45 protein-coding genes (1 of these 45 only partly in view) are annotated in these 57671 nt (G+C 39.5%); 15 read left to right on the forward strand and 30 right to left on the reverse strand.

Annotation, left to right across the window (positions count from 1 at the left end; genetic code table 11):
* The 3 genes from SB679_RS10475 to SB679_RS10485 all read left to right on the forward strand — a co-directional run.
* Positions 1–742, forward strand: partial view of a mannitol dehydrogenase family protein gene (locus tag SB679_RS10475; RefSeq protein ID WP_410702202.1) — the 3' portion only. The gene continues 689 nt to the left of window position 1, outside the view; the window shows 742 of its 1431 coding nt (coding positions 690–1431); its start codon lies beyond the left edge, outside the window; the stop codon is at positions 740–742.
* Positions 743–753: 11 nt separating this feature from the next.
* Positions 754–2100: an MFS transporter gene (locus SB679_RS10480; protein ID WP_410702204.1), complete on the forward strand. Its 1347-nt coding sequence runs from the start codon at positions 754–756 to the stop codon at positions 2098–2100.
* Positions 2101–2190: 90 nt separating this feature from the next.
* A complete protein-coding gene (locus tag SB679_RS10485; RefSeq protein WP_410702205.1) occupies positions 2191–2925 on the forward strand; it encodes a hypothetical protein in 735 nt (244 codons plus the stop codon).
* Between the two features lie 25 nt (positions 2926–2950).
* Here the strand turns inward: SB679_RS10485 and SB679_RS10490 are convergent, their stop codons facing one another.
* The 9 genes from SB679_RS10490 to SB679_RS10530 all read right to left on the reverse strand — a co-directional run bounded on the left by SB679_RS10490 (position 2951) and on the right by SB679_RS10530 (position 11246).
* On the reverse strand, positions 2951–3373 hold the full coding sequence (locus SB679_RS10490; protein WP_410702206.1) for a PaaI family thioesterase: 423 nt from the start codon (positions 3371–3373) through the stop codon (positions 2951–2953).
* Between the two features lie 64 nt (positions 3374–3437).
* Entirely contained in the window at positions 3438–5555 is a 2118-nt protein-coding gene (locus SB679_RS10495) for a DNA topoisomerase 3 (protein WP_410702208.1), read from the reverse strand.
* A gap of 196 nt (positions 5556–5751) precedes the next feature.
* Positions 5752–6495, reverse strand: coding sequence for a M17 family peptidase N-terminal domain-containing protein (locus SB679_RS10500; RefSeq protein ID WP_410702209.1), 744 nt, complete (start codon positions 6493–6495; stop codon positions 5752–5754).
* A 138-nt stretch (positions 6496–6633) separates the two neighbouring features.
* Entirely contained in the window at positions 6634–7509 is an 876-nt protein-coding gene (locus tag SB679_RS10505; protein WP_410702210.1) for a pirin family protein, read from the reverse strand.
* Positions 7510–7779: 270 nt separating this feature from the next.
* The gene (locus SB679_RS10510) at positions 7780–8583 is read right to left on the reverse strand and encodes a helix-turn-helix domain-containing protein (RefSeq protein ID WP_410702211.1); all 804 of its coding nucleotides are present in this window, start codon (positions 8581–8583) and stop codon (positions 7780–7782) included.
* A 182-nt stretch (positions 8584–8765) separates the two neighbouring features.
* The gene (locus SB679_RS10515; RefSeq protein WP_410702212.1) at positions 8766–9344 is read right to left on the reverse strand and encodes a Crp/Fnr family transcriptional regulator; all 579 of its coding nucleotides are present in this window, start codon (positions 9342–9344) and stop codon (positions 8766–8768) included.
* Positions 9345–9353: 9 nt separating this feature from the next.
* The gene (locus tag SB679_RS10520) at positions 9354–9665 is read right to left on the reverse strand and encodes a hypothetical protein (protein WP_410702213.1); all 312 of its coding nucleotides are present in this window, start codon (positions 9663–9665) and stop codon (positions 9354–9356) included.
* Between the two features lie 135 nt (positions 9666–9800).
* Entirely contained in the window at positions 9801–10094 is a 294-nt protein-coding gene (locus SB679_RS10525) for a GNAT family N-acetyltransferase (RefSeq protein ID WP_410702214.1), read from the reverse strand.
* A gap of 357 nt (positions 10095–10451) precedes the next feature.
* Positions 10452–11246, reverse strand: a complete 795-nt coding sequence (locus tag SB679_RS10530) for a hypothetical protein (RefSeq protein ID WP_410702215.1) — start codon at positions 11244–11246, stop codon at positions 10452–10454.
* Between the two features lie 566 nt (positions 11247–11812).
* Here SB679_RS10530 and SB679_RS10535 point away from each other — a divergent pair.
* From SB679_RS10535 to SB679_RS10555, 5 genes are all read left to right on the forward strand, one after another.
* Positions 11813–12811 (forward strand): EamA family transporter, encoded by a 999-nt coding sequence (locus SB679_RS10535; RefSeq protein WP_410702217.1) that lies wholly within the window; start codon positions 11813–11815, stop codon positions 12809–12811.
* A 22-nt stretch (positions 12812–12833) separates the two neighbouring features.
* Positions 12834–13862 carry a methionine ABC transporter ATP-binding protein gene (locus tag SB679_RS10540; RefSeq protein ID WP_410702218.1) on the forward strand — a complete coding sequence of 343 codons (1029 nt, stop codon included), beginning with the start codon at positions 12834–12836 and terminating at the stop codon, positions 13860–13862.
* A complete protein-coding gene (metI, locus tag SB679_RS10545) occupies positions 13855–14511 on the forward strand; it encodes a methionine ABC transporter permease MetI (protein ID WP_410702220.1) in 657 nt (218 codons plus the stop codon). The genes SB679_RS10540 and metI overlap by 8 nt, the downstream gene beginning before the upstream one ends.
* Positions 14512–14565: 54 nt before the next feature.
* The gene (metQ, locus tag SB679_RS10550; protein ID WP_410702221.1) at positions 14566–15375 is read left to right on the forward strand and encodes a methionine ABC transporter substrate-binding lipoprotein MetQ; all 810 of its coding nucleotides are present in this window, start codon (positions 14566–14568) and stop codon (positions 15373–15375) included.
* 351 nt (positions 15376–15726) lie between these two features.
* Positions 15727–17937 (forward strand): glycoside hydrolase family 3 C-terminal domain-containing protein, encoded by a 2211-nt coding sequence (locus tag SB679_RS10555; protein WP_410702503.1) that lies wholly within the window; start codon positions 15727–15729, stop codon positions 17935–17937.
* A gap of 257 nt (positions 17938–18194) precedes the next feature.
* Here the strand turns inward: SB679_RS10555 and SB679_RS10560 are convergent, their stop codons facing one another.
* From SB679_RS10560 to SB679_RS10570, 3 genes are all read right to left on the reverse strand, one after another.
* Positions 18195–18755, reverse strand: coding sequence for a DUF2652 domain-containing protein (locus tag SB679_RS10560; protein WP_410702222.1), 561 nt, complete (start codon positions 18753–18755; stop codon positions 18195–18197).
* A 90-nt stretch (positions 18756–18845) separates the two neighbouring features.
* Positions 18846–19601 (reverse strand): metallophosphoesterase, encoded by a 756-nt coding sequence (locus tag SB679_RS10565; protein ID WP_410702223.1) that lies wholly within the window; start codon positions 19599–19601, stop codon positions 18846–18848.
* A gap of 70 nt (positions 19602–19671) precedes the next feature.
* The gene (locus SB679_RS10570) at positions 19672–21060 is read right to left on the reverse strand and encodes an MFS transporter (protein ID WP_410702224.1); all 1389 of its coding nucleotides are present in this window, start codon (positions 21058–21060) and stop codon (positions 19672–19674) included.
* 143 nt (positions 21061–21203) lie between these two features.
* On the opposite strand from SB679_RS10570, the gene SB679_RS10575 reads away from it, so the two are divergent.
* Positions 21204–21674, forward strand: coding sequence for an Lrp/AsnC family transcriptional regulator (locus SB679_RS10575; RefSeq protein ID WP_410702225.1), 471 nt, complete (start codon positions 21204–21206; stop codon positions 21672–21674).
* Between the two features lie 510 nt (positions 21675–22184).
* Here the strand turns inward: SB679_RS10575 and SB679_RS10580 are convergent.
* From SB679_RS10580 to SB679_RS10595, 4 genes are all read right to left on the reverse strand, one after another.
* Positions 22185–23087: a PhzF family isomerase gene (locus SB679_RS10580; protein WP_410702226.1), complete on the reverse strand. Its 903-nt coding sequence runs from the start codon at positions 23085–23087 to the stop codon at positions 22185–22187.
* Between the two features lie 21 nt (positions 23088–23108).
* Entirely contained in the window at positions 23109–23897 is a 789-nt protein-coding gene (locus tag SB679_RS10585; protein ID WP_410702227.1) for an SDR family oxidoreductase, read from the reverse strand.
* A gap of 4 nt (positions 23898–23901) precedes the next feature.
* Positions 23902–24261: a RidA family protein gene (locus SB679_RS10590; protein WP_410702228.1), complete on the reverse strand. Its 360-nt coding sequence runs from the start codon at positions 24259–24261 to the stop codon at positions 23902–23904.
* 261 nt (positions 24262–24522) lie between these two features.
* Entirely contained in the window at positions 24523–24909 is a 387-nt protein-coding gene (locus SB679_RS10595) for a Fur family transcriptional regulator (protein ID WP_410702229.1), read from the reverse strand.
* Between the two features lie 87 nt (positions 24910–24996).
* Between SB679_RS10595 and SB679_RS10600 the strand changes: the two genes are divergently transcribed.
* Positions 24997–25335, forward strand: a complete 339-nt coding sequence (locus SB679_RS10600; RefSeq protein ID WP_410702230.1) for a MerC domain-containing protein — start codon at positions 24997–24999, stop codon at positions 25333–25335.
* 181 nt (positions 25336–25516) lie between these two features.
* On the opposite strand, the gene SB679_RS10605 is transcribed toward SB679_RS10600, so the two are convergent.
* Positions 25517–27016 (reverse strand): serine hydrolase, encoded by a 1500-nt coding sequence (locus SB679_RS10605; RefSeq protein WP_410702232.1) that lies wholly within the window; start codon positions 27014–27016, stop codon positions 25517–25519.
* 184 nt (positions 27017–27200) lie between these two features.
* Positions 27201–27875, reverse strand: a complete 675-nt coding sequence (locus SB679_RS10610; RefSeq protein ID WP_410702233.1) for a YceI family protein — start codon at positions 27873–27875, stop codon at positions 27201–27203.
* Between the two features lie 284 nt (positions 27876–28159).
* Between SB679_RS10610 and SB679_RS10615 the strand changes: the two genes are divergently transcribed.
* From SB679_RS10615 to SB679_RS10625, 3 genes are all read left to right on the forward strand, one after another.
* Complete coding sequence (locus SB679_RS10615; RefSeq protein WP_410702234.1) at positions 28160–29023, forward strand: hypothetical protein; 864 nt, start codon at positions 28160–28162, stop codon at positions 29021–29023.
* Positions 29024–29308: 285 nt separating this feature from the next.
* Positions 29309–29953 carry a ferritin-like domain-containing protein gene (locus tag SB679_RS10620; protein WP_410702236.1) on the forward strand — a complete coding sequence of 215 codons (645 nt, stop codon included), beginning with the start codon at positions 29309–29311 and terminating at the stop codon, positions 29951–29953.
* Positions 29954–30037: 84 nt separating this feature from the next.
* Positions 30038–30271, forward strand: a complete 234-nt coding sequence (locus tag SB679_RS10625; protein WP_410702237.1) for a hypothetical protein — start codon at positions 30038–30040, stop codon at positions 30269–30271.
* A 59-nt stretch (positions 30272–30330) separates the two neighbouring features.
* On the opposite strand, the gene SB679_RS10630 is transcribed toward SB679_RS10625, so the two are convergent.
* The 3 genes from SB679_RS10630 to SB679_RS10640 form a co-directional block, all read right to left on the reverse strand.
* Positions 30331–31476 carry a 1-acyl-sn-glycerol-3-phosphate acyltransferase gene (locus tag SB679_RS10630; RefSeq protein ID WP_410702238.1) on the reverse strand — a complete coding sequence of 382 codons (1146 nt, stop codon included), beginning with the start codon at positions 31474–31476 and terminating at the stop codon, positions 30331–30333.
* 327 nt (positions 31477–31803) lie between these two features.
* A complete protein-coding gene (locus SB679_RS10635; protein ID WP_410702239.1) occupies positions 31804–33111 on the reverse strand; it encodes a T9SS type A sorting domain-containing protein in 1308 nt (435 codons plus the stop codon).
* Positions 33112–33389: 278 nt separating this feature from the next.
* Positions 33390–35765 (reverse strand): TonB-dependent receptor domain-containing protein, encoded by a 2376-nt coding sequence (locus SB679_RS10640; RefSeq protein WP_410702240.1) that lies wholly within the window; start codon positions 35763–35765, stop codon positions 33390–33392.
* Positions 35766–35875: 110 nt separating this feature from the next.
* On the opposite strand from SB679_RS10640, the gene SB679_RS10645 reads away from it, so the two are divergent.
* Both SB679_RS10645 and SB679_RS10650 read left to right on the forward strand, forming a co-directional pair.
* Positions 35876–37540, forward strand: a complete 1665-nt coding sequence (locus SB679_RS10645; RefSeq protein ID WP_410702241.1) for a histidine kinase — start codon at positions 35876–35878, stop codon at positions 37538–37540.
* On the forward strand, positions 37540–38238 hold the full coding sequence (locus tag SB679_RS10650) for a LytR/AlgR family response regulator transcription factor (RefSeq protein WP_410702242.1): 699 nt from the start codon (positions 37540–37542) through the stop codon (positions 38236–38238). The genes SB679_RS10645 and SB679_RS10650 overlap by 1 nt, the downstream gene beginning before the upstream one ends.
* 7 nt (positions 38239–38245) lie before the next feature.
* On the opposite strand, the gene SB679_RS10655 is transcribed toward SB679_RS10650, so the two are convergent.
* From SB679_RS10655 to SB679_RS10695, 9 genes are all read right to left on the reverse strand, one after another.
* On the reverse strand, positions 38246–38791 hold the full coding sequence (locus tag SB679_RS10655; RefSeq protein ID WP_410702243.1) for a hypothetical protein: 546 nt from the start codon (positions 38789–38791) through the stop codon (positions 38246–38248).
* 302 nt (positions 38792–39093) lie between these two features.
* Positions 39094–39648 (reverse strand): hypothetical protein, encoded by a 555-nt coding sequence (locus SB679_RS10660; protein ID WP_410702244.1) that lies wholly within the window; start codon positions 39646–39648, stop codon positions 39094–39096.
* Positions 39645–40898, reverse strand: coding sequence for a condensation domain-containing protein (locus SB679_RS10665; RefSeq protein WP_410702245.1), 1254 nt, complete (start codon positions 40896–40898; stop codon positions 39645–39647). Before SB679_RS10665 ends, SB679_RS10660 begins: the two co-directional genes overlap by 4 nt.
* On the reverse strand, positions 40895–42166 hold the full coding sequence (locus tag SB679_RS10670) for a condensation domain-containing protein (protein WP_410702246.1): 1272 nt from the start codon (positions 42164–42166) through the stop codon (positions 40895–40897). The genes SB679_RS10665 and SB679_RS10670 overlap by 4 nt, the downstream gene beginning before the upstream one ends.
* 4 nt (positions 42167–42170) lie before the next feature.
* Positions 42171–44576 carry a glycosyltransferase gene (locus SB679_RS10675; protein ID WP_410702247.1) on the reverse strand — a complete coding sequence of 802 codons (2406 nt, stop codon included), beginning with the start codon at positions 44574–44576 and terminating at the stop codon, positions 42171–42173.
* The gene (locus tag SB679_RS10680) at positions 44569–45363 is read right to left on the reverse strand and encodes an alpha/beta fold hydrolase (RefSeq protein ID WP_410702248.1); all 795 of its coding nucleotides are present in this window, start codon (positions 45361–45363) and stop codon (positions 44569–44571) included. The genes SB679_RS10675 and SB679_RS10680 overlap by 8 nt, the downstream gene beginning before the upstream one ends.
* Positions 45354–45653 carry an acyl carrier protein gene (locus SB679_RS10685; protein WP_260543597.1) on the reverse strand — a complete coding sequence of 100 codons (300 nt, stop codon included), beginning with the start codon at positions 45651–45653 and terminating at the stop codon, positions 45354–45356. Before SB679_RS10685 ends, SB679_RS10680 begins: the two co-directional genes overlap by 10 nt.
* Positions 45641–49873, reverse strand: coding sequence for a beta-ketoacyl synthase N-terminal-like domain-containing protein (locus tag SB679_RS10690; RefSeq protein ID WP_410702249.1), 4233 nt, complete (start codon positions 49871–49873; stop codon positions 45641–45643). Before SB679_RS10690 ends, SB679_RS10685 begins: the two co-directional genes overlap by 13 nt.
* Before the next feature lie 19 nt (positions 49874–49892).
* Positions 49893–56888, reverse strand: coding sequence for an SDR family NAD(P)-dependent oxidoreductase (locus SB679_RS10695; protein ID WP_410702250.1), 6996 nt, complete (start codon positions 56886–56888; stop codon positions 49893–49895).
* Between the last annotated feature and the right edge of the window lie 783 nt (positions 56889–57671).

The raw sequence follows: 57671 nt of genomic DNA on the forward strand, positions 1-57671 counted from the left end.
AAGACTTAATGAGAAAAGCGGAATTGACGATCAGGCACCGGTGTATTGTGAAGATTTTACGCAATGGGTGATTGAAGATCAGTTTATCGCAGGAAGGCCTGCATTAGAAAAGGTTGGCGTAGCGTTTACCCAGGATGTAACAGCTTTTGAAAACATGAAACTAAGTCTTCTGAATGCTTCTCATACCCTGCTTTCTTATCCGTCATTTTTAAAAGGATACCGTAAAGTAGATGAAGCGATGCAGGATCGGGCGATTGTAAAACTGACCCGTGATTTTATGGATACTGATATCACTCCTTATGTGCCTGCTCCCGAAAATACGGATCTGGAAAAGTACAAGCAGACGTTGATCGAAAGATTTTCAAATCATAGTGTAAGCGATCAGGTGAGCAGGTTATGTTTTGACGGGATTTCAAAATTTCCGGTGTATATCATGCCTAATCTGGCTAAAATGATTAAAGATGGCAAGGATTTGACCCGGGTTGCCTTTCTCCTTGCTTCTTACCGCCATTATCTGAAATATAAAGTGGATGATAAAGGCTATTCTTATGAGGTCTCCGAACCCTGGATCACTGAACATGATCAGAAATTAATTTCCAGTAATGATCCTCTTGATTTTCTGGAGTTATCTGCCTTTAAAAGTGTTGATCTGAAATCATCGGAAGCATTCACCGAATTGTATACCCAACTGGTAAAAAGCATTAAAGATAAAGGTGTTACTCCTGTTTTAGAATCTATTTAAAAATCCATATTATGATCATAAATTCAGATATAAAACCGCTTGATGCAAAATCAAATAACAGTTTATTTCCTTTTGCCATTATTACGTTTATTTACTTCATTGTAGGATTTTTAACGACAGTGAATGAGCAGTTGCAGGCACCTTTAAAATTTACATTTCTATCTCATGCAGGAAGTTTAAAAAATACGTTTACCACCCTAATTTCGTTCTTTTTCTTTTTAGGATATCTTCTGAACGGGACTTTAGGAAGCAAATGGGTGAATGCTTTTGGGTATAAAAACACTATTCTGAGAGGATTATTTTTTATGATTTCCGGTTTGTTTATGTACTTATTTTCTTCCTGGTTTGGTTTTAAATTTCCAGATCTTGAGTTTACGGTTGCAGATGCTGTAATCCCTTTTGGATTTATTATTTTTGTGGCAGGGTCTTATTTAATGGGAACTTCTGCGGCCATTATTCAGGTGGTAGTGAATCCGTATGCAGCTTCTTATCCGTTAAAAGGAACGCAGCCTGTACAGCGGTTGAATATCTTAACGGCAATTAATTCTATAGGAACTACTTCAGCTCCTTTTTTCGTTACAGTAGTGATGTTCAGCGGTATTTCGATTGAAAAGATTGAAATCCAACAGCTGCTGTTACCCTTGTCTGTTTTAATAGCGTGTATTTTAACTGTAATTCTCATCACCCGAAAGCTTCATCTTCCTGATATTGAAAATACAAGAGCCGTTGGCGGAGAAAAACTGGAAAGAAGCATCTGGTCGTTCAGGCATTTTGCGTTGGGCGTTTTAGCGATCTTTTTTTATGTAGGAACAGAGGTTGCCATCGGGGCCAATATCAATCTTCATGCTTTTGAATTAATGGAATCCGGGCATCCTATCACTTTTTTCGGGAAAACGGATATCATTATCGGAGGAATAGATTTTGGAATTCACGCCTTACTTTCCACGTTATATTGGGGCGGATTTTTGGTCGGCCGGTCTATTTCAAGCTTCCTGAGCCATATTTCTGCCAAAACACAGTTGACGGTCACTACCTTACTGGCTACCCTGCTTGCGATAACTTCCATGATCACACAAAACCTTTGGTTTCTGGTAGCAATAGGACTTTTACATTCCTCGATGTGGAGCTGTATTTATTCACTTTCCATAAAGGGTTTGAATAAATATACTTCAAAAGCATCGGGTGTATTTATTTCAGCCGTATTTGGAGGAGCCGTATTTACTCTTGTTCAGGGAGGATTGGCAGATGCATTTGGATCATGGAGATGGACCTGGATTCTTACTGTCGTTTGTGAATTACTGATGTTATCTTACGCGTTATTCGGATCCAACATAAGAGAAAAAGACTTGATTCATTAACATTCATTTTTTTTTAATGTATTCCTGTTATCCGGTGTTCAAATACCGGATACAGGGATATTATGAGCTGAAATTCTAAAAACAAATATCATGATTAAAATTAAATTATGGGTGATTTTTTCAATCATCCTGGGAACCTCATCTCTTTACAGTCAGGAAATACACTCGGCATTACAGCTTAGAAACAGTCATTTATGGCGAGGTTTAGAAGTATCATCCGGTTTAATTTATACAGGAGATGTTCATTTGGATGGTAAAAACTTCTATGGCGGATTTTGGGCTGGCGGAAACGCAGATGGCTCCTACAAAGAGTTCAATAATTATGTTGGATATAAAAACCAGCATCTTACACTGGAACTTTGGGATATTTACAATTTCTCTCCCAATGCAAATTATAATAACAAGGAATTTTTCAATTATAATGCCCGTGAAACCGGTCGTTTCTGGGATTTAAGATCGTTCTATACCATTAGTGAAAAAGTTCCTTTGACCTTAAGCTGGAACACCGTAGTTTTCGGTAGAGACAGGGATCAGGACAATACACAAAACAAATATTCTTCTTTTGTTTCCGCCGAATATCCCGTGTATAAAAAGGAAGATCTGGAGGTAAGGGGAAGAATCGGATATGGTTTTGCTTTAAATAATCCTAGTGGTCAAAAGAATAATTTTTTCGCCAAAGAAGCTGGTTTTAATGAAATAAGTGTAATTATTTCAAAAAGCTTTACCATTGCAGCCTATAAAATTCCTGTAGGAATTTGGGGAATGTGGAATCCCGTCGGAAACAATGCCTATTTACAATTTTCCGTTCAGGCTTATTCATTTTGACGATAAAAGAGCGTTTATTTTGCCTTTATTTAATCTTCATCATCGTAACTAAGGAGGTTGCAACGTGGCTTTCTGCACTGCTACTTTCATTGATAACATAAATTTCAGTTCTGATGACGCTGATCTTTGAACCTCCTTTCACAACATACGATCTTGAAATCAAAGCGTCTCCTATGGCTGGGCGCAGGTAATTCACCTTCAACTCTACGGTGACTACATAACAGTCCTGTTCGTAATGACTTACCGCAGCATATCCTGAGGAAACGTCCACCAATGAAGCAATCATAGCACCGTTGAACATTCCTGCTTTCCGGGTCATCATTTCCATTTTAGGAATTTTCATAGAAACAAAATCTGTTTCTACTTCCAGAAGTTCTGCGTTATAGAATTTCAGGGTTTCGGATCGGTTAAAGCTGTCGGTGATGAGTTGTTTTTTTTCTGGCGTCATTGTTTTTATTAGTGAAATTTAATTTAACCACAAATTACATAAATATTCTTCAATGTCGTAACCATTACGTAAGCTGAACCTGGAAATCATCAGACAATAATAAAATACCTTCTGTCAGGCCTTCAGCATGAGTGTTGAATCCTTTTAATTTTGAAGTCTTACTCTTTAAAATCAGGTCTAATAACTGTTTTTCAGAAAGCTTTTTACCAAAGATCTCAAAGGATATTTTAAATCCGCAGTTTTTGAAATCGGAACATCCTACTGCCGCTTTGCCTTTGATCAGGTTATGTTCTTTACATTTTGGGCATTTGGTTTCTTCCCAAGATTGAAGTTCTTTTTTCGGAGCGGGTTCTCTTTTTTTCTTTTCCACTACCTTTTCTTCTTCCTGCAGCATGATCACTTTTCCTTTTCCATCGACCACTTTTTTGGTGAGTTCTGTTACCATCTGAATCAATTCTTCTTTAAACTGATTGGCTTCATATTCACCACTTTCAATTTTACGAAGTTTTAATTCCCATTCTCCCGTTAATTCTGGGCTTTTCAACAATTCATCTTCAATGGTGTCGATCAACTGAATTCCGGTTTGCGTGGCAATCAGGTTTTTTCTTTTCTTTTCGATGTATTGGCGTTTGAAAAGGGTTTCAATGATGTTCGCACGGGTTGAAGGTCTTCCAATCCCGTTATTTTTCAGCATTTCGCGAAGTTCTTCATCATCTACCTGTTTTCCGGCTGTTTCCATCGCCCGTAGAAGGGTTGCTTCCGTGTATGGCTTTGGTGGCGTAGTCTTTCCCTGGTGGATCATCGGATCATGAGGACCTGTTTCTCCGGCTGTAAATTCAGGAATGGTCTGTTCTTCTTCTTTGTCTTTATCTTTTTCGGAAGGTTCCTTGGCATCTTTTGCATACACGGCTCTCCATCCCGGTTCTAGGATCTGTCTTCCGCTGGTTTTGAAAGGTATGGTTCCTACTTTCCCTTCCACCAATGTATTTGAAATTTTACATTCCGGATAGAAAACGGAAATAAAACGTTTGGCTACCAGATCATAGATCAGTTTTTCTTCCCTGCTTAAATTCTGTGAAGGCGGAACTTCTGTCGGAATAATCGCATGGTGATCGGTTACTTTCGCATCATCAAAAACAGTTTTCGATTTGGGAATCGGCTGCTCCAGCAAGGGGGCAATCAAGTCCTGGTAGAAATGCATTTTTCTCAGAATGCCATCAATTTTCGGATAAAGGCTTTCTGATAAATAGGTGGTATCAACACGCGGATACGTCACATGCTTTTTCTCGTACAGACTTTGGATATATTTCAGGGTACTGTCTGCAGAATACCCATATTTTTTATTGGCTTCCACCTGAAGTCCGGTCAGGTCAAAAAGTCTTGGATTTTTCTCTTTTCCTTCTTTGATTTCAAAGGAAACGATCTCAAAAGGATTTACTTTAAGATATTCCAGCCCTTTTTCTGCGCGGTCTAAGGTTTTTAAACGGTCGATGGCCGCATTGAAAATAACGTCCCGGTATTTGGTCTTCAGTTCCCAATATTCTTCGGTGGTAAAGGCATCAATCTCTTTCTGACGCTGAACCAGCATCGCTAACGTCGGCGTCTGCACTCTTCCGATAGAAAGAACCACTTTATTTCCGCCAAATTTTTTGGTAAAAAGACGGGTCGCATTGATTCCCAGCAACCAGTCTCCTATTGCTCTTGCATTTCCTGCGAGATAGAGATTTTTGTAATCTTCGGCCGGTTTTAAGTTTTCAAAACCTTCTTTAATGGCTTCTTCGGTAAGGGAAGAAATCCATAACCGCTGAATGGGTTTGTTGCATTTTGCTTTCTGCAATACCCAACGCTGAATGAGTTCTCCCTCCTGCCCGGCATCCCCGCAATTGATCACTTCATCGCATTCTTCCACCAGTCTTTCAATGACTTTAAACTGATTTTCAACGCCTTTGTTCGGAATTAATTTGATCCCGAAATTATTGGGAATAATCGGCAGTAAAAATAAGTTCCAGGATTTGAACTGAGGACCGTAGTCGTGCGGTTCTTTCAGGGTACAAAGGTGTCCGAACGTCCAGGTCACGCAATAGCCGTTTCCTTCCATATAGCCCTGTTTAGGCGTGGTTGCGCCCAATACTTTGGCGATATCTCTGGCAACACTGGGTTTTTCGGCAATACAAAGCTTCATGAATAATCGGATTATAGAAAGGGTTGCAAAAATCGGGAATTTTTTTGGATTTCGCTAATTTAGTTGAGAGTTGTTGGTTGATGATTGAAAAAGAACAGGATATACAATCGGGAGTAAACGTTAATCTATTTTTCATCCCAATGTCAAAAGCCCTCTTACAAGAGAGCTTTCAACAATATTGATAAAAACCATTTCATTACTTCTTATTCACCTCAGCAATTGCATCTTTAATTCCACTGCCTGCCACTTCGAAGAAAGATGGGCCTGCCAGCAGATATACTTTTTCTAATTTCTTTGTATTGGAAAGATTATGTTCTCTTAAATAAATTTCGAAACGGCTGGCCAATACAATTCCTTTTACTACATTTCCAGCTACCACAGCAGTGGGAGAATCAATTCCGGCGTCTTTCAGATCGCTGGCAAAGGCGAAATTAGTTACACCCATTCTCATCGCTTCACGAGCGGCCACTTCACCTACGGAGGCCATGAGTTCAGGAGTGAATGCATTGCGGTCGCCCAATCCGATTAACAATAGTTTTTTTGCAGACATGAAACCCGCAGGAGGCGTAATCAAAATGGTTTCTAATGAATGACCCTTAAATTGTCCTGACTGTCTGATTTTGGTGAGCTCGCCTTTCAAAGCTTCATCCAAATGGACCAATCCGTTCAGATTAGCGGGTAATGCCTGAGGGCTGTGGATGTCGTTTTCAGTATATTCAAAAACACAGGCCACCTGAAGTTGAGTATCTGCGGAAGAAGGTCCCTGTACCAGTCCGATCATTGAAACTCCGTCTACCGAGCCCCAGTTTTTGGATGTTCCGATAGCAGTGAGTGCCGGAGAAGCTTTTGTAGTGGTTGTTTGGGCAAAAATAAAGCTTGAAAATACTAATCCTGCGATAAGCAATGATTTGGTTAATTTATTTGTTAGGGTATTTTTCATGGTATTTTGTTTAGATTTTTGTTTTTTTAACGCAAAGACGCAAAGGTTTTATCTAGTTTGTATTTTTAAGGCGCCAGGCGTTTCACTTCAGCAAGAAATTAAAGACGTTGAATTTCTATCCTGAAATTCTCCCATTGATTACATCGTCATTGGAACTTCCATCAATAGAATTTCAGTTCCTTCGGTTGTTGATTTTATATTCAAATCTGCAATATCCCAGACTCCAAAACCGTCTCTTTCTTCTACTTTCTGCTCCTCGATCTCCGCATTTCCTTTGATGATAAAGGCATAGACTCCGTTTCCTTTTTTCTTTACCTGATACTGTGTTTGAAAATCCTTTTCAAAAGTTCCCAAATGAAACCACGCGTCCTGATGAATCCAAACTCCCTCGTCATCTGCATTGGGAGATAAAATCTGTTGAAATGTATTCTGTCTTTGTGCTTTATCCAGCGTAATCTGGTCATATCTCGGAGCCACATTTCTTTTTTTAGGATAGACCCATATCTGAAGGAATTTTACTACACGGTCACTGTTTCTGTTATATTCACTATGCATGATTCCCGTTCCGGCACTCATCACCTGGATATCTCCACTTTTGATCACTGCGGCATTTCCCATACTGTCTTTGTGCTCCAGATCGCCTTCTAAAGGAATACTGATGATTTCCATATTATCGTGTGGATGGGTTCCAAATCCTCTTCCTCCTTCTACCTGATCATCATTCAAAACTCTCAATACTCCGAAGTGCATTCTTTCGGGATTGTGGTAGTTGGCAAAGCTAAACGTATGATTGCTCACCAGCCATCCGTGGTCGGCTTTTCCTCTTGAATCCGCTTTGTGAATCACGGAATTATCTTTAATTTTAGAATCAGGATTGGGTAAATGATTATATCCGATCGGCTCTAACGGCTCGATTTCATCGATCTCATTTTTCATGGTATTTCCCAGTGAAGCTGATGCTACAAACATTCCTGTTCCTAATAATCCTTTCTTTAAAAAATCTTTTCTGTCCATATCGTTAGTGATTGTTTGATTTTGATAAGACAAATGTAGGGCGATGAAAAATCCTGTACATTTAACTAGTTTAATAAATTGCTTAAATGTGAAAAAATTTCCTCTCGCTGATCTTGTAAATTTTGAAACATCTTTTAGTGATTACACGTTTTGATTAATAGTTGTACTCTCGCTGATCTTGCGGATTGAGCAGATTTTTCTTTGGCGAAAAGAACGATGAAGATGATTGAAACTGATAGGAAGTTTTTTGGTTGATTCTTGTTTTGAGTATCAAATAATATGACCATCAGACGCTTGTTTCTCGCGCTTTGTTTTCCGGGCGAATGCGGCGGGTGTCATTCCCGTATAGCGTTTAAATTCCCGGCTTAGATGGGATTGGTCTGTATACCCCAGTTCATGGGCTAAACCTGCAAGATTGGAATCCGGGTACAGCCATAAGTGATTTCGGACCTGTTCAAAACGCATCAGAGCAGATACATCTTTCACGGTATAACCTGAGGATTGCTTAAATTTCCTTTCCAGTGTACGAATGGTCGCGTGAGCTGATGCAGCTATCTCACTTACCGGCAGCGTTCCGTTAGCCACTCTCATTGCAGTTCCTGCTTTGAACAGCATGGTGTTAACACCTACCTGAGACCGTAAATTGATAAAGTATGCTGTGACCAAAGCAATGGCTTTTTGTATTTGCCCGGCCTGGATCAAGGGATATAATTGGAACTGCAGATCGGTCACCGGATGTTCCAATAAGTGCAGCCCGTCTTTGCCGGATGGCAGCCCGAGGAGATCAAAAACCGTCCATGGAAAGCATCTTATACCAATGATTTCCATGGTATCTTTAGTATTGAAAACAGCCGGCTGATTGAGGAGCCCCATAATAAATGGTGACGGCAGCGGGTGGAGAACCTCATCATAAGAAATACTTAACGTACTCCCAAAATGAAAAATAATTTCAGCATAGCCATCGGGTACCACTTCAAAATCAGACGGTACTTCTCCAAAGTCCTTTCTGTTGTACCAAAAGCACTTTACGGTATCCTGAAGTTCAACAGGCGCTTCAAATTCTTTGTGTTCCATTTTAAAGATTTGAAATTTTCAGCATTACATTACAACCAGATGAGTTCTCTGCTAATTTCGCTGAAAATCAACAGCAATTTATACATTATATTTTCTATATCAAAACAGAAAAACCCAATCACTATGTAATGATGAGTTCGAAACCTTTTCATAGATATTTTGTAAAATAATAATGGCAGCACTTATTTACTGGCCAGCCGTTTCCTGATGGTGCTTACAAACTCTTTTGAAACTCCTAAATAAGAGGCAATATAATACTGCGCTACTCTTTGAGGAATCGTAGGATATACTTTGACGAATTCTAAATACCGGTCTGATGCACTTTTTGAAATGGTATTGACTAACCGGTTCTGAAGGGTAACCAGATTTCTCTGTACCAGCATCCTGAACACCCGCTCAAATTTCGGAATTTCCTGAAGGAGTTTTTCTTTTGTCTGCGGATTCAGCATGAATATCTCCGAATCTTCAATGGTTTCAATATATAAATGAGAAGCTTTCTGATCCTGAAATGACGCAATATCACTGATCCACCAGTCTTCAATTGCAAATAATATAGTCACTTCAAAACCATTATCATCAAGGTAATACACTCTTACACAACCTTTGTGGATATATCCTTCAAACTGGCAGATCTCCCCTTCCCTTAATAAAACCGTTTTCTTTGGAAAAGTCTGGCAGGACAGCAAATCGGTGAAAAATTTCTCTTCTTCACTGCTGAGGTCTATAAAACGGGTGACATTCTTAATGATATTTGCAAACATAGAACAAGTTTAGGGCTGCAAATTAGGAAAAAGACTGTAAACTTCGTTCTTCAACAGTCCGCTTCCACCACCATAATGGTCAATTACTTTAATTTCCTTGCCGGAATTTTTGCAAAATAGTTTAATGTCCTTTTCAAATTCTTCTTCTAGACCGGAACTTAGCAGGACAATATCTACATGATTTTCCTTAATATACTGATAACATAAAGCTTCGTCATTTTGAATTTCCGCCTGCCAGCCTTCATTATTTTCTATAATCCGTTGTAAGGTTTCCAAAATTTCCTGATTTTTCCCGATGACCAGGAATTGTAGTTTTTTCATTGGGTTGATGGTTTTTTGGTTGTTCGTTGATGGTTGTTAGTTGTTGGTTCTCCTAATCTATATTAATAGTTGATACTCTGATGTCTGATGTCTGATGTCTGATGTCTGAAATCTAACCTCTTGATTCTTTAAATCTCACTCTTCTTTAAACCATACATCATTATATTCTTCCGGATGACGCTTGAATTGTAAATGAACATACGGACATAACGGTACAATTTTCAAGTCATTTTCTCTGGCATGGGAAACGAGTCTTTCCAGCAATATTTTTGCAAAACCTTTGCCTTCATATTCGGGATTAACTTCGGTATGATAAACGATCAGTTTTTTCCCGATGATGGAAATATCCATTTTACCTGCTTTGATATCATCTGAGAAAAGCTGGATTTCTCCTTTTCTGCCTTCCATTATTATTTCTGTTCTTTCCATTTTTTTATTGGTTGTTGGTTGGTAGTTGTTGGTGTTTGGTTTTTAGTGTTTAGATCTTGATCCTTTGTTCTTAGTCTTTATTAAAATTAATCGTCTGATGTCTGAAATCCTGATTCTCAAATCTTGATTATTAAATATGAAACTAAGATAAAAGTCGAGATTGATTTTTTCATAATCACAATTGCAGTGATAGATACAGTCCTGATATTCTATTCTGTTTTGCATGTTGTTTTATTTTGATGCTAAATTACAGCGGTTACAGATCCTGTACATTTAACTAGTTTAATAAATCAACAAAACATTCATTTATATTGGAATCTATCCTTTTACAACATGAAACTATTTTACATGGTATACTTAAAAGGATTCCCTATGAACTTCAATGGAAACTGTTCTTGTCTTTTCATCGATGTAGACGCTATAGTTTATTTTATTTTTAACAAAATAGATCCTCCATTGGTTTTCTTCAAAATCCTTATCAATATCCAGTTTCAAATTCATCTTTAACAAACATTCTGCAACATCATCTGTAGCTGCGTGCCCAGCCTTAGGGATGATCAATAATTGCTTATTTTCATAGGAAACAGATCTGCCTTCATAATAATTCACGTCCGGAAGTTTAGGGATCTGGCGGTCTAAATCCATTAGATAGATTTTCATTATTTGAATTAATACGTCGCGAAAAGAAATTGCATATTCAAATTTTTCAGTTTCTATATCTTTCCCGTTTCTTCTATGTGTGTTTTCTATCGGAAGCCGGAAATTAGAATGTATTTTAGGAACCAATTCGGAGAATAATTTTTCAGAAGATATAAGATATCCGGAATAGTCATACATATTCCTTTCTGTAATTTCGCCTTTAAGCCCCATATAATCGGAGAGATAGACTTTATTTTCAGCATAGGTTTTATTTTTATTGCCTGAGGAATAGTTTATACAATAGGTCGAAATATCATGGCTTTGTTTTGAATTTATTTCAACACAACCTTTGTTAGGTTTTGAGATGCTATACTCAGCTGTATCTATCGTTTTTAAGGAATTGAGTCGATTGATATTCAATATATTATTTTCTGATAATTTTATCCCTTTATGCGATTGACAGGAAATAAGAACTAAGTATAGAAAAAATATGGAAGTGAATATTTTATTCATGAAAATCATTTTAACTGCGGATTATTTTTAAAGGTCTTCTTCAATTGAAAATACCCGATTCTATATAGCCTTGTGCTGCTTCTAATATAAGTTTATTTTAGGAAAACTTTGAAGGTGAAAGAGGTTAGCCACATGTAAATATTGTGAATTTCACGATAATAGCAGCCTGATTCTTTTAGTATTAATCATATACAGTAAAATTACATTTTCTAAATTGATTAGTTCACTTTCATAATTACATAAAATAACAATTTTAAACAACTAATAATCAACCCATTAATCATTAAGTAAAAAAATATTTTACACAAAGTCTACTTTTTTAGTGGACTAATAAAAATATATGTCTTATATTTGCAACCGTATTCAGGAAATAAAGTAATGAAAACAGCATTGAACAATAATTCAGCAAAAAAACATACCATCGCGATCATGATGATGGACTGCTGTATGCCTGTATTTCATGACTTCTTCTGTGGTTGACCTTACTTTTATATGACATATTTTTAAAGGCCTTACCACGTTGTAGGGCCTTTTTTATTTCAATGAACAACATTAAAAACATAGCAATGACTCACTCTAAGAATAGCTGGCTGATTCCCGTCGCATTCACCAATATTTATGTAATCTGGGGGATTACATTTTTAGCCATTTCTTTCGGATTAAAGGGATTTCCTCCTTTTATACTTTCCGGATTCAGATTTTTAGCAGCAGGGATACTGATGTTGGGATACCTTACCGCAAAGGGAGAAAAAGCCAATTCAGTTGTTAACTGGCGAAAAAACGGCATCACGGGAATCCTGATTCTTACCGGAGGAACCGGACTTGTCGCCTGGGGAGAACAGTACATTACAGCTTCTGAAGCAGCAATTACCATTGCTACAGGACCGTTTTGGTTCATTGCCATTGATAAGAAAAACTGGAAATATTATTTTTCAGATAAGTTTATTCCCATAGGTCTTGTCATAGGTTTTATCGGATTGATTTTATTTCTGAAAGGAAGTGTGAACGCGAATGTCCATCATTCAGGGATAAGCAGTTCTCTTAGAATTACCGCATTTATTGTTTTGGCAATAAGTTCTGTGGTCTGGGTATTAGGTTCTTTATATTCCAAGAAAAACCCTGCCGGCCACTCTACTTTTATGAATATTGCCCAACAGCTGATCATTGCAGGAATCGCTTCTTTTATCATTGCTTTTTTCAGAAAAGAATGGGATCATTTTTCAGTTACCGGAATTCCATTATCCGCATGGCTGGGATTATTATTCCTGATTTTCTTTGGCTCTATTATCGCTTATCTATCTTATATATGGCTGTTATCGGTAAAACCTGCGGCTTTAGTAAGTACCCATACGTATATCAATCCAATCGTAACAGTCATTGCTGGCTGGATTATTGCTAATCAAACGATCAACGGAAATCAGCTGTATGGCTTATCCGTCATATTAACCGGAGTTCTTCTTACGAATATTACCAAATATTTCAAGCTTTCAAAACGGTCGAAAGTAAAAATCAGAAAAGTAATAAGATATCTCAACAAGAATAACAGACCTTATCAACCTATATAAAGTACAAGTAATTATCTATACCATGATAGAAATAAAGAACATTTCCAAAACATTTCATCAAAAAAAACAGTCTTTTAAAGCTCTGGACGACGTAAGTCTACAGGTTGAGCAGGGAGATATTGTGGGCATTATCGGCTTTTCGGGAGCCGGAAAAAGCACCCTGATCCGTACGGTGAATTTATTGGAAAAGCCAGATGAAGGACAGATCATTATTAACAATAAAGATTTCACAACATTAACCTCCAAGCAGCTGGCGAAAGAACGTAAAAAAATAGGAATGATCTTTCAGCACTTTAATCTGCTTTCTTCCAGAACGGTTTTTGATAATATTGCCCTTCCTCTGGAACTGGATCACATTCCTTCCACGGAAATCAAGAGAAAGGTTAATGAACTTCTGAACATTGTAGGACTTGAAGATAAAGCCAACGAATATCCCAAAAGTCTTTCAGGAGGGCAAAAGCAAAGGGTCGCCATTGCAAGAGCACTGGCCAATGATCCTTATCTTCTGCTTTGTGATGAAGCCACCAGTGCGCTGGATCCGGCCACAACGCAATCGATCTTACAGCTGCTCAGGGATATCAATCAGAGGTTAGGGATTACCATCTTACTGATTACTCACGAAATGGATGTTATCAAGGCAATCTGCAATCACGTAGCCGTCATAGACAAAGGAAAACTACTCACCAAAGGAACACTCAGTGAGATCATTTCGGACCGGGAAAATCCGATTATCAAACAATTTATAAACTCAGGCATCATGACTATACCTCAGGAATTCAACAAAAAACTACAGAAAGAGCCTCACGAGGGGTTATTTCCATTGATCGAAATCGAACTTAATGAACATATCAGCGTTGAAAAACTACTTTCAAAGATTTATGACGAATACAAAATCCCTTATAAATTATTAAAAGCTGATGTAGAATATCTTGGAGATTCCAATTTCGGGAAATTGCTGCTGCAGCTTCAGGGGGAAACCGAAGACAATCAAAAAGCGATCTATTATTTCAACCAGAATAACATTCAAAATACAGTAAAAGGATATGCTTAGTGATTCAGTAATTTCTCTCTTATCAAAGGGAGTTTGGGAAACCGTTTATATGACTTTTGTTTCAGGATTTTTCGGATTTGTATTGGGACTTCCTGTCGGCATTCTTTTGTTTTTGACGAGAAAAGGACAACTGCTGGAAAATGTCATTTATCATAGGATTGCTTCTATTTTGGTTAATATTTTTCGGTCTATTCCATTTATTATATTAATTGTCTGGATGATTCCCTTTACAAGAAGCTTAGTGGGAACATCAATTGGGGTTAATGCCGCTTTGGTTCCGTTAAGTATCGGAGCAGCTCCTTTTATCGCCAGACTGGTAGAAAACAGCCTTCTTGAAGTTCCTCAAGGTTTGATCGAAACGGCAAGAGCTTTAGGTGCTTCGCCATTTCAGATCATAAGAAAAGTACTGCTGCCGGAAGCCCTTCCATCATTGATTAATAATGCAAGTATTACCCTTATCACTCTTGTCGGCTATTCTGCGATGGGCGGAGCTGTGGGTGCCGGCGGATTGGGCCAGATCGGATATCAGTATGGCTATATCGGATATGATGTGGTAATTATGAATCTCGTACTGGGCCTACTGGTAGTATTGGTCTTTGTGATCCAGTTTGCAGGTGATAGATTGGCAAAGCGTTTTGATCACCGTTAATCATTACATCACCATAGAAACAAATAATTGTAATTAAAAAATAAATAATATATAATGAAAAGAATAAAGATTCTTAGTGTACTGGCTGCCGGATTGCTGGCTTTCAATGCGTGTAATTCAACCAAAAAAGATGATCCTAATTATATAAAAGTAGGAATCACGTCAGGACCGGAACAGGAAATCGCAGAAACCGCTAAAAAAGTGGCAAAGGAAAAATACAATCTTGAGGTGGAACTTGTTTCATTCAATGATTATGTGGTTCCTAACGAAGCTTTAAATAACGGAGATATTGATGCCAATGCATTTCAACATAAACTTTATCTTGAGGAACAGTCTAAACAGAGAGGTTACAAACTGGCTGCGGTAGGAAATACTTTTCTATATCCGATTGTAGCGTACTCCAAAAAAATCAAAAAAATCAGCGAACTTAAAAACGGAAGCACAGTAGTCATTCCAAACGATCCTACCAACGGAGGACGCTCCCTTCTTTTATTACAGAAAAATGGACTGTTGAAACTGAAAGATAATGTAGGACTTCTTCCCAAAGTCACAGATATTGCTGAAAACCCAAAACAGCTGAAAATTGTAGAAATTGAAGCACCTCAGCTTCCAAGAGTTTTGGATGACAAGGAAGTCGTTATTGCCATCATCAATAATAATTTTGCAGCGCAGGCAGGTCTGGATGCCAATCAATTCGGGATTTTTAAAGAAGATAAAAACTCTCCTTATGTCAATCTGATTGTGGCAAGAGAAGATAATAAAAATGCAGAAAAAGTTAAAAACTTTGTCAAAGCCTATCAGTCTGATGAAGTGTTGAAAAAAGCCGAAGAAGTTTTCAAAGGCGGTGCCGTGAAAGGCTGGTAATTCTATTATGAATAGTATTGGGTACATTATAAACGATCTTATATCTGTTATAGTGTATCCTTTTTTATTTTTCTGTTTCTGTGACTCATCAAGTCTTTTTAATCAATCAAAAAAAACACATCCTTAATTAAAGCTTACAAATAAAGGTAACAACAGCTTCCATCTTCTAAATAAAAGCTGCAATTCTTCCGGTAAAAACTTGGTTAGAAATAACCATTTGTTGATAAATATTATTTTCTCAATATGAGATAATAATATTTTTGCTTATTTTTGTTACGAATCAATAAAAAGGTTTTTATGTTAAAGAAAACTGCCATTGTAAGTTTATTCACTCTTATTTCCGTTTCTTATATGGCTCAAAATAGTACCAGTCTACCCGTTTATTTAGATGAATCCAAACCTGTAGAACAGCGTGTTCAGGATGCCCTTTCCAGAATGACGCTGGAAGAAAAAGTAGCAATGCTTCATGCTCAGTCAAAATTCAGTTCTCCGGGAGTTCCAAGATTAGGAATTCCTGAATTCTGGACCACTGACGGACCTCACGGAGTTCGCCCGGAAGTAATGTGGGATGAATGGAACCAGGCAGGCTGGACGAATGACTCTATCATTGCTTATCCAGCACTGACGGCATTATCTGCTACATGGAACAAAAAAATGTCCTGGAATTACGGAAAAGCATTAGGTGAAGAAGCCCGATATCGAAAAAAAGACATCCTTTTAGGCCCTGGAGTTAATATCTACAGAACACCCCTGAACGGAAGAAACTTTGAATATATGGGCGAAGATCCTTATCTGACCTCAAAAATGGTTGTTCCTTACATCAAAGGAGTACAATCCAATGGTGTTGCAACTTCTGTAAAGCATTTTGCCCTCAATAACCAGGAAATGTTCCGTCATACAAGCAATGTAACAATTGATGACAGAACGTTATATGAAATTTATCTTCCGCCTTTCAAAGCTGCGGTTACAGAAGGTGATTCATGGACGATTATGGGAGCGTACGACATGTACAAAAACCAGTATGCAAGCCAGAATCAATACCTGTTGAATGATATTTTAAAAGGAGAATGGAAATACAAAGGCGTTGTTGTTTCAGACTGGGGCGCTGTAAATAATACGGAACAAGCCATCCACAACGGATTGGATCTTGAATTCGGGAGCTGGACCAACGGACTTTCTGCCGGAACCAAAAATGCTTACGATAATTATTATTTAGCAAAACCGTATCTGGATTTAATTAAATCCGGAAAAGTAGGAACCAAAGAGCTGGATGATAAAGTAACAAGACTGCTGAATTTAGCCTATAAAACAACGATGAACCGAAACAAACCTTTCGGGAATATCGCTTCTGACGAACATCAGGCAGTTGCCAAAGAAATCGGTGAAGAGGCGATTGTTTTATTGAAAAACCAGGGGAACGTTCTTCCTATTAACCTTGCTACCACCAAGAAAATTGCAGTGATCGGAGAAAATGCCATCAAAATCATGACGGTTGGCGGTGGATCATCTTCTTTAAAAGTAAAATATGAAACCCTTCCGTTAGATGGAATTAAAGCCAGATTCGGAAAGCAGGCTGATGTGCAGTATGCAAGAGGATATGTAGGAGATATCGGCGGTGAATATAATGGCGTGAAATCCGGTCAGGATTTAAAAGATACCCGTTCTGAAGCTGAATTACTGAATGAAGCGGTAGAATTGGCTAAAAAATCAGATTTTGTGGTTTTCGTCGGTGGATTAAACAAAGCCGACTTCCAGGATAGTGAAGGTAACGACAGAAAAAGTTACGGACTTCCCTACAATCAGGATAACGCAATCGCTGCATTGGCTAAGGCCAATAAAAATCTTGCTGTAGTTCTTGTGTCTGGAAACGCTGTGGCGATGCCCTGGATCAAAGAAGTACCTTCTGTTCTTCAGTCCTGGTACCTGGGTTCTGAAGCAGGAAACTCTATTGCCTCTGTACTGGCTGGAGATACCAACCCATCGGGGAAACTTCCCTTTACATTCCCTGTGAAACTCGAAGATAATGCAGCACATCAATTGGGCGAATATCCTGGGAACAAAGAAGAGTTTGCCGCGGGAAAAGGAAAAGACCAGCAGCATCCGATCAATATTACTTACAATGAAGGAATTTTTGTAGGTTACCGTTGGCATGATACCAAAAAGATCAAACCTCTTTTTAGTTTCGGACATGGATTGAGTTACACCACTTTTGAATTCGGAAAAGCAAAAGCAGATAAAACGGTTATTGCTCCGGATGATACAATCACCTTCTCTGTTACCGTTAAAAACACAGGAAAAAAAGCAGGTGCCGAAGTAGCACAGCTGTATATCAGCGACCTGAAATCTTCCGTTCCACGTCCTGCAAAGGAGCTGAAAGGTTTTGAAAAAGTATTTTTGAATCCGGGAGAACAAAAGGAAGTCACTTTCACTATCGACAAAACGGCGCTAAGTTATTTTGACGCTGACAAACACGACTGGGTTGCTGAACCGGGTGATTTTGAAGCACAGATCGGAAACTCTTCGGATGCTATTAAAACAAAAGTAAAGTTTACTTTGAAATAATTTAAAATTTAGAATCATTACAGCAAAAGAGCATCATTTATTGTGCTCTTTTGTTATTTTTATCCATCAACAGAAATTCATCTTACATTTCATATTTAGAAGCGATCAATGACATAATTTTTTCAGAAATGATACATGATATTTCAATCTTTGATAGTATCATTTGATACTATCAAAGATATATTGTTAACCTTTCTTGGTCATAAAAAAATGCCCGAATTTCTTCGGGCACCGCATAGCAATTGACAAGGAAAAAATTAAATATGCTGTTCTACTTTTTCAAAATAATGAATCACTCCTACTTCCGGAATGGAGTGTGTATCAGCCGTACATTCATTTTCATAATTTCTGCTGTTCTCTAAAAATGAATTACTGAACAATACATAGGAAGGCTGCTCGGCAAATTCATTTTTAAGGAGCTGATGCGCTTCTACGATGGTCTTACCGTATAACTTTTTAAAGTGTCCAATTGTGTATTGCGAAAACTTTCCGTAATGAACAATAAATTTCAACGAAAGGTCAATAGTTGTGCTTAAGGTTTCATTGAGTTCTTTGATTTTAAGGTTAAAAGCATCCTGCATCTTACACAGCATGTTAGAAATATTCCGGTAGGACGGATTTTTTTCATACCGGTAAAATAAGATCGCATCTCCTTCTATTTCTGAGATCTCAAAATACTGGTTATTCATATCGATAAGTGTGGAAAGGAGCTGTCTGACAATGTATTCTCCTGTATATAGTTTTGTATTGAATACAAATTCGGTAAATCCATTGAGATCCGGAATAAGTATGATACCCTCTTGTATATTTGCATTCATAGTATATGTTTTAAAACCTGTTGTATCTATAGACGCAACAGGTTTTATTTTACTTTATACCATCCGAATCCTACCGAGTGGTAGCCGCGATCAATGATCTTTAACCTCAACAATCAATTCCTTTTCATAGCCATTGTATTTTTCGTCAATATAGCCATGAGGGTTACAGATCACTTCAGTATCGCCAATGGTGTACCTGCAAGGAGTATGAATGTGCCCATGGATCCAGTACAATGGCTGATATTCCCTGATCATATCTTCAAGGTTGGAAGCATAGGCAGCCGTAAGCGGATCTTCTTTGTAATGTTCCGAAACTGATCGGATACTGGGTGCATGATGGGTAATAACGATATTTTTGAGGCCTATTGAATTTTCAAGACTTTCTTTTAGCCATATTTTAGAGAGCTGATGGATCTTAAAAGTATCGATGGTCCTCATTTTTGAATAGGAAGGATCGCGTCTGATCATTTTGTAATCATTCATTTTGGGCTGACAGAGCATTCCGTATTCTAGAGGGTTTCCAAAAATTGAAAAATCCGTCCATAGGGTTGCTCCATGAAACCGCATTCCGTCAATATCTACGAAATCATTTTCAAGCACGAAGATGTTTGAATCTTTTGCCGCTTCTTTTATTTTATGTAAAGTTTTCGGATAAGAGCCTTTATAATATTCATGATTTCCCAACACATAGAGCACCGGTTTATTGGGAATTTTATTTTTGATCCATTCAATTCCTTTTGTTCCCAGATTCACATCACCAGCCAATACAACAACATCTGCATGATCAAAAGAAAGCTCTGTACTTCCAAACTCCTGGTGAAGATCGCTGATGATTTGTATTTTCATAATGCAAAAATAAAAAGAACCGATTTATTTCAACCGGTTCTTCTTTATTTATTTTATTTCAAAGTTATCTTTAGGAAACTGCCATTTCAGCTTTTTTGCTTTTTAAGCTTTTCATAATAAAGTAAAACAATAGGCCGAGTGCTGACAGTGCATAGCCGATAAGAATGATCAGACTAAGACCACTTACGGCATATTCTGACGGAAATATCTGGCTCATCAACGTCATGAAAGACAATCCGATTCCTGCACCCAGAAAATAACTGGTAGAGCTTAAACTGGAAGCCACTCCGTAATCTGAAGGATCCACATCCTGAATTCCCATTACTGAAAGTGCGGTAAAGCAAAAGGTCATTCCTACTCCTGAAATACAGGCCGCTCCCAACAACACTACTGTAAGTGGATGGCCGATATATACGGAAATCAATAAAAATAAAGCTCCGGCAAGCATAAACATCCATCCTAAAATTCCCATTTGTGATGAATTGAATCTCTTGGAAACATGAGGCAGGATAAATTTCGCCACCAACGCAGAGACAATACTGAATGGAACCAGCATTAAACCAGCCGAAGCAGCACTGTGATCCATATCTTTCTGCAGCATCAGGGAAATCAGGAACAAAAATCCTATAAAAAATGCCCCCAATGCAATGAAAACCATATTTGAAATCCTTAACGACCGATGTTTGAATACCTGTACATCAATCAAAGGATTGTTAACTGATCGCAAACGGTAGAAAACTGCTAATAAAAAGACTACTGAAAGAACCAGTGCCCCAATGATCAGAAATGGCTGCTCCTGGATATGAATCAGTTCATGAGCACCATATGTCAAACTTAAAAGTCCTAACACAAGCAGTAACCCGGATATAATATCTGTTTTTTGCCTCTCATTATTTTTCTCATCCGCAGGCAGGTACTGGTACGCACATACAAGGGTTATGAGAAGAATAGGGACATTGATGAGAAATACCCAATGCCAGCTGAGATAGGTGCTGATAATCCCTCCAATAGACAATCCGCTTCCTGAACCAATAGCCGCAAAGGAACTGAAAATCCCTATCGCCCGGTTACGCTCCTGTTCAGCTTTGAATGTATTGGTTACAATCGATAAGGCCGAAGGCATGATGAATGCCGCTCCCAATCCCTGCAAAGCACGGAAGATTGCTAACACCTCAAAGTTATGTGATAATCCGGCTCCTAAAGAAGTCAGCATAAAAATAAGTCCTCCTATAAGAAATACTTTTTTTCGGCCGATCTGGTCTGAAAGCTTTCCCCCAATAATCAGGAAACCGCCAAAAAACAGTACATATAAGGTCTGCAGCCACTGTACAGTTTCTGCCCCAATATTGAATTGCTTCTGGATAGCAGGAATCGTAAGGTTAATAATGGCAATATCCAACGCCTCTACAAAAGTTCCAACTGATGCGATTATTAAGATTAAGTTCTTCCGTGCTTCCATATGATTCAAATTTCCTGCAAAATTAACAATCGCAGGACATATGTAAAAATTATATGCTAAATTTGGAACAAATATGAATATTAAGAAATAAATAAAGAACAATTACACTTTTACCATTCACTAATTACTTAAAAACAGAACAAATGGCAACAGAAAATTATACTCCGGACGAGAAAGACCTCTCTATTTTACGGTTATTACAGAAAGATGCAAAGTTAAGCGTACGGGATATCTCGGCAAGAATCAATTTAAGCCCTACTCCAACGCACGAACGTATAAAACGTATGGAAAAGCTTGGAATCATTAAGGAATACACTGCGGTTGTAGATCGTAAGAAAGTGAATAAAGGCATGATGGTGATCTGTATGATCGCACTGAACGTTCACAATAAAAAAACAGCAGGAAAATTCATAGAAGAGGTCGGAAAACTGAAAGAAGTAGTAGAATTCTATAACATCAGCGGTGATTTTGATTTTATGCTGAAAATACTGGCTCCGAATATGGATGAATTCCATGAATTCTTCATCAACAAACTTTCTGAAATTGAAGGTATTGGACAGACCAAAAGCATCTTTGTGATGAATAGTATTAAAGAGAGTGGGCAGATTCTTTAAGTGCGTGCTATTTTTTATGATAACCACAAAGTCACAAAAGTTTTTAAACACTTTAGTTTTTTTTAAGTTTAAATGATTGCGTGTAGTAAGTTCAAATAAGATAAAAAATCAAAGATTTTTGTGATCTGCTCAATTCGCTAAATCTGCGAGATAATATTTAACCATAAAAGTCACATAACATTCTTTTGTCTTGAAACAAAAGAATCAAAAGTTCAAGACTTGGAAGCTTCCACTAAAAATAAATGTTGTTCTCTAAAAATTCTAAAACTTGCGCGAATACACTGTGTGTTCTTCGATTCAATATTGTTGTCGCGCTTCAGACACTAGAATTTTCTTAACGTTCACAACATTCATTTTCTTAACGCTCCAGCTCCCTAGGTCGCTTTGGGAAGCATTAAATATTTCAGTAAAATTATCAAACGTTGTCAATTTTATCGCAAATAAAATCCTTGCGCTTTAACTACGTCCGAATGAGAAAAATATTGCGCCTTTGCATTAAAACATTTACGATTACAAAATCAATTCAGTCTTGAAAATCACCACCGCATTGCCTTTGATTTTAATCTCTTTCGGGATATTATTTTCGCTGGTTACACTGACGTTGATCGTTCCAAGGCGGTTTATTTTTTCGCCCTGTTTAGCATTAAATTTAAAATAATTATCGTCAAAGCTCACAATCCTATTCTGAACCAGATAACCTCCCAAAGGGCCGTTCGCATTGCCGGTTACAGGATCTTCAGTAATTCCTATGGCTGGGGCAAACATTCTTCCATACGTCAGGGTTTCATCTTCGCCTGAATCTAACGTAAAAACAAAATAACCGTTGCAGCTGATACGTTCACTCAATAGAGCTAATTCCATTTGATTAGGGCTCAGTTTATTAAGTTTTTTCCTGCTCCTGATTCCAATCATCACTTTTGAATGTCCTGTTGAGGCGATTTGAATGGGACATCTTTCATCCAGATCAGCACGTTCCAATCCCAGCGCTTTAAGCAGTATCTGGGTCGTTTCGGTATTAAAAGCCGGACTAAGATCAAATTTCCCCTGCGTCATGATAATCTGATAATCGCCGTCTTGTTGTATGATTTCTATGGGAAGAATCCCGATTTTGGTTTTAATTCTGAACACACAGGAGTTCATTTTGGATTCTAACGCTTTTGCATAGACAGCAGCAATAGTGGCATGCCCGCAGATCGGAACTTCCGTCGTAGGAGTAAAATAACGGACTTCTGCATCGTAATCTTCTTCCGTGGGATGGAATAAAAAGGCGGTTTCAGAGTTGTTCAGTTCTCTTGCGATTAGCTGCATTTCATCGGAAGATAATCCATCTGCATTGATGACCACTCCCGCAGGATTTCCTTTGAATTTTTCTTTCGTAAAAGAATCGATTTGGTATACTGTCCTCGTCTTCATATGCTGCTTTAGTTTGTATTATTAATAAAGGCCTTTGTAACTGCCCCCATCCAGCGGAATACTGGCTCCGGTGAGATAGGCAGCAAAATCAGAAGCTAAAAAGGTAGCCAAATAGCCATATTCTTCAGGCTTTCCTAATCGTTTTACCGGAATATCCTCCACCTGCTTTTCTTCAATTTCGGCGATACTTTTTTGGGATTGCTCGGCTCTGTGGACATTCAGGCTTTTGATTCTGGCAGTATCAAACAATCCGGTCAGAATAGAATTCACGGTAATGCCATAAGACCCCACTTCAACAGAAAGGCTTTTGTTAAAGCTCAGCCAGGCTGTTCTCATCGTATTTGACAGGACAAGATTCAGGTTCGGTTCTTTTACAGTCATTGAAGAAACATTGATGATCCGGCCAAAAAGGTTTTGCTTCATGCTTTCAATGGCTTTTAGCGTGATAAAACAATTGGTTTCAAATAAAAGGCGGTATGCTTCATTAAAATCTTCAAGCGTTTTCTGATCAATGGTTCCTGCTTTTGGTCCATTGGTATTATTCACCAGAATATCAACGGTATGGTGTTTAAAATATTCGGTTACTTTTGCTTTACAATCCTCGAATTCATAAAAATCTACTACCAGATATTTGTGCTGCTGACCGGAAGAAGTTGAAAGCTCTGAAAGGACTTCTTTCAGTTTCTCTTCATTGCGTGCCATTAAAGTAACGGAAGCACCACATGACGCCATCTGCATAGCGATAGCTTTCCCAAGTCCCTGGGTACTTCCACCAATCAGAGCTTTTTTATTGGATAAATCGATATTCATACGTTTATTCTTTGGTTTTGAAATGGGCGATTCCTGAAATTTCTACAGAAGCATTGGCAGGCAGATCCAAAACAGCAATACAGGTTCTGGTAGGATATTTATTTTCAAAATAACTGCTGTAACGCTCGTTAAGGGCTGCATAATTCTTCATATCTTTCAGATAAATGGTAGTACTTACCAAATCTTCCAGCGTTAATCCATGTGTTTGCAGCTGTGTTTTAAGATTCTCCATAACCTGCTTCACTTCAGCATCAAAATTTTCATTGGCTAGTGTTGAAGATTCAGGGTTGATACCAACCTGGCCTGAAATAAATAACAGGTTATCAACTTGTAAAGATGGAGTGAAAGGCAATGTGTTTTTCATTTTTTGTTGGGCATTAAGTGTAAGGTTAATGAATAATAAAGGTACGAGAATAATCGTTTTCTTCATGTTAATTCTACAATGTGTTTTCAAAAAAGTCAATGTTAGCAACAGATATGTATTGTAAAAACTAGTTAGTTGTCACACTGATTTTTGATTTCCATCGGACAGGTACAAAAGTATATACTTCCTGTTTGTAAATACAGATACAGGTTTATTATTTAATATGGATACAGGTAACTCTTTCCCGTGTTGGATACATCTTTATGAACCAGAACATTTAGGACAAATCCCGCTGATCACAAAATTATAGGTAAGGGCCACAAAATGATCGGGAAGTGAAATCTTGGGAACTACATTTTCTAAACACGTTACCGACTGGCATTTTTCACAATTGAAATGAATATGATCATGCGAATGGCTTTCTTCTTTACACTCAGTGCATTTAGCGTAATTAACCACTCCATCTACATTAACGATCTTGTGGATTTTCCCTTCTTCTTCCAAGCGGTCTAATATTCGGTAGATCGTCACCCTGTTACAAAGGTCCCCTACTTTTTCCTGAATGGTATGATGAGACAATGCTGTTTCTGAGGCATTGATCAGATTCAATATCTCAGTTTTTGCCTGGGTATTTCTAACTTGCTTCATTTTTTAATGCAACAAAGTTGCTTTATTAAGGTTTTTATTTCTACTTTTGCAACAAAGTTACAATAAGAAATTTAAATCTTCTATTTTATGAAATCAAAAATTCTTGACGCAGTAGGAATTTCAGCTGCTGTATTATGCCTTATTCATTGTATTGCATTCCCATTATTACTTATTATTCCATTAGGTATTTCGCACAATCCCTATATAGACTTAGCTTTCCTGCTTATCGGTGGTGTTGTAGTTTACCGCGTTACCAGAACAATGAAAAACCGACGGTTACAATTTCTATTTTGGGCTTCGTTATTTTGTATTTCAATTTCTGTATTGGCAGATCTTATATTTGAAGTTCATATTCCTTTAATTTATCTGGGAGCAGCCGGATTGATCACGGGTCATATAATTAACTTTAAAAACCATAAACACTAAGTTAGAATTCGAGTTAAAAAAAATCCAATATACATGGTATAGAAAAAGGCGGACTTGAGTCCGCCTTACCACAAAATTTAAGTATAAACAATCAATTCAATAATCATTTATTTTGAATATGATATCCAGGCAATATGCTCATTTCTGGATAGTGTTTTAAAGATGAAATTTTCAAATTATACTACTTATTAACGAGCAATCCTTCAATTTTCTTCACCATCTCTTTGGCATTGGTGTTTTCTGGATCTAATTCAATTGCTTTTTGATACATCTTCATGGCCTCTTCTTTTTTACCGGCCTGCAGCAATGCTTCTCCATAACTATCATATGCATTTGAATTTTTCGGAAAAATTACTATTGCTGCATGAAACACCTGAAGAGAATGATCAACCTTCTGAAGTCTGAGAAACTGATATCCTAATCGGTTAAAGTCTATTTCTTTGGCTTCATAGCCGTTTTGATCTTTTACATATTCCTGAATCAGCTGCTCCGCTTTTTGTTGATTTCCACTTTCCAGTAAACTGCCATAGATTCTTGAAAGATTTTGAGCCGGAATGGTATAAGGTTTATGGTTTATTAATTGAAAAACAGCATCCGAGATAGAAAAAACAGGACTATTTCCTCTGTTTGCCAGCAATACTACGGTTTGATTTTTAGTCATATTATGCATCAGAATGCTGGTAAGCCCTGAAATAGATCCATCATGGAAAACTATTTTTCCATTCTCTTCATTGGTATACATTGCCCATCCCAAGCCATAACTAATCTCTTTGCCTTCTAATTGAAACGTTGCGATTTTTCCGTCATTGAGTTTGGTAGCCGTTATTGCTTCTTCCAATTCTTTTTTATTTAAGATCTGATAAGTAAACAGTGCATTCTGGTATTTTTGCAAGTCTAACGCTGTACTTACAATCCCCCCATTTCCATAAAAGTTGCTTTTTTCAAAAATTAGGAAAGGTTCTTTTAAGGTCGATATATTCACAGGATTGGTTGAATACAGGTTAGGATAACTATACAATTCCACCTGGTTTTCTTTCTTAATTTTCCTATTATCCGGAACAAATGAATTTTTCATTTTAGCAGGGATGAAGATGTTTTTTTCCAGATAAGCCCCATAGCGCATACCGGATACTTTTTCGATAATCAGTGCTGCAAGACAAAAATTAATATTATTATATTCCCATTTGCTTCCGGGTAAAAATGAAAGCGGCGTTTTAAAACGAATCAATGTGGGTATGATATCCTGATTAGAAATTATTTTTTCCGGCTGTTCTTTAATGATGGTGTCAAACAAAGTATAGTATTGCGCCAGTCCTGAAGTATTACTCAACAGATGTTTAATCGTAATATTGGGATAAGGAAAATCTGAAAGATATTTTTGAACCGGATCATCAATGGCTAGTTTTCCTTTTTGTTTAAGCTGTAATATGGCTGTGGCAGTAAACGTCTTTGTTACGGAAGCAATGGGAAACTGGGATGTCTCACTGAGCTTTTCCTTCTTTTCAATATTAGCAAATCCATAGACCTCAGAAAACATCTTTTCTCCTGATGCTGAAACTACCACACTTCCATTAAAAATATTATTTTTAGAAAGGGTCGAAAATAAATTATGTAATTCCTGTCCCGACATGGTTATCGTAAAGAAAGTCATCACTATCAACAAAAAAACTCTTTTTCTCATTTTATGTACTGATTTAAATGGTTATAAGTTCAATCTTATGACAATCTTAAAGAGTGTTCTATTACATGAACTATAATTTCTACCGATACAATATGTGGATATCAACATCATTAACAGAAAAATGCTGACAAAAAAAAGACACCTGCCAGGCAGATGTCTTCTTTATTTTTTAACCGTGATGGTCTTATTTCTGATTGGCTTTCACATCGATACCGATCTCGATATCTTTGCTGATCATCCATTCTGCAGGATCAGACTCTGTTGTTCCGAATTTGATTCCCCAGTCAGTACGGTTTACTGTAAATTTAGCCAGTAAAGAAACTTTTTTATCTGCTGTATCTACTTTAGCCGGGAAAGTTACATTAAGCGTTTTTCCTTGTAACGTAAGGTTTCCGCTTACGGTTTTATTAGCTCCTGCAACAGCACCTTCAGCTCCTGCTGCAAGATCTGAAACTTTAGTAATTTTGAATTCTGCTGTTGGATTTTTTTCAACATTAAAGAAATCAGCACTTTTCAAATGGGTTTCCAGTTCAGTATACTTTTTGTCTTTTTCTGTAACAGAAGCAGGATCTACTTTGATTGATTTCATATCAATTACAAATTCCCCTGAGCTCAACTGGCCGTCAGCCAATGATAATTCCCCGGAAGTAATCGCAAGGGTTCCCCAACGTGGAGCAAAACCTCCTTTGTGAAAGGCTTTCCAATTGACGGTTGATGTAGCTGCGTCTACGGCAAATACATCCCCTTTTTTCTCTGCAACCTTTTGTTCTGTAGCTGTAGAAGCTGTCTTAGATTTGTCTCCACACGATGTCAGGAATAAACCTGCAGCTGCCAGAGCGATAACACTGATTTTTCTCATTATTATTATTTTATTGTTAATGACTGATAAGATTTTCTTTATATTCAAAATTTACTCCATTCTTGTATACAATGGTCTTACTTTTCATTTTGGATGTCCAAATATACACCGTTTAAAAGAATTGAAAATTGATGTAGGTCAATAAAGTATCCTACCTTAATCATTTATTAAAAACTACATCTGTATTCATTTGATTTTCAGAGAACATCTATTCATTAAAAACTGTGAGAATGCATCGGGATATTTTATACTTTTATAACCGCATCATTTTAAATTTATACGGTATGAAATACAAGATTAAAGTTTCAGTTTCATTAAGTGTATTATTCCTACTCTCAGATATAGGTTGCAGCAGTTCGGATCATTTCGTTCGGTATTCTAAAAGCTATATTGAAGTGGGGAAAATTATGGATTCCGTACAGCTGCCTTATATTATTGATTTACAAAATGGCCACACACATTTGATTGCCTTAGGCGTTTCACATACCTATCATGATGATGATCCTCAAATATCCATCATAAAGAAAACATTTCTGCAATTTAATCCCGACCTTACGATCAATGAGGGCGGAAGCATTACAAAAACCTTTGCTACGGAGCAGGAGGCCGTGCAGCAAAATGCGGAAGCAGGTTTATTAAAATATTTAAGTGACGGGGCTCATACTCCATTAATCAACGGAGACATTGAAGATTCACTGGAATTTAAACTGATGCTGAAAAAATATTCCAAAGATGATTTGTTTCTCTATTATATAATGGAACGTCTCGTAATCCCTTATCTGAATGGAGCCTACGGCAACAAACCATTTGAAGAACTGTATACAAAAGCCCTCGAAAAATGGTTTATTAAAGAAGGTTTTCCTGTTGATGAAAATTGGGGAAATTTTGAAGGATTTAAACAGCTTTATCAAACTAAAATGGGTCATCCCCTGTTACTCACTCTAAACCCTGATATTGAACTATTCGATTATGTAAATCCCGACTGTACGTACTGTGCAGTAGGCAGAACATCTAAAATATTGCGGGATTCGATATTGTTAGAAAAAATCCATTCTGAATTGAAAGTACATCAAAAAGTAATGGTCGTATTTGGTCATGCCCATATATTGGCTATTGAGACTGCCTTAAAAAAAATGATGAAAAGATAGGAATATGCCTGATACAATTGTGTAAAAACAGATGTTTCATCGTTGGACTATTTCCTTTGAAAAATGATCTGGGAGCAATAAAAAGCTAAGTAGGAAATCAACAAAAAAGCTAAAAATAAGTGATATTAAATCGTTGAAATCAAATTTTACAAACCTATTATCACAATTTCAACTGTTTCGTAGGAATTAATTTAATAGTCCATAGTCAATATCAGCATCACTTTTGGTCTCATAATTGCAACGGATACAGGACTACTCTACAATTAATCACTAAATTATACCAGTATGGAAACTAAAACAAAAGCTAAGAAAGCGACGGTTAAAAAAACAGCAACTCCGAAAGCAGCAACATCAAAAACGGCAGCTTCAAAAACCCCGTCAAAGACGACTTCAAAAACGCCATCAAAGACGCAAGCAAAAATTCCTGCTAAAAAAAATGCAGCTAAAGAATTAAGAGATTTGTTTGAAGATTCCTTAAAAGACATTTATTGGGCAGAAAAAGCACTTACGAAGGCTCTTCCAAAAATGTATAAAAATGCGACAGATAAAAAATTACAGTCTGCCATTGAACTTCACCTTGCCGAAACTCATGTGCATGTAAAAAGATTGGAGGAATGTTTTGCCTCACTGGGTAAAAAACCACAGGCTAAAAAATGTGATGCCATGCAGGGATTACTGGATGAAGGAAAAGGCATTATGGAAGAAACAGAACCGGGACCAGTAAGAGATTCAGGGATCATAGCCGCCGCTCAGAAAGTGGAACATTACGAAATCGCTACTTACGGTACATTAGCAGCCTTTGCTAAAATCCTTAAAGAAAAAACCTGTCTTAAAAATCTTTTAGCGACTTTAAATGAAGAGAAAATATGCGACCAGCTGTTAACCAAAGTAGCGGATATTACTCTTAACAGTAAAGCTCTTAAGAAATAAAATCACATATTCTACATACAAAATTCTCCTCTTCACGGGGGAGAATTTTTTCATAATAAACCACTCATCCCAAATATTTGCCCTATGAAATACAGTGAAGCCATTCAGCATAAAAAAGAAGCGCTGGAAAAAGCAGATGAATCGGTATTAAAAAGTTACCATCTTATCATCAGCCCTGCGAATACCGGCGAAAGCCAAAAGTACATTAAAGCATTTCTGAAAGATCCGGAAGCTTTTAATGATGCAAGCTGCAAGAAATTTTGCACTGATGACGAGTATGAAGTTGTGAGTTTCAGAAAAGATGAAGAGGAAAAATAAAAATATTCATCCTGTCATCAGGGTGAATATTTACAATATTTAATTTATCCAGGATACTTTTACTCTACCGAAAAATTTTCCTGAGACTTCATTTTATTAATCAGAGGATTGGCATACATCGACAGGAAATAATCTTTTGAAACAGCATCATTGGGATCAATACGCATTTCAAGCCTTCTTACAAACAGCTGTTTTTCTTTTTCCGTATAGTGTTCAGCATATGTATCTGTATGATGAAGCAAATCGTAAGCGATATATTTGGTAGGCCAAAGTTTATAGTTCTGTATGATGGAATCATCAATGACCTTCGCGATTGCCTGTAACTGCTTATTCTTATTTTCGAATTGTTCAGCAATCGTATCCAGTTCCGTATCAATTACGTTGCCGGCATGCAGGTGGATCCTTTTCTTTTGTCCCAATACACCGCTCAGCATGGTCATAAAATCCTCATTCTCCCCTTTTATATATTCCTCATCTCTGTGCTTCGCCAGAAGCTGCGGCATTTTTAAGGAATCCGTAGGATCATATTCATAAGAAATGGATATCGGAACGATCTTCAATGTTTTAAAATAATCCGTCAGTGACAGCTCACCTGCTGCCATAGCAAGCATTTTTAACACTCCCTGCTGGGTCGCATCATTTCCGTCTTTAGTACGGCCTTCACGCTGGGCAATCCATACAGAACGCTTTTCGTCGTGTAAAAGCTCTTTAATATACTCAGACATGATCTGAGAACTTTGCAGCTGTTCACGGATCGGCAATCCTCTCTGAACTAAAAAGTTACGGTTCAGCTTTGCCAATACATGTAAAAATGTTTTCTGAACAAGATTATCCCCGATGGCAGAAGAAGTCATGATAAATCCCCCTTCCAGCAACACCAGGTTGAGCAGAGAGGTATCTAAAACAATATCCCTGTGATTAGAGATAAAAAGGTAGGGCGTATTTTTATCCAGCTGATCAAATCCCGAAGTCGTTAATCCTTCAGAACTCTTTTCAAGAATCTGACGGACGGTATGGGCTATGAAATTGTGCTGAAAGTCGCTTACAGAGTGTATATTTTTAAACTGTTCTCTCCAAACCTGTTTATCAACATCAGGAAAAGTAAAATTCATCAGTGCTTTCATCATAGGATCACGGGCTACACCACGTAATGCTTCATTCACTTCATGATCATAAAAAGGCCTGATTTCATCGAACTTCGACATGTAATTATTTAAAAATTAAAACTATTTTGCAAAAGAACAAAAATTTATTGAGGGTACACTACAATGTTTGTTAAAGTATACCATTTGTCGACACAGCAACTATGTGCTACATACCATTGCATATTCCTGAAATGCAAAAACTGTGTCATTTTTTCTTTAGAGACCATATTTTCGAAAAAAATATTCTATTGAAAATCCATTTTATTGGAATTTCCATTTAAAATGAGATAGAAGTATGAGGGAATGGAATAAAAAACCAGAGCTAAAAAACTCTGGTTTCTCTTAACTTATTTTACTAAGCCTTTATTTCAGGATAATTTATTATAATTATCTGTCTGCTACTACCATTCGTTTCGAGTCAATAATCTTACCATCTGCAACTATCGAATACATGTACATTCCAGCTGCTAATTGATCTGAAGTTACAGTAATGGAAGAAGCACCACGCTGCCTGATTGGTATACTTTTAATTTGTTTACCCGATAAATCATAAATTACCATGCTGGCATTTCCGATCTGTCCCACTAAATTATATCTGATTTCTGTTTCACGCGAAAAAGGATTGGGAACATTTTGTTCCAAAGAGGAACCTACCATGGCAATAGGTTCAATTCCCGAGATTACCCCTTGCTTTTTCTTAAGATCATTGATCTGCTGCTGTAAATTTTCAATTATTTTCTGTTGTTCCTGCATTGCTTTTACCAAAGGAACAACAAATTCACTATACGCAATACTGTAGTTATCATTTTCGTTATCAGGAATATGTACGCCGTTAAAATTATAGTTTGCATTTTTAGCCGCATCTGCTACTTCCTGTGCGATAAAACCACTTTGCCGAATATTGGTTGCTAAAGCAAAATCCTGATTCATATATGCACCGCGTTCAGTATCAGGCATATTTTTAGTCCAGAATTCTGTGATCTTCTTTACGTCCAGATTATACACCACAGGTCTTAACTTAGTAATAAACTCCAGCCCTTTTACATCTTCTTCTTTTACGTTGGTTTTAAAACGGCCATCTGAAAATGTATATGCTACAGGACCTTCAACTACCGTAACTGTAGCATTACCGATTCTTACCTTATTGCTTGTGTTTACTACCGCTCCTGAACCTATTGCTGTTGCATTCGATAAAGCGCCGGAAGCTACATCGGCACCACTGCCAACCCCGGTGTTATTGCTTCCTGTAGAGTTCATATAAAGCGCAGCAAAACCATTGGCAGCATTATCTGTCCCGGTGGTGTTCAGATACAGTGATCTGAATCCTATTGCCGTATTGTTTCCTGCTGTGGTGCCCTGTAATGCCTGATATCCAAAAGCTGCATTATAGTTGCTTGAAATGTTACGCGTGAGTGAATAAGCTCCACCGGCAGTATTATAACTTCCTGACGTATTCGCATTAAGCGAAAGATATCCGTTAGCTACATTACTGATCCCTGAAACACCTGGTAATGCTCCCACTCCAAAGGCCGTATTAATCGACCCGCCTATCGGTATCGTATTGGCATTATAAGAAGCATTGTTGCTTTGGGCATTTATATGATTATAAAATGCGAGGGACATTACCATGCCTGCTGCAAACTGTAAATTTTTAGTCTTTACAAAGACTTTTGAAAAGGTGTTTGATGTTTTCATAAAAAAATGTTATTAGTTTTGCATACTCTATAGGATTTTCTGCGTACTCCTTTCTATCAAAGTTAATTATTTTCACACTAAATCACTAACAATTGAATAAAAAATATAACACTTATAAAAAACAACCCTCAACATATCCAATTAATAATCAAAAGGTTTAACTAAATTAAAAAATAGTATAAAATCATTACAGCCTGCCTATACCGGCAATTAAGAACAGTAACCGGACAAAAAACGACGCCTTAAATAAATTATTATTTCTCCAATAAAACCGCATCCTAATTACGATTTCCGCTTTTAGCCTGCCGCACATTCTGAGTGTCCTTCAGATTTAGTCTGTACACCAGCGTCAGACGATATCGTGCAGCATTAGGAATACTCGTCTGGCTGATTGCATAATCAGCTCCTCGGGTTATACTTTTTAGTTTTCGCAGGTCAAAAAGGTTGCTTGCATCAAAAGAAATTGTTGCTTTGTCCTTTAAAAAAGTCTTACTGCATCCGAAATCAATACTATGCAGCGCATCAGCACGGGTTTGGGCTGTAGCATTGGCACCCCTGAAATTATAAAGTATCTGGAAAGCGAGTTTATCCTTCAGTTTCAGTTGCGTGCTTAAACGGGCAGTAAGGGTATTGCCTGAATAGTCAAAGCTTTGGTTCTGATAGCTCCCCTGTTCAGCATAATGAAATACATTAAGCTCGGTATTTACCTGCAGCCATTTGACAGGATTATAGAGTACTGAAAGTTCAAAACCCTGACGTGTTTCCCTATGGATATTGGCCGGCATGGTAATAAACAGACCCGCTGCATCCTGAAAAGTATAATCTTCGATAACACCACTGTTATGCTGATAATAGAAAGACGGGTTTAAAGTAAGGGTTTTCCAGTTTTTGAGAAAAGCCACTTCAAATACATGAGCATAAGATGGATTAAGCTCCGGATTACCTACATACCGGGTAGTGAGATCTGTCAGCTCATTGAATGGATAAATCATCCCCAGGCTTGGCCTGTTGATCCGTTTGCTGTAACTGCCCTGCAAAGTTCCGTTTTCTTTGAACCGGTAACTGATGTTTACCGTTGGAAACAGACGATTATAGTTTTTTTCATTAGTATAGCTGCCCATGCGATCTTCAATTCCAATATGGGTTAGTTCGCTGCGTAGGCCAGCCTGATAACTAAACTGTCCCTTCTTACCGGAAAATTGCACATAAGCACTTCCGATCAGTTCTTTATAGAGCAAGTGGTTGTCAATCTGGTCAATGACTTCCCAACCTGTGGTATTCTGCTGCTCTGCAATAAAATCACTGTTTACCCTGCGGTCTTCCATTTTCAAACCGAATTCCAGTGTAGAGAGGCTGTCCAGTGGCTGTACCATATCCGCTTTAATCATCAGGTCCTTGCTGCTGCCAACAGATCCTGTCCTGATCATTGGTAAGGTAATGGCTAGAGGTGAAATCCTGCCTGTAGAAAGATTCCATTCCTTGTCACTATCCCAAAAATCATACTGCATGTCTACCGTAAACTTCTTATCTGGCCTTTTGAATTTCCTGGTATAATTAAATTCAATCTGATTATAGCTCCGTTTTTCCCATGATTCTCCATTGCGGCTGAGACTGCTGTCAATAGCACCAGACTTTCCCGAATATACATAATTCAACCGGGTCTTGTCATGGTCATGGGTAGAGTTTCTCATAAAAGCTGCGGTAATCGAATTTCGGTCATCCACCTGAAAATCTGCTCCAACATACAATAACTGGGCATTATCATGGCGGTTTTCATCCTGTCGCCGGTCCAGATAAACCGGTGTACCTGAAAGTCCGGTAGACTGCTGCATGGTATACAGACCCACATAATCTGATATCCGGAGGCCATAGGTAGCAAAGAGGTTGATTCTATTGGATTTATAGTTTAGGCTGGGACTTATCCGTGATTCATTGGGCGTTCCGCCCACCAGACGCAGCTGTCCGCTAAATCCTCCTTTCTTATTCTTTTTAAGGATGATATTGATAATTCCTGCCGAACCGGACGCATCAAATCGGGAAGAAGGATTCGTAATGACTTCAACACGTTCTACCTGATCAGCAGGAACCTGCTCCAATGCATTTCCCTGCGTCAATCCGGTACGGCGACCGTCGATCAATACCAGTACATTGCTGTTACCGCGCAGACTGATGGCACCCCCCGGACTTACACTCACCGAAGGAACAATATTAAGCAGATCCGTGACGGCTCCTGACTGTGAAAGCACATCTTTCCCCACTTCAAAAACCTTTTTATCAAGTTTCAGGCTCACGGATGAACGTTGGGAAGTTAAAGATACTTCCTGCAATAATTTGGTATCGGGTTCAAGAATGAGGGTTCCAACATTGACCATGGCATCAGGCTGTATCTGTATAGGCTGGCTGATGGTTTGAAAACCCATAAGGTGATACGTGATGGTGTACTTCCCTGCCGGAATACTTTCCAGCCGGAACATTCCCTTGTTATCGGAAATACCGGCAGCAATCATTTTATCCGTACTTTCTGTAAGTGTTACTGTCACATAAGGCACAGGAGTGGCCGGTTTTTCATGAAGAATACCGGTGATTTGCCCTTTCTGAGCAAAGAAATAGTTTGCCGTGATGAAGAGCAGAAATATAAGGACTATTTGTTTCATGGTGTAAAAATAAATCACGAACCGAATCCTCTCCTGTAAAAACATTTGAACAGCTCTACCGCCTTTCAAACGGCTATCAGATTTTCCAAATTACCTTGTATATTTACCTCATGCATCATATTCTGTTTCTATTTGTGTTTCTCTCTTTACTGACTACGCCTGTTATCCGTAATGAAGACCCTTTACCTGTTTATAAAACCGGTGATGATGCAGCCTGGGCCGCCAAAAATTATAATGATAAAGACTGGTCACCAAGCAGAGGAGATACCTCAGACAGGATATTCTGGTCGCGCACCCATCTCGACCTTCGCCCGGTAGAAAACGACTTGCCGCCATTAGGACTACAAATTGAATCCTTCGGTGCATTTGAGGTGTATTGGGATGGTGTCCTGATCGGCAGGAATGGACAACTTCCGAAAAACGGCAACCCGGAAATCCCGGGAACTGAAAGCAGCTATTACAGAATTCCGGATCATCTGATTTCACCCGGCCTTCATACGGTTGCGATGCGCAGTTCACAAAGCTTATTTCCGGATATGCAGCGAAGCATCGGATTTACGATAGACCATTATCCAAGATTAATAACCAGACCGCTGATCACCATGGCCTACATGAATCTGATGGCTGGAGCTTTCCTCATTGCATCTATCTATTATTTTTTCCTGTATCTGAACAGCAAACGCAGGCTGCGGGATATCCTCATCTTCGCTACGATATGTTTTCTTTTTTTTGCTTTACTGATCATGGAATATCTGAAGTTTCATGTGGTGATTCCCTATTCTCAGTTTTTCATACGGCTGGAGGTGATAGGCTGGCTTACTTTTGCGAATGCCCTTCTGGTTCCCTGGTATTTCATCATTCAGTTTAATTTTAAGAAAGGGAAATGGCTAATGGCTGTACTTCTGATGACGCTCCTATTGTTTTATGGATTCAATTTCGGACACTATGACCTGACGGCACGGCTCTACAGTCTTGCGATGCTGGCAGCTTCTCTTATTGTGGTTGTGAATGGTATCTTTCAAAAGGAGAAAGGGGGCTTTATTGTTCTGGCAGGTCTTTTAATCAGCGCTTTGGTGAATAGGTTTATGGTCTATGATTATGGTCTGTTCATCAGTTTTACCATTATCGTGCTTTGTATGCTTTATCTGCACTCGATCCGTACGAGTATCATTGAGACTGAGCACCAGAATGCCGTTTTGCTTTCTTCAAGACTCCAGCTTGAACTGCTAAAAAAGAACATCCAGCCTCATTTTTTAAGGAATACCCTGACCTCGATGATGGATTGGGTAGAAGAATCGCCTAAGGAAGGTGCCCGTTTTATACAGGCATTGGCAGCTGAGTTTGATATTATGAATGAGATCTCAGAGCAGACCCTGATCCCTATCAACAAGGAACTTGAACTCTGTAGACAGCATGTAGCTGTGATGGGTTTCCGTAAGGAAATCAATTATCTTTGGAAAGAAAATGGAATTGATCAAACACAGTTCATACCACCGGCGATTATTCACACATTGCTAGAAAACGGCATTACCCATAGCGAACCGCTAGCTGGCAATACAATTACATTTGTGCTGTCTTATTCTTTATCAAAAGAGTTTCATGAATATGTGTTTGAAACCATCGCCGTGAACCGACAGATCATAACAGACCGGACTGGTGGCAATGGATTTAAATATATCAAAGCACGTCTGACCGAGAGTTATGGCCAAAACTGGAGATTTCACTCAGGCTCTACAGAGAAGGGATGGAAATCAACAATTCAAATTATACGATAATGAATATACTGATTATAGAAGACGAAGCCAGAATTGCCCGCCGTCTTCAGCGCATGACCGCAGAATTTTTCGCTGATAAAGCTGTAGATATTACAGTCTGCGATTCGCTGCAAAAGGGACTTGACCAAATTACCAGCCTGCCTCCTGATGTATTGCTGTTAGACCTTAATCTCAATGGTGACAATGGATTTGAAGTATTGGAACAGATGGTGGCTTCTTCTTTTCATACCATTATTGTATCAGCCAATACAGATAAGGCCATTAATGCTTTTGCTTACGGAGTTCTTGATTTTGTTCCCAAGCCTTTCGATCAGGACAGACTTTTCAAAGCTTTGACCAGGTTTGTGAGCCCTGCACAAAAACCCGACGAAGGTATTAAATACCTGGCGGTAAAAAGAGCCGGACAGGTGCGCCTGATCAATATCGCTGAGATCCTGTACATCAAGGGAGCAGGAATTTATACGGAGCTGCATCTGAACAATGGACAGCAGGAACTTCATGATAAATCGCTTGAACTTTTACAGCAGCTGCTTCCCAATCAGTTTGAACGTATTCATAAATCGTATCTGGTCAGTTTCCAGCAGATAGAAAAGATACTCGTCAACCCTGGTACCCGATACAGCGCACTGCTTAAAACAGGAGATTTACTTCCGGTAGGCCGTTCCAAATATAAGGAACTGAAAAACAAAATTATTTGATTTAAACTTACTTTACCTTCTCCAAAAGATACAATTTAGCCCCTGAAAATGCCAGTTTAGGCATCAGGTTTCCTTCCAGTACCATCGTCTTATTGTTGACATCAATCACTGAAATATAATTATTGGAATTGTATTCTATATAGTTTTCCTTTTCTTTGGTGACCGGATTTTTCCCGAATTCCATGGAATATTTTACCCAGTCTTCTTTTTCAGAACTGCAGTGTACGGGTTTGAATTTGGATTTTTTAGCCTTGAAAATAATCTGATCAAAACCTTCCGTACAGTCCGAAGTAAACGAACTTTCCGGATTCTGGTCATTGGTAAAGTCTTCAAAAGAGCCTTTGTATGCCCCTACTACTTTCCAGGTCCCGTCCACACGGTCTTCATCTATTTTCCCTTTGGCTTTGCTTACGGCCCAGCTAATTCCGTTCACAGTTCCTTTGACGGCTTTATAGCTTACGTTAACAGCACCTTTTACTACTTTGGCAGCCGTGGATACTACACAAGAGTTTAATACAAAAACAGCTGAGGCTAGCACTATTATTTTTTTCATATTGTGAATTTTATAGATGCGAAGATAAGGTTTTGGGGAAAGATAGAGGTTTATTTTTCTAAATATTCCCTTACCCAAGGAGATCTCCCCCTTAGATAACGGGGTAAAGGGGTTCATTAATGGGGTACAGAGGGTTACATAACCGGCTGGAGGCAATTATCAAAGAGTCTTAAGACAGTTCGGAAGCGGCTATAGCCAGTTGATTAAGTGGATAAAACTCCTTACAAAGAGGTGAAAGGGGGTTGAGGAACTAGCTGGAGGTTCGGAACTGGCTATATCAGCTGGGTAAGTAGATGTATACTCTAAAACACTTCCTTGTCACCAGAAACCACTTCCATATCCCTCCACATCCACCTCCTCAACCTCCACACCGGCACATACACAAAAATGACAGAAAGTATTCCCGCCAATATCCCAACCAGCACCGCCATGGCAGTGGCGTCCAGTTTATAATATTTTGACAAACTGAATTGTGCGATCATCAATACAGATAAGACCAATAATCCTGTAATGACACCGTGTACAATACTCAGTTTGGTCATCAGTTTCTTCTTATTGAGCTGATCATCTACGGTAAATTCAATCGCTCCCTGTTCGGAAGCAATGATCACCCTGTTGATAATATCGATGGTAAGGACTACCGGCAGGAATATAGCCATAGGAAGAGTCAGCCGCGCCAGATTTTGGGTTCCTGAAAAAAAGTGAGTATATCCCAATTCCTGAAAGCTGGCATATGCAATAATAAAATTGAAAAACACATTCGGAAGGACATAATAAATCGTACGCTTGATTAAAAAGCGTTTCAGGGTAGTTTTCTTGAGGAGCTTAGGCGGCGCAGGCTTGAATTTTAATTTCATACAAACGAGGTCATGAGTTCAATGGCTTTGTTTTTAATTTTTAGGGCTTCTTCTTTGGGAAGGAAATGCTCGTTGGACATAAAGGTAAAATCCATCTGTTGGTTGTAAGTCGTAGTCACCAATGTATTCGAATTCAGCCACGGAAATGCAACCGTTGGACTGATAATCGTTTCCAGTGTAAAATGTTTATAATCATTGGGAATATCAATTCTCCCCATATTGGACAACGTGACATCATGTCCACCGTTGCTGGATTTCAGCATCGTGATCATACGGTCCACAAGCGGGTGCATCTGCTCGCCCATCCATAGAAGTTTTCTCGCTTCAATCTTATTTATTTTCTGAAGAAGTTCCTTTTTGATCTCCCGGGCATTGTCCATGACATCCAGGCTGCCTTTTTTTAACGGAAGTTCAACGGTAGGAGCAAAAGCAAATAGGTGATCTTTTTTAATCTCGGGAATAAAGTGGCGCACATCTACAGGACTGATCACTTTTCCTTTCGCCTGCTTCCCCTGTATCTCTTTAAAAGCCTGCATATAGGCTGCACACAGCAAAGCATGCACGGAAATGCCTTGAGCTTTACATTTTTCAGTGATTTGAGTTGTCATTTGAGAGTCTTCCTTCCAGTGGATGACATAGTTTTTCCCAAAATTTCTTACTTTACTTTTTCGCTGCATCATAAAAAAGAACCGGGCCACCAGCAGGTAAAGACCGGCTTTCCGTTTCTCATTTTTCATATTGAAATCCAGAGGGAGAAAATCATCGACCGAACTGAAAACCGGATAAGGACTCATCTCAAAAGAGGGATTATCCAAAAGTCCAAGAAGTTCCCGCATCAGGGTGACCAGGGAAGTTCCGTCACAGATGCAGTGCGGCATTACCCAAAGGAGTTCCGAAGCATCCTGTCCTTTCACCCAAACCAATTGGGCAAGCGGTTTTTTCTCATCTTTAAACAACCGGAACCACTCAATTTCGGATTCCTGCAGCCAGTCTTCATCAGTCTTTCGCTCAACAATACGGAGCGGAATAGGTTCAATTTCTTCTACTTCTATAAAAGACGGATACTTTTCATTGCTGTTATCAATTCTGGTTCTCAGCAAAGGATGTTTTTGCTGGATTTTTTCTAAAGCAGCCTTAACATTTTCTTCGGGGATTTCCCCTTTGATTTTTGCAGTAAATATGCAATTGACAGGTGTTTCGGGATCAACATACATGATCCTTTCCACCATCATTAATTTTCGCATGCTCATAATACGGATATAGGATCTAATTGTTCTTTTACAGTCTGAATTACCTCATCACGGATTGCTAATGCTTCAGAATACGGTAAATAGCCTTCACTTCCTACGAAAGAGAAATCCATTTCCCCATTGAATGTTGATGTAACCATCGTTGTAGTATTTCCCAAAGGACCAATGACAGAAGGACTGAAAATAGTTTCCAGGGTAAATTCTTTGTATTGATGAGGAATTTGAATGCGTCCCAGATTGGAAAACATACAGTCGTTGGAAGACTTGCCATGTTTTAGCAGCTTCGTGAAATTTTTCAGGGCATCATGGGCAGATTCCATCACCATCATCGTAATGTAGGGATTAAGCTTAGAGGTTTTACGTTCTACAGATTCCTGCGTCATCCATAAATTGTCTGAAAAACTTATTTTATCATCGGATGAAACTACAATCATTAATCCGAAAGCGAAAATATGATCCTTTTTGATCTGTGGAGCAAAACGTCTGATATCTACCGGACATGAAACTTTATTGAAAGCTGACGCACCTCTCACTTTTTTAAATGCCTGAAGCAATGCTACACTGAGGAAAGTATTAACGGTAACTTCCTGGGATTTGCAGTAGGAAATTAATTCCTTACTTATTTCTTTTTCAAATTTCCAGTGGATCAGATAATCGTTTTGTCTGTCAATTACTTTTTTGTTGACAGGAATACATTTGATAGCCGTTGCTGCTACCCTACCGATCACTTTCGCTTTCAGCTTTTGGCTGCGGTTCGTTAGAATAGCTTCCGGAACCACATCATGAATCCCCAGAATAGGATTTTCTACTCCAATTTCCGCTGAAGGATGATCCAGTATGGTTAAAAACTCATGCAGGAAAGCCATCGCAGAACCTCCGTCGCATAAACAGTGATGAAAGGAAAAAAGCATATCCGAAATCTCTTCCCCCTTGATCCATACGAACCGGAGAAGCGGCTGCTCGGCATACTGAAATAAGGTCTGCCATTCTTTTCTGGATTCCTCCTGCCAGTCGTCCTCCCCTTTCCGGAGAACAATCCGTATGGGTATCGGCAGGTGTTTTTCCCGCACTTCATACCAGGGCACATTATTATCATCATGGCTAATGAGTGCTCTCAACCACGGATGTTTGCCCTGAAGTCTACTCAGGGCATGTTGAATGTCTTCTTCCTTAAAAGTGCCCCGCAAACGAAACGGAATAACCGCATTAAAAGGTTCTGTTCCGTCTCCTAAAAGCATTCGCTCCCCAAATAACAATTTTCTTCTCATAGGCTTATCCTAAAACTAATGATGGTTGTTCTTGTTGTACAAAGCCTTCCAGCAGCTCTACCGCCAGGTCGTTACCACCTGCATTGAGTAAACTGGACTGAACTTCTTTCGCTGCGTTTCTATAGACCGGATTTTCCAGCAATTCAAAAACGGTTTCACGAAGGGCTTCCACCCGTAATCGTTTGTACCGGATGCTGATTCCACAGCCTGCTTTTTCAATCAATTTCGCAATATGGAAATGATCGTAGGCAATCGGGGTAATGAGCATCGGTAATCCATTGGTGAACGTATCATTAACCGTATTAAATCCACCGTGGCAGATCACCATATCCATATGCGGCATCAGTGCAGATTGAGGCACAAAACCGCTTACAATAAAATTAGAAGGCCATTCTTCAAATATATCCGGTGGCGTGGCCGCGATAACCGTTACAGGCTGATCTGCAAAAGCTGCAACAACCTTTTCAAAAAAGGCTTTCCGGATATCCACCAGCAAAGTACCCAGGGATACAAATATTTTAGGTGTCGTGGAGGCTTCCAGTTTTTCCCAGTCAAAAGGAGCTGAGTTGGGACGTCCTTTTACCGGACCTACAAATCTCATATGCTCCGGAACGGTTTCAAAATCCGCAAACGTCTGTGAAGTGAAAACCAGATTCAATTGATTGGAATGGATAAAAATGCCTTCATCCTCAATTCCCACTTCTTTCTGAAGGTCTTTGATCAGGTTTTGCTGCCACTCGAATATTTTAGGTGCACTATTCGCAGTATCCCCCATTACATCGGGAGGAACAGGCGTAGTCGTTACACATGGAATATTGTGTTTGTGAGCAAATAAAGCGCCTCCGAAAGTGATACAGTCATTCACGAGAGCATCCGGTTTCCAGCTTTCCATCAGACGCTCCAATCCGGGCATCATCATCTTGGCAAACGGAACATAGGTTTCTTCCAGTGCAAGCTTCATCACCTCAGGGCCGGAACATGCAGGCCCGTCATCCTGTCGCTTTAAAATACGCTGAATATCTTCCTGAAACGGAATGAGATCTTCTTCAGGATAAAAATAGCTTCCTCCTTCCGGAATATGTTTAAGATCTAACGGAGTAATTCCAAACCATTTTACTTCATGGCCCCGGGCAATCAGACTGGCACCAACGCTCAAGGTCGGGCTGATATGTCCAAAAAATGGAGGAATCACAAATAAAAATTTAGATCCGGTTTTTATCTTTTCTGAAACAGGAAGCAATGCTTTTTCTAACAGATCAGCAGCCGTTGGAGTGCCTCCCGCTTCAGCGAAAGATTCACGAACTTTCTCAGCGGCTTCTTTATATTCCGGCTGGTTTAAAATCTTCTGAACTGCTTCGTTCAAATGATGGGATTTAAATCTGTTAAAATTAAGACGTTCTCCGGCTCCGATACGCACTACACGTCCTGCTACATGAGACTGATCATAGGCAATCGGGATCACCACTAACGGAAGACCATTTGAAAGGGCTTCAGAGACGGTATTGTGACCGCCATGGCAAACCACTCCATCCAGATGTGGTAACAGATCCAGCTGTGGAACCTGCTGGTACACCATAAAATTTTCCGGCCAGCTGTCAAAAAGCTGCGGATCCGAAACCAATACAACGGTAATGTCTTCATCCTTAAAAGCATCAATGACCTTTTGGAAAAAAGCTTTTTTATGGTCATGATCGAAGGTTGTTCCGATGCTTACCAGGATCTTTTTGTTGGCAGCATTTTTCAACCGGTCCCAATTAAATTCACAGGAGATCCGGCGTTCCATAAGAACAGGTCCCGTGAACTGATAATTTTCCGGCAGATCCATTTCGCCAAAGAAATATTTGGAAGTTAAGACAAGAGTCAGCAGATCGGAAGATGCCAGTGAACGGTTTTCGGTTACCCCAAGTTCTTTCTGCAACTCAATAATTTTGTTGACTTCCCATTCATGCACTTTAGGCAGTTCATCCATCATTTTAATGGCAGCCGGAGCGGTAACGGAGGTACTGTAAGGAAGATTCAGTTTTTTTGCAGCAATAGCGGCAGCAAATAACTGATGATCTCCAATCACCATATCGGGCTGATAAGTTTCCAGTAAAGTAACAATACCGTTATAACAATGTCTGTTTAAGGGAATCAGGACATCATCGTACAGAAACTTAATGCTGTCGATTCCGTAGACTATTTTTTTAGAAATGATATCGAGATAGTTCTCACTTTCTTTTTTTTCTTCGTCGGTCTGGTCATATTGAATGAGCAACAATTCTCCCCCGACAGGAAGTTTTGTATTTAAATTTTTGTCAAGACTGATCCAGGCCACTTCATGTCCTCTTTGCAGTAATTCTGCGCCGATGCTTAAGGTTGGATTGACATGGCCTGTCAATGGAGGAACAACAAATACAAATTTAGCCATGATTTTGTGTTAATGGGTTAGATAATGATTGAGATAAAAAATGAACAATACTTTCTGCAATCTGAACGGGTTCCTGTATCGGGACGTTATGATCTCCGGGAATCAGCTCCAGTTCAGATTCGGTGATCTGTGTTTTCAGCCATTCCCCTGTAGGTCTGCAATTGGACTCAGATCCGTATAGTAATAATGTGGGAATATGCAGTCCTGAGAAATTGACTTCACTCAGAAAGTGTTTTTCCCTGATCATATCTGCTTTAATACTGGTCTTTTCAAACAGGAATTCATACATCCGGTGATTTTTCTCCATCTGCCTTTTGCCCATCTGCACTTTGGTGGTGTCCGTAAAATTGGCCACATAATGCTCGAGGAATTCTTTACTGTATTCATCGATGATGTTACGGGCCTTTTCGTCCTGCGGATCCGGGGCTTCTATAACGACCAGCTGACCGACACGGCCTGGTGTTTTCAATGCTGTTTTCAAAGCAATCAATCCTCCGAAACTGTATCCGGCCAGATGTGTTTTCTTAAGATTTAAAACATCCATCAAAGCCAATACATCAGATGACATACTTTCCAGATCGTAGCCGTCTGTAAAACGCTCGCTCATGCCGTGGCTTTTCAGATCATACATCACTACGTGGAAATGCCTGGCCAGAACCGGGGCAATATTAAAATAATAAATGGAGAGGTTGCTGAACATCCCGTGGATAAGCACCACCGTCTGTTCAGCCCCTTTGTTGAGTTCCTGAATATGAACCTGTTTATGGTTTACATTGATTATTGGCATTCGTAGATATAATTGATGATCATACGGAGGTCAAGGTTGATCAGTTCGTCTAAGTCCATAGAAGACAGCCATCCCGTGAAGTCAATCTGATCCCCGAAATGCGCTTTGATCTTCTCGGAAAAAGAAACGATTTCTATGCTGTCCATTTCCAGGTCTTTGGTGAATGAACTGTCCGGAGTGATATCCATTTCCTCTACAAATTCAGCGCCTATCACTTCCGTAATAAAACCTTTCAAAAGAGTGAACAATTCTTCGTGATTCAATTGTAATGTGTTGTTTATAGTGTCCATCCGATAATATAATTTTTATGTTTAATAGTTTTTATTTCAGTTTGGTTGATCCATAGATGATCTCCCTCGATATGGGTGATTTCAAAGGCTTTTGGGTTTCCCTTCAGTCCGGTTCCGAGAAACTTTCCATACGCTTCTTTGGCTACCCAGAATTTGGTGGTCCATTCCGCCTGATTTCTGTCTTTTAATAAGGTTAATTCGTGATCGGTAAATACCAGATCATAAAACCCGGAGCTGCGTTCTTCCATGATCTCCATGTCAATTCCCACCGGACCTCTATGTCGTGCAATACCTACCGCATCTTTCCCTTTGTGAGCCAGAGAAATATGGATACCTTCAGTAACATCACCGATCAGATAAGGCTTTCCGACTTCATCCTTCCCTATTTCAAAAGTGATCGGAAAACAAGGGTGATTTTTATGTTCACGAAGAAGATTCCGAACAGCATCTTTCACCGCTACACGGCTCACCATCCATTCTTTCCGCTTGTTGGGAAACAATTGCTGATGGTGGTATTTTTCTGTCTGGTTGAAATATCTTTTAAGAATAAAATCCCACGAAGCCACTCTGGTATACGCCTGATGAAAGAAAAATACTTCAGGAGCTATTTCCTCCGAAAGACGGTTGTGTAAAGGCGACATGGAAACATTCCACAGCGGCTCATCGATTTCCAGTCGGCGGTTTTGCCAGCCTGTAATCGCGCACCATACTTTTCCGTCTCTTTTGAGAATGATATCTGCAATGGCAAATTCTTCATTAAGCTCGGTCAGGATGCAGGTACATTCAAAAAGTCCGTCCTGATCTTCCATCTCACCGAAGAATTCGATATCCCTGATTTTTACCGGGAAAGCAATACGGTCTTTGGTCAGGGTAAGCTGTAGCCACAATCCGAATAATTGTCCGGCATTATCCAGTAAAGATCCTTTTCCTCCGTTTCCTTTAATTTTTCCAACAATTCCTTTCGTTCCTACTGCTGAAATCTCGGTAATCCCCTGGTAGAGTTCTCCATGGAACATATGTTTATCATAGATCTCTTCAGGTGTTCTTTCAATAGGCAGAAGATCTCCGATTGCCAGGTTAAAGGTAGGAACAGCAGGTACAGATGAAGCCAGTAGGACTTCGGCATTCGCAAAGTTCTCGATATCAAGGTAAGCATGGTTATTGGAGCGCCATTCTCCTTTGACTGTTTTTTCAAAAGGCTTGGCCACATTCATCCATTGAAACACACTTACATTCATGATTTTATGAACGCGGGTTCCCGGTATTTCAGCCTGTGCTATTTCTGCTAACTGCTCAAAAATCATGGTCATCGGGATCACCGGTTCCATATCAGAGACATTGGTCCATCCTTTCGGCTGTCTCAATAAACTGTGATCGATGAGGTAAGGATGCGTATCTAAAGTAACATACAGAAGTTTCGAGAAATTCTTACTGACAGGTGCTATAGAAACCACAGGTCTTGGAACTGTAATTTCTGGACGGTTTTGAAACAATGTCAATACTTCTTCCTGCATCCGGATCATATCGGTGATATTTTCCTGGAAAGCCTGAACCAGAGGATGACCTGTCTTAGCTACCGTGGCAGAAATGGTATTTTGCTTTGGCATTTCAAAAGACTGGGCCAGATTTTGAATTTCTTTAAAATCACGGATGATCGGTGAACCCAGCTGTAACTTGATTCCCTTTCCTGATGACTTTTTTGATTGGCTTTGTATTTCTAAAAAGTCCAATGCTACGGTTTTACCTTCCACAAATAATGCGGCTACCACACGCTGCAGCTGAGCCAGGGCAGATCTTGTAGCCACGCTGGAAGCAATCGTACTGAATGCTTTTCCTTTCAAAGTATCATCAATAAACCCGATCAATCCTCCGGTACCAATCTGAATAAAGAATTTCGCGCCTTCTTCATACAGTTTATCCGTCAGTTCACGGAAACGGACCGGCTGCACCAAATGCTCGGCACTTAGCTTTCTGATCGCATCCTGATCGGCAGGGTACGGTTCTAAAGTCGTTGCCGACCACAATGGGATTTTCGTCTGTTGAAACTGCGCTTTTTCCATTCCTGCTAAGATCACATCCAGTTTATCAGCAATAAACGGTGAATGAAAACCAGACTGGAACGGCAGGATCTGATGAAAGATCTGTTTTGATTTTAACAATGGAACCAATTCATCCAAGGCTGCATTACTTCCGCAAAGGATCACCTGATTAGGACAGTTATCGTTGGAAACATAAAGGTTGGGAATGGTATCGATAAAAGGCTTGACTGCATCAATTCCCGCTCCGATCGCGATGAACCTGGAATCTTTTAATTCAAAGGTTTCCGGATTAAGGACATCGATCAAAGCTTTTACAGAATTGACTTCTGCCAGTTCGGAGGAATACCCAGCGAGCCATTCTCCCAGGCTGTGCCCGGCATTCATATCGGGAATAATTCCCAGTTTTTTCAGTGCGTTGTCAAGAATACTGCATTTGTTGAAAATTCCCAATGCATCGCTTAGTAAACCTTCCCCTTCTGTTTCGATAGGTTCGGTTAATCCAAAATAACGGCTCACACTATCCACTTCTCCTTTCGCAAGGCCATCCAGCCCCGGAAATACGAAGGCGATTTTACCTCCATCTTTCAGTAAAGGCGTGTTAGTGTACCAGATATCCTGTTTATTGCGCCAAGGATTGTCTTTGGCGACAATTTTAGTTGCTTTTTCTATTCTTTCAGGGGTCGGGTCGAATAAAGCAATCCGGTAATCCCCTTCACCTACTCTGTTTTCATTATTTTTTAAGGCAGAAAGTAATTCTTCATGGGTGGGTCTTGCCAATACCAAAACACGATCTTTTTTCGGCATATCATAGCCTTCCAAAACCACGTGTGCATTGATCCCTCCAAATCCGAAGGCATTGACTGCCGCTACTTTCGGCAAGCCTGTTTTTGACCAACTTTTCGGTTCCTGTACCGGAGCAAAACGGGTCTGTTGCATATCCGGGGTTGGATTTTCACAATATAAGGTAGGCGGCAATGTATCATGATGAAGTGCCAGACAGGTCTTGATCAAACCGGCGATTCCGGCAGCCGGCATGGCATGTCCGATATTGGACTTAACAGATCCTATTCCTGCTAGCTGGGTTGTTTCTTCTTTAGTGAAAAACTGCGCTAAGGTCTGAAGTTCTGTCTTATCTCCAAGTGGTGTTCCTGTGCCGTGAGCTTCAAGATATCCAATCTGTTTTTCATCCAGATCTGCATTGATCCAGGCCTGTTGTAAAGCTTTAAGCTGACCTTTAACGGACGGGCTCATCACGCTGGTTCCATTCCCATCGCTGCTTACTCCAACACCTTTGATCACAGCGTAGATTTTATCCTGATCGCGGACTGCATCTTCCATTCGTTTTAACACGACGAAACCACAGCCTTCACCAATTAATAAACCGTCTGCATCCATACTGAATGGCTTGATCTGCTGTTGGTGAGACAAAGCTCCCAACTGGGCAAAAATACTCCAGAAAGCAGCATTCTGTCCGGTATGTACACCTCCCGCGATGACCATATCACAACGACCACGGTTGAGTTCCTGAACCGCATGATCTACGGCAATCAAAGCACTGGCACAGGCAGCATCTACAGTAAACGCAGCCCCTCCCAGATTGAAACGGTTAGCAACCAAAGAGGCCACCAGATTGGGAATCAATCCCATAGCTGTATCGGCTGCAAAGCGTCCTTTCCGTTCCTGAAAAGCATGTTTTACCTTTTCGATATCTGCTGTAGATACCTGAGGTAACAATTCCTGCAATAATGAAGAAATCTGTTCTCCGGTACGCACAATTTCGATGGCACGGGTAGCTCCGGGACCGGTATAGTTTCCTTTACCGATAATGATACCCGTTTTTTCAAGGGATATTTCTTTTTGAAATACACCGGCATCTTCCAGGGCTTTTTGTACCAGATCAAGGGTTAGCAAATGATCCGGTTCTGTGCCTTCAACAGCTAAGGGTAAGATCCCAAAAGCGGTTGGATCAAATTCGTACTCAGAGATAAATCCGCCGCGTTTACAGTAAAATCTGTCAACGGGACTTGTAGCATCACTGAAGTGTACAGGATCAATCCTATCAGCAGGAGCTGATTGGGTAGAATCTACTTTATTGACAATATTCTGCCAAAAAGTGTTGGCATCCTGTGCCCCGGGAAAGACACAGGATAGGCCAATAACAGCAACATCTGTTTTTTTCATAGTTATCGTATACAGAGGTTTACCAGTTGCTTCCTGACATGATCAATACCTGACTTTCTGTGCCGTATTTGATCTCATTAAGAAAGATTTCTTTTCCCTGATCCAATGGAATTAAAGAGATTCCACGACGTTCGTATTCTGTTTCCAACGTTGACGAAACCATTCCGGCTCCTTTCCATGGGCCCCAGTTGATAGAGATTACTTTTCCTTTTAATTTTTTGTTTAACGCTTTCGCATAATCATCCAGTACCGAGTTGGCTGCCGCATAATCGGTCTGTCCTTTGTTCCCGTATACTGAAGCAATGCTTGAGAAGAGCACTACAAACTGACAGTCGGCACGAAGCTGTTCTGCCAATACACGAAGCGGTTTTACTTTTGTATCGAATACACGCTCAAATGAGCTGGATGTCTTTTGTCTGAAAAGTTTGTCTTCCAAAAGACCTGCTCCATGAATAACTCCGTCTAAACGTGCGTATTTGTCGTAAATATTTTTGATCAAATCTGATAATCCCTCTTCGTCACAAAGATCTAAAGATTGATAAACTACCGTACTTCCCAGTTGTTCCATATCTCGGATCGTGCGGAGGATCTGATTGTTTTTGAAAATTCTTACCGTCTCTTTTTCTATTTCGGAAGGAGAAGTGAATTTTCCGGTTTTAATAAGATAGCCTCTTATTTCTTCCTTGGTTTTCATGGCTTCCACTTCTTTAAGGTCTGCCAATACATCTCTCGGATCTGCTGATCTTCCCACAAGGATATAGGTACAAGGATACGCTCCGGACATATGTTTCACCAGTTCAGAAGTGATTCCCTGCCCGCCTCCAAGTACCAAGACAACAGATTCCTGATCCAGCTGGATATGTGCTTCTTCGAGGCTTGTTGACAAGGGAGAAGGGATCATATCTATTTTGTGTCTTTGGTCATGTTTGTAAACGACTTCGGAAGGTTTATCTGTGGTTAATATTTCTTTTAAAGTGATCTCCGTAATCTGATCAACTTCCTGTGGTGTGCTCAGACTGATCAGCCTGCAAGAAGTTTGTTCAAATTCTCTCGCAAGACTCTTGAAAAGCCCTGGATAGCCTTTGTAATGACGTAAAAGACGCGTATCCGTCAGCTCCTGAATATGGGCAGGAATGTCTGAAATGAGATACACCCACTTGGCTTTATCAAGATCCAGTTTTTTAATCTGATCCACATGATCAATGATGCTGTGTTTTATGGTTGAGGAGAACAGATCCAGAATGATCAATCCATCAAAATCCTTTAGATCTTTCTCTGTATCTACCAATTCTGCGATGGCACCATATTTTTCAAGGGTATTTTTGATTGCCAGCGTTTGCGGGCTGTTGTCCTGAGTGATGGCGAAACGCTTCCCCTTTATAATTTCAGTATTTTGTTCCGTAGAAACATCTGTGGGAGTCAAACCAAAACGAAGACGTGACAATACATTTTGTACGGGCTCAGCATCGCTATTTCCGCTCATCTCGCTGATCCATGAGGCCAATCCTTTTAATGTTTTAATGGCAGCCAGTTTTTCCATCAGGTCATCTGCCTGATCCATATCTTCTCCAAAACCGATTTTTGTTTTAAGGTCTCCGATAATTTCCATACGCTTAATGGAATCAATACTTAAATCTGCTTCCAGATCGAGATCCAATCCAAGCATTTCCTTCGGATAACCCGTTTTTTCACTGACAATATCCAGAATGACATGCTGAAGTTCTTCAAGAGAGAATGCAGATTTACTTTCTACTTCTGATGCAGGTGTTACTGCAGATCCGCTTTTTTCAGGAGCAGATGTTGGAGTTCCTGTAAATTCTGTCAACCAGGAAACCAAACCATTTAAAGTTTTGATCGAGGCTAATTTTTCCATGATTGTATCTTCGTTGGCATGATCTGATGTAAGCGCTCCCAGTTCACTGCGAAGCGTTCCAATGATTTCTACCCTTTTGATAGAGTCGATACTCAAATCTGCTTCCAGATCCATTTCCATACCCAGCATTTCATGAGGATATCCGGTTTTATCGCTGACCACCTGTAGCAATAAGGTTTTAATATCTTTTACAGGAGCCTGTTTTACCGGAGTTATGGCCGGTTTCTCAACATTCACCGACTGTGCAGGAATCGTCACCAAACGATCATTCACAGGTGCCGGTACTGACGCAGCATAAGCCGGTACATGATTAATCTGAGGATTCTGTCCCAGGAAGGAAAGCATCACATCACGCTGTGCCTGGATCAGCTGATTCATGGTATTTAAATATTCATGCAGCATACGTTCAGCGGCAGGCTGATGTTCGGCTACAGGAGTTTGATGGGTATTCGTGAAATTGTTCATGGGAATAGGTTTTAGTATCGGTAACGCACCATTGGCTGGCAAGTTACCTGTAGTTGGATGTGCCATCTGTCCGTTCACACGCCAGATGGCTGGATTTTTCTTATACAGTTCAGGCTGGTCAATCTGTATCAATCGGGCATTACGGCCATCAAAAAGTTTTTCAATGCTAAAGTTTCGGCCTGTTCCTAAATATTGCGCCAGCATGGAAAGAAGGTGGCTCAATTTATTGCGATTGCTATCTTCTACATACAGGATCAGCTGATCTTTCTCTAAGCAGGATTTCGTTAGTCCGGAAAGCACTTTTCCAGGCCCTACTTCAATGAATATTCTGGCTCCATCCTCGTACATCGCCTGAATTTCTTCTACAAATCTCACGGGTTGTACCAGATGATCCGTCAGTCTTTCTTTGATTTCTGATGGACCTGTTGGATATACTTTTGCGCTGGTATTTGACCAAACCGGAATCTGCATTTCACTGAAAGGAATCTCTTTTAAGACCTCATCATATAAGTTTTTGGATTTAGCCAATAACGGACTATGAAATGCACAGGCTACTTCTAATTTCTTGGCAGAAATGCGTTCCTGTTTTAGGATTTCCATTAATTTATTGATGGCCGGTGTACTTCCCGCCACCACACATTGGGTCGGAGCGTTATAATTAACCGGATAGCAGCCTTCTGTTTTGTCTAATACCGGCTGTAAATGTTCTCTTGTTGCACTTACCGCAATCATCGTTCCCGGATCACCTCCTTCTACTGAATCTAAAATGGTGTGAGCTCTTTGAATACTCAAATCAACCAATTTTTCTTCTTCAAAAACACCGGCAAAACATAAAGCAGGTAATTCACCATAGCTGTGACCTGCTACCATATCGGGAACGATATCCAGCGATTGAAGGAATTTAGCCAGCGCGAGATCTACTATTCCCAAAATGGGTTGTGCCAAACGGGTATCTTTAATGGTCTCTTTTTGCTGTTTTAAATCAGCTTCATTAAAGGTAGCAGAAGGGAAAGCTACTTTTTCCAGTTCAGGATATCCATCGATCAGATTTCTCATCGCTGGAAAAGCTACGAACAGATCACGGGCCATGTTGATTCTCTGACTGCCTTGTCCTGGGAACAGGAATGCTACTTTACCATCGCGTCTGTTGACTGTAAATGTATCTTTACTTTCAATGCCTGATAATGCCAGTTCGATGTTCATCATCAAATGTTCAGTAGTATCAGCGACAATGCTTAGCTGAATTGGTTCATCTGAACCGACCGCTAAACTGTAAGCCATATCTTTTAATGGAATATCACCATTGATCTCTAATAAAGACTTGATCTGAGCCAATTTGATTTTAGCTTTGTCATAAGTCTCCCCACGGAATACAAACAATTCCGATGGCCACGATTGTAATACTGCAGAATCGTCCTGTTTAGGATGATTGGCAATGACCATATGAAAATTAGTTCCACCGAATCCAAAAGCACTGATTCCGGCATAACGGTTTTTCTCGCTCCACAATCCGCTTTCTGCATAAAAAGCGAAAGGACTGGTTTCAGCGTTATAATAAGCATTAGGCTGCTGTAGGTGAAGCGTTGGAGGTTTTACGCCATGATATACCGCTAGAGAAGCTTTGATCAGTCCGGCTAATCCGGCTGCACATTTGGTGTGCCCGATCTGTGTTTTTACAGAACCTAAATGCGTTTGTCCCGGTATCGCTCCTGAACGGCTGAATAAATTGGTCAAAGCGCTGAGTTCGGTTTTATCTCCTACGACAGTCCCAGTTCCGTGGGCTTCCACTAAACCAACAGCCGCAGGACTAATCCCTGCTTGGGAATACGCACGTTCCAATGCACGTACCTGCCCTATTTTTCTCGGAGCTGTAAGGCCAAGTGCTTTTCCGTCACTGGATCCTCCCACTCCTTTAATCACTGAATAAATACGATCGCCATCGCGAACGGCATCTTCATATCTTTTTAAAACAAGAATTGCCACTCCTTCTCCAAGGGCAATACCGTCGGCATCCCCGTCAAAAGTTGCACATCTTCCTTTTCTGGAAAGTGCATGGGTACTGGAAAACATAAGATAATCATTGATCCCGTTATGTAAATCCGCTCCTCCAGCAAGAACCATATCTGATTTTCCTAATATCAATTCCTGGCAGGCCAGATCAATAGCCGCCAAAGAAGAAGCACACGCTGCATCTACTGTGAAATTTCTTCCCCCAAGATCCAGACGGTTCGTAATCCTACCTGCGATCACATTGGCCAGAATACCAGGGAATGAATCTTCTGTCGTATGTGGAAACGCCTGCTTCACTTCTTCATGAAGTTCTCCGAAAACCTGTTTATAGTATCCTCTGAAACTATAGCTGTTGGCCAGATCATTCCCGCCTTCAGCGCCAATAATTACAGAAATATTTTCTCTGTTGATATGTTTTTCTCCGTAACCGGCATCTTCCATCGCACGCTTAGCTACCAATAACGTCAATAACTGTGTTGGCTCAATAGCCGCAAGAGATTGTGGAGGAATTCCGAAGGCCAAAGGATCGAAATCAATTTTTGGAATAAATCCACCCCATTTGGAGTGGGATACATCCGGTCCGTCCGAATCGGGATGGTAATACAGTTCTTTATTCCAGCGTTCATCAGGCACTTCTGTAACACTGTCTCTTCCTAATATAATGTTTCGCCAGTATTCTTCGAGGTTTTTTGCTCCCGGGAAAATACATTCCATTCCAACAATAGCCACATCCAATGGTTTTTCTGTTGATGACGGTTCTTCCGGCAAAGCTGCCTGTTCAATATATTGATAATTGCCGATACTTACATTTTGATGAAGTTCTGCAACGGAGATCACACGGTTTTGCATCGTAGCCACCTGTCCGATCATATACATTCCCAGATCCAGCTGTTCGCTTGTTGGAATGTTGATTAATTGATCACCCTGACGTTCTATACCTTTAGCAGCAATACGAAGACGGCCTACGTTTAATTTTTCAAGCTTTTCCCAAACTTCTTTTTTGTCCATTCCGGCTGCCAGAAGCTTTGTCTTCTCGGTGCTGAAATGCTGAGCAAAAGCTGTATTCAAACAACGTGTCTCGTGTCCGGGTGCAGTCTCTAATAAAACGGTGTCTTTAGCCTGCATAGCCTGCTCCTGAAATTCCTGCTGAATCGCTCCGGTTTGAACCGCTTCTTCAGTATAGAGATAAGCAGTTCCTATTAATACCCCTACTTTTACACCTCTGGCTGCTAACGGAGCTGCCATGATAGAAACGAAAGCTGTTGAAAATGCGTCATGGATTCCACCCGCAAAAAATACGCTGATCTTTTCCGGATGATCTTCTTTTAAGATCCTTTCAATCTGTTTCTCCCAAAGGACCATGCTTGAAAGCGGACCTACGTGGCCACCACATTCACGTCCTTCAAAGATAAAGTTGGTAGCACCTTCTTTCAGGAAAATATCTAACAGCGCAGGGGAAGGAACATGCAGAAAAGTTGTAATTCCTGCTTTTTCAAATACTTTCGCTTGTGCCGGTCTTCCTCCGGCAATAAGAACCACAGGAGGTTTGGCTTCTAATATATAAGATGTCTGTTCTTCTCTCAATTCTTGAGGAGCAAACCCAAGAATCCCTACTCCCCATGTTTTTTCGCCTGCCAGTTTTTTAGTATCCATCACCAAAGCTTTCGCAGCCTTTCCTTTAAGTAAAGATAAAGCAACAAAGGGCAAAGCTCCTGCTTCTGCAACCGCATTAGCAAATGACGGAACATCACTGACACGGGTCATTGGTCCTTGTGCAATAGGGTAACGAAGTCCCAGCTGTTTGGCCATGATATTGTCCTGATCGATTACCTGAAGGGCTTTTGCCTGCTTCAAATGACCATACATCGCTTCTTTGAAACCAAAAATCAGTTTTTTAAGAGTTTTGAAATCTTCATACAAATCTACTGCCAACGAAATATCCTGCCCCATAGGAATGTAACTTGTACTGAGGTCAAGATCTGTAAAATATTGTGTAAGCTCTTCTGAGCTAACATGTTCCGGCAATATAGGTGAGTTAGGCCTTACCAATACTCGATGATTGGCTATAATTTTTGTTTCGGTTCCATTCAGTTTTGAGCACAGATCTTTTACATCCTGGGGAACAGAACTTTCCGGGAACATGGCAAGCTGGCTGTCCAATACTATTCCGGTTGCACCCAATGCTTTTGCCGCCGCCGCCGTATGGAGCCCTATTCCTCCCTGTACCCATACAGGTATGGTGTTGATTTCTTTGATAATACGCTGAAACAAGACAAAAGTTGATTCATAGCCTACCAGGCCTCCTGCCTCATTTCCTTTTATAATGATACCCTCAGCACCTGATTGCTCAGCCTGCCTGGCTTCTTCCAAACTGCTTACCTGGTATATAAAAGGCAATTCTGAGGAGTTATTCATTATAATACCTGACGGAAGGATAGCCAACCTTACTTTTTTTGGAATTTGAAGCGACAAACACCTGTCGTTGGGAAAACAAATACCATAAGAAGGAATATCTATCTGGTCAAGTTGATTCAATGCTTCCTGAGCGATTACTACATCACTTCCTAAGCTTAAAATGGGAAACGCACCCGCCTGGTGCAATTTGAGAATAAGATTAACATCCGGCTTTTCAAAAGGTGTTAATCCAATAATGGTTAAGTTTTTCATTGCATTTATGGTATTGAATAAGACTGAAAATTCTATAACAAACGCCCAACCTCCCGGTATCCAACGCGAATATTTTGTTATGACGGAATAAAAATAATAATTTTATATTACATATTCAATCATAAATAAAATTTAATAATAATTTTTTAACAATAAATTATTATGAATTCAAATATCATTAAAATAAGTAATTATATTTTTGCTCTCAGAAACAAGACGATACAATGCGTGCAATCACATTTATAAATGTTTATTATTACAAAATGTAAGCAAATATAGAATAAAAAAATATAATATTTCAAAAATAAGAGAATTAATTTTTCAATATTACAAAAAAATAACATACCGATAAGAGTGCATGGAACCTACAAAAATCACACAGACCGATGGGTTGAAAAAATGACCGAATGAACCAATCATTTCATTTTCTCACCAAAAAAAGTGATGGAATTTCAGCAAAAAACAACTTCAATAAAAAGCAAAGTCATACACCCATCAAGACAGACCCATTTGTTTCTCAAATAGTTATTGATTTTATCTGATAAAATAGAACAACAAACACAATCCAGAATCCATCCAGCTCATTCTGCAGCCTTTCAAAAATTGTAATAAATTTTGAACTTTGCATGTCATTCATAGATTGAATGATTTTGTAAGTACTCATACTCGACATTTATGAACAACAGATGAAGCAAATACTATCTTTTTGTAAATAATCAGTAAGGGAAAAAGCACATCCGTATGTTTTGATGAAAACACATTCCACCAAAAAGCCCTGCAAAA

Origin of the sequence: Chryseobacterium sp. SIMBA_029, from assembly GCF_046535275.1 — a bacterium.
Lineage (GTDB): Bacteria > Bacteroidota > Bacteroidia > Flavobacteriales > Weeksellaceae > Chryseobacterium.

What these genes read in the sequence shown, in the direction of transcription:
- SB679_RS10480 (WP_410702204.1), top strand. Translation starts at nt 754, where the DNA reads ATGATCATAAATTCAGATATAAAACCGCTTGATGCAAAATCAAATAAC.
- SB679_RS10485 (WP_410702205.1), top strand. Translation starts at nt 2,191, where the DNA reads ATGATTAAAATTAAATTATGGGTGATTTTTTCAATCATCCTGGGAACC.
- SB679_RS10490 (WP_410702206.1), bottom strand. Translation starts at nt 3,373, where the DNA reads ATGACGCCAGAAAAAAAACAACTCATCACCGACAGCTTTAACCGATCC.
- SB679_RS10495 (WP_410702208.1), bottom strand. Translation starts at nt 5,555, where the DNA reads ATGAAGCTTTGTATTGCCGAAAAACCCAGTGTTGCCAGAGATATCGCC.
- SB679_RS10500 (WP_410702209.1), bottom strand. Translation starts at nt 6,495, where the DNA reads ATGAAAAATACCCTAACAAATAAATTAACCAAATCATTGCTTATCGCA.
- SB679_RS10505 (WP_410702210.1), bottom strand. Translation starts at nt 7,509, where the DNA reads ATGGACAGAAAAGATTTTTTAAAGAAAGGATTATTAGGAACAGGAATG.
- SB679_RS10510 (WP_410702211.1), bottom strand. Translation starts at nt 8,583, where the DNA reads ATGGAACACAAAGAATTTGAAGCGCCTGTTGAACTTCAGGATACCGTA.
- SB679_RS10515 (WP_410702212.1), bottom strand. Translation starts at nt 9,344, where the DNA reads ATGTTTGCAAATATCATTAAGAATGTCACCCGTTTTATAGACCTCAGC.
- SB679_RS10520 (WP_410702213.1), bottom strand. Translation starts at nt 9,665, where the DNA reads ATGAAAAAACTACAATTCCTGGTCATCGGGAAAAATCAGGAAATTTTG.
- SB679_RS10525 (WP_410702214.1), bottom strand. Translation starts at nt 10,094, where the DNA reads ATGGAAAGAACAGAAATAATAATGGAAGGCAGAAAAGGAGAAATCCAG.
- SB679_RS10530 (WP_410702215.1), bottom strand. Translation starts at nt 11,246, where the DNA reads ATGAATAAAATATTCACTTCCATATTTTTTCTATACTTAGTTCTTATT.
- SB679_RS10535 (WP_410702217.1), top strand. Translation starts at nt 11,813, where the DNA reads ATGACTCACTCTAAGAATAGCTGGCTGATTCCCGTCGCATTCACCAAT.
- SB679_RS10540 (WP_410702218.1), top strand. Translation starts at nt 12,834, where the DNA reads ATGATAGAAATAAAGAACATTTCCAAAACATTTCATCAAAAAAAACAG.
- metI (WP_410702220.1), top strand. Translation starts at nt 13,855, where the DNA reads ATGCTTAGTGATTCAGTAATTTCTCTCTTATCAAAGGGAGTTTGGGAA.
- metQ (WP_410702221.1), top strand. Translation starts at nt 14,566, where the DNA reads ATGAAAAGAATAAAGATTCTTAGTGTACTGGCTGCCGGATTGCTGGCT.
- SB679_RS10555 (WP_410702503.1), top strand. Translation starts at nt 15,727, where the DNA reads ATGGCTCAAAATAGTACCAGTCTACCCGTTTATTTAGATGAATCCAAA.
- SB679_RS10560 (WP_410702222.1), bottom strand. Translation starts at nt 18,755, where the DNA reads ATGAATGCAAATATACAAGAGGGTATCATACTTATTCCGGATCTCAAT.
- SB679_RS10565 (WP_410702223.1), bottom strand. Translation starts at nt 19,601, where the DNA reads ATGAAAATACAAATCATCAGCGATCTTCACCAGGAGTTTGGAAGTACA.
- SB679_RS10570 (WP_410702224.1), bottom strand. Translation starts at nt 21,060, where the DNA reads ATGGAAGCACGGAAGAACTTAATCTTAATAATCGCATCAGTTGGAACT.
- SB679_RS10575 (WP_410702225.1), top strand. Translation starts at nt 21,204, where the DNA reads ATGGCAACAGAAAATTATACTCCGGACGAGAAAGACCTCTCTATTTTA.
- SB679_RS10580 (WP_410702226.1), bottom strand. Translation starts at nt 23,087, where the DNA reads ATGAAGACGAGGACAGTATACCAAATCGATTCTTTTACGAAAGAAAAA.
- SB679_RS10585 (WP_410702227.1), bottom strand. Translation starts at nt 23,897, where the DNA reads ATGAATATCGATTTATCCAATAAAAAAGCTCTGATTGGTGGAAGTACC.
- SB679_RS10590 (WP_410702228.1), bottom strand. Translation starts at nt 24,261, where the DNA reads ATGAAAAACACATTGCCTTTCACTCCATCTTTACAAGTTGATAACCTG.
- SB679_RS10595 (WP_410702229.1), bottom strand. Translation starts at nt 24,909, where the DNA reads ATGAAGCAAGTTAGAAATACCCAGGCAAAAACTGAGATATTGAATCTG.
- SB679_RS10600 (WP_410702230.1), top strand. Translation starts at nt 24,997, where the DNA reads ATGAAATCAAAAATTCTTGACGCAGTAGGAATTTCAGCTGCTGTATTA.
- SB679_RS10605 (WP_410702232.1), bottom strand. Translation starts at nt 27,016, where the DNA reads ATGAGAAAAAGAGTTTTTTTGTTGATAGTGATGACTTTCTTTACGATA.
- SB679_RS10610 (WP_410702233.1), bottom strand. Translation starts at nt 27,875, where the DNA reads ATGAGAAAAATCAGTGTTATCGCTCTGGCAGCTGCAGGTTTATTCCTG.
- SB679_RS10615 (WP_410702234.1), top strand. Translation starts at nt 28,160, where the DNA reads ATGAAATACAAGATTAAAGTTTCAGTTTCATTAAGTGTATTATTCCTA.
- SB679_RS10620 (WP_410702236.1), top strand. Translation starts at nt 29,309, where the DNA reads ATGGAAACTAAAACAAAAGCTAAGAAAGCGACGGTTAAAAAAACAGCA.
- SB679_RS10625 (WP_410702237.1), top strand. Translation starts at nt 30,038, where the DNA reads ATGAAATACAGTGAAGCCATTCAGCATAAAAAAGAAGCGCTGGAAAAA.
- SB679_RS10630 (WP_410702238.1), bottom strand. Translation starts at nt 31,476, where the DNA reads ATGTCGAAGTTCGATGAAATCAGGCCTTTTTATGATCATGAAGTGAAT.
- SB679_RS10635 (WP_410702239.1), bottom strand. Translation starts at nt 33,111, where the DNA reads ATGAAAACATCAAACACCTTTTCAAAAGTCTTTGTAAAGACTAAAAAT.
- SB679_RS10640 (WP_410702240.1), bottom strand. Translation starts at nt 35,765, where the DNA reads ATGAAACAAATAGTCCTTATATTTCTGCTCTTCATCACGGCAAACTAT.
- SB679_RS10645 (WP_410702241.1), top strand. Translation starts at nt 35,876, where the DNA reads ATGCATCATATTCTGTTTCTATTTGTGTTTCTCTCTTTACTGACTACG.
- SB679_RS10650 (WP_410702242.1), top strand. Translation starts at nt 37,540, where the DNA reads ATGAATATACTGATTATAGAAGACGAAGCCAGAATTGCCCGCCGTCTT.
- SB679_RS10655 (WP_410702243.1), bottom strand. Translation starts at nt 38,791, where the DNA reads ATGAAAAAAATAATAGTGCTAGCCTCAGCTGTTTTTGTATTAAACTCT.
- SB679_RS10660 (WP_410702244.1), bottom strand. Translation starts at nt 39,648, where the DNA reads ATGAAATTAAAATTCAAGCCTGCGCCGCCTAAGCTCCTCAAGAAAACT.
- SB679_RS10665 (WP_410702245.1), bottom strand. Translation starts at nt 40,898, where the DNA reads ATGAGCATGCGAAAATTAATGATGGTGGAAAGGATCATGTATGTTGAT.
- SB679_RS10670 (WP_410702246.1), bottom strand. Translation starts at nt 42,166, where the DNA reads ATGAGAAGAAAATTGTTATTTGGGGAGCGAATGCTTTTAGGAGACGGA.
- SB679_RS10675 (WP_410702247.1), bottom strand. Translation starts at nt 44,576, where the DNA reads ATGGCTAAATTTGTATTTGTTGTTCCTCCATTGACAGGCCATGTCAAT.
- SB679_RS10680 (WP_410702248.1), bottom strand. Translation starts at nt 45,363, where the DNA reads ATGCCAATAATCAATGTAAACCATAAACAGGTTCATATTCAGGAACTC.
- SB679_RS10685 (WP_260543597.1), bottom strand. Translation starts at nt 45,653, where the DNA reads ATGGACACTATAAACAACACATTACAATTGAATCACGAAGAATTGTTC.
- SB679_RS10690 (WP_410702249.1), bottom strand. Translation starts at nt 49,873, where the DNA reads ATGAAAAAAACAGATGTTGCTGTTATTGGCCTATCCTGTGTCTTTCCC.
- SB679_RS10695 (WP_410702250.1), bottom strand. Translation starts at nt 56,888, where the DNA reads ATGAAAAACTTAACCATTATTGGATTAACACCTTTTGAAAAGCCGGAT.